We start from the raw sequence: 56,797 nt of genomic DNA on the forward strand, positions 1-56,797 counted from the left end.
GTCCTGAGCCAGGATCAAACTCTCCGATAAAAGTTTGAATAGCTCTTTAAAAATAAATCTAGAATTAACGTTGACGTATTGTCTTGTTTTGTTCAGTTTTCAAGGTTCAATATTCGCCGTTCCCGTTTGGGGCGACTTTATTAATTTATAACAAGTTTCCATGTGATGTCAACTGTTTTTCGAAATTATTTATTGGTGTTTCTTCTAAATAATTCATTGTGTTTCAGCGACGTTTATTACTATATCAAGATTTTAAGTACGGGTCAATACATTTTGTGAACTTTTTTAATAAATTATTTCATTCCCATTACCTCTATTTCATCCATGGTCCCTCACATTTATGATAATGAAAGCTCTCCCTTGTTTAATAAGGAGAGCCTGATGACTTTAATTTGTTTCTTTCTTAGGTGCTGTCTTCATATATTTCAAACATTCCTTGTGACTCGCAAACCGTTTAAAAAGGGAAAATAAGATTTTGTACCGTTCATCCATTGCTCTCTTAACGATATGATCAATCCGAGAATCCTTAAGATCGAACAGTATTTCATCCATCTCTCTTTTCAACAGATATTCTATTTCTTGTTTCTCTCTATCATTAATCATTAACCCCAGCAAGTATGTCACCCCTTTATGTTGGTATTTGTAGTTTTTTCCATTAAAAGATATTTATAATCATTTTTTTGTCAGATAGATATTTTTTTGGGGGACATGCATATCTTTAGTAAGGACAGACGGTTGAACGGAGGGATGACTTTGAATACGTTTCACACAGTAAACGCTAAGAAATTGAAGCAAGTTAGTTTGATCATCGTGATTTCTTTCTTTACTGCTTTGTTTGTATATAGCAGTAACCTCTCGACACTCTCGGTTTTCAGTACGAAGGATGGTCCGAAGGCGATTTACAAAGGGGAAAAGGGAGTGGCGATCACCTTCAATATTGGCTGGGGAGATGAAAAGGCCAAGCCGATCCTTGAAGAATTAAAGAAAATGAATGTGACATCCGCTACCTTCTTTCTTTCCGGAGCCTGGGCTGAGCGACATCCCGATTTAGTGGAACAAATCGTGAAGCAGGGTTATGAGATCGGAAATCTTGGCTATGCCTATTCCGATTATACGGAGATGGAAGCGAACAAGATTAAGCAGGACATAATGAAGGCGGATGAGGTCTTTAAGAAATTGAATGTGAAAGATGTGAAATTATTACGCGTTCCAACGGGACACTTCGATAAAGCAACGTTGAAGGTTGCGGATTCCCTCGGCTTAACGGTCGTCCACTGGAGCGTGGACTCAAAGGATTGGACCAATCCCGGTGTGGAAGAAATCCTGAATAATGTTAGCAAAGCAAAAAAAGGGGATATCGTTCTGCTTCATGCATCAGATTCAGCTAAACAGACGAAGGACGCCTTGCCGTCCATCGTGAAAGAGCTTAAAAGAAAAGGTAACTTCATTACGGTATCCGACATGATCTCAAACGGTGATGCCAAGTCATCGCTTATACAGTAAAAAAAATCCCGCTAGGTGACCATCGTTCACCTGCGGGATTTTTTCAGTTTTTAACCGATTGCCTGCGTTCCCTTTCCGTCTGGGACTTCTCTATGTACTTAGGAAGGCGCAATAGTTGGAAGGCGTTACAGGCAAGAAGGGCGAGCAACATAAGATACAGCCATTTCACGGAATTCACCAATAACACCGGGAGCCATTCAAGTGTCGTCACGACGATCATAAAGAATAGTGCGGATACAAATGTGTTGGTTTTTGCTTCTGATTGTTGATTCTTGATGTAAGCCACGACAAGACCCACCACAAAGATCCCGATCCCCAGTAGTATATAAGGCGTATACGACTCTCCTTCTACAGCGAAGGCTCTGAATCGGAAGTAAATCAGATCAAACAGGACAAGGGCGATCAGCACCACTTGAACGGGGTTCCATAAACCTTTGAACATCCCCATCCCGAATTGATGGATGGTTAAATAAGCGAAATAGCCCATTTGACTGATGACACTAAAAGTAAATCCAACAAATATGAACCAAAGTAAACTCGATAATATACCAATCACGTCACCGTCTTGAAAGTATGGCCCGAACTGATCCCATCTTATGATCAGGGCGGCGACACCTGTAACGGCTCCACCGATTACTAACGTATGAATAAATAAACGAATCCAGTTGCGGATGGTCACTTCTATTTTCCTCCAAATAAAAAAATATACACTCACTTGATTGTACCAACGCGTGTTTAAAAAATCCAGGTTCCAATTTTACCTGTGCATATTTTTTTCGATATTTCTCATATTAAGGGTAAGGGAATTTGTATGGAAGGAGCTTACCCATGAAAAGATATTCCTTTCTTTTTCTATTGCCCCTTCTTCTTCTATCCGCTTGTGGCGGTGGCGGGGATACGGGCAGTGGCAAAATGGATTATGAAGAAACCAAGAAGATGGTTGTTGATATATTAAAGACGGATGATGGGAAAAAAGCCATCCAGCAAGTCATGTCTGATGAAAAAATGAAGTCAGAGCTTATTATGGATCAGGGTGTTGTAACCGATACGATATCCAAAACCCTCACATCTGAAAAGGGAACAGAATTCTGGAAGAAATCCTTTGAAGATCCGAAGTTTGCTGAAGCCATGGCAAAAAGCATGAAGGATGGCAATGAAAAATTACTCAAGGACCTCATGAAGGACCCTGAGTACCAAGGAATGATGATGGACCTTTTAAAGGATCCGGAATTCAAAAAAGAGCTTACCGAGGTACTGAAGAGCCAGGAATACAAAGAACATCTGCAAAAGGTGATTACGGAGACCTTCCAAAGCCCGTTATTCAAGGCGAAGCTGCAGGATGTTCTATTGAAGGCTGCAGGCGAAATCAAGGATGGCGGAAAAAGTGAAGGCAGCAGCAGTGAATCCTCCGGTGGTAACCAGGGTGGTTCTGGAGACTCCGGTGGTACAGGCAGCGGAGGCGGAGGGCAATAGAGTGCCAATATGAAAAACATTAAAAGGGACCAAATGCATATTTCAGCATTGGTCCCTTTTTTGCTTCTTTAAGACAATTTTTCAATTACTTTGTGAGCGATTTCCCCATATATCTGACCGAGTCGGTGGTCCTCAGCATAAATGGAAGGGGCAAAATCCGCTTCATTCCAGTCCGGCTGCTGTAGAGGAAGCTTGCCAAGTAAATCGGTACGGAGCTCTTCTGTGAGCTTCTCTCCACCGCCTTGACCGAAGACGAATTCTTTTTCACCTGTCAGTTTGCTTTCAAAATAAGACATGTTTTCTACCACACCAAGGATGTCATGGTCAGTTTGAAGGGCCATGGCTCCTGCACGGGCAGCTACGAATGCTGCTGTCGGATGAGGTGTCGTCACGATGATTTCCTTACAATGTGGAAGCATCGTATGAAGATCTAGAGCAACGTCCCCTGTTCCCGGTGGCAGGTCCAGCAGTAAATAATCCAATTCGCCCCACTCGACTTCTGAGAAGAAGTTGTTCAGCATCTTACCAAGCATCGGCCCTCTCCAAATAACAGGGGCATTATCCTCTACGAAGAATCCCATGGAAATGACCTTCACGCCGAATCGTTCTACTGGAATAATTCTTTCACCTCGTACGACCGGTCTCTTCACGATCCCCATCATATCGGGAACGCTGAAGCCGTAAATATCGGCATCCACTAGACCCACCTTTTTGCCTTGACGGGCAAGTGATACGGCAAGGTTAACCGAAACGGTTGATTTTCCTACGCCGCCTTTTCCGCTGGCAATTGCAATGAAGGTTGTCTTACTTGCAGGGGATAACAGGTCCGTTCCTTCCCCACCTGCTCCTCTATGCTTCTCAAGCTCCTCTTCCGGAAGCTCGGTGAAACGGATCCCGACGGATTCCGCTCCATTCTCCTTTAATACTTGTACAATTTGCTGCTGGAATTGCATTTGCTCCCCGGTACCCGTTTTGGCGATGGCAATTTTCACACTGACATGGTTCTTTTCTTCTTTGACGGAGATGTCTACCACACCATTTGTTTCTTGTAAGGTTTTATTTAAAAAAGGATCTTTTAATCCAAATAAAAGTTCGCGTGTTTGTTGTTCCGATAACATGAATAACCACCCTTTTCTATGTATTCGTTTTCAATCATCTGTTTTCAGTATAACATATTCTCAGTTGAATGAATGCTCAAAAGGTTTTGAATGCTTTTGTCGAATAATAAAAAAAGCTGAGAGGTTATTCCTCATCAGCTTTTTCTTTGTCCATGGTCAGGTAATTGAGTACCCCCTGGTAGACGGAAGCAGCAATCTTTTGCTGGTAATCCTCTTTAAGGAGGTTGGCACGTTCTCCCGGGTTGGAGAGGAAGCCGATTTCCACAAGGGCTCCGGACTTTTTAGCATGTTTCAGGATATAAACATTTTGCAGACCCTTTGCTTCCCGGGTCGTATTTTCCAGATTTCGTGTCAGTTCTGCTTGAATCGATTTGGCGAGTGCTTTATTTTCTTCAAACTTTGGATTGTAGAAGGTTTGGGCCCCGCTCCATTTCGCAGATGGAATGGAATTCAAGTGGATACTAAGAAACATATCCGCTTGGGATTCATTGATCAAGCTGAGCCTTTTCTTAAGATCTTCCACTTTTCTTCGGCTGTATCCCCTCGTACCTTCATCGGCAAGATCTTCATCCTTCTCACGCGTCAGGATCACGAGAGCACCTTGTTCCTGAAGATAATCCCTTATCATCAGGGAAACATTTAATGCGATGTCCTTCTCAAGTGCATTTTGATCTCCGGCCCCGCCGTCCGGTCCACCATGTCCCGGATCTATATAGATGATCTTTCCTGATAAGGGGAGATTCCACGAATCCCATGTATCTTTGTCTAATATTTTATATTGAATGATGAATAATAAAATAGCCAGTGCAGAAATTATCCCGATAACCTTCAGTTTCTGAACCATTCCAGTCCTCCTATTTCAAGTCTTGGCGACGGAACAAGCCCCGCTGCCTTTACTAAAAAATATGGGACAAGAATGGGTTTTAGAACTGAAATTAATGCAACCGTAATTTGTGACGCTTGATGCCTTTTTCGTATCCTTCTGACCACCATGTTTCCACAAAGTGCTCACAGCAGAAATAAAAGGACTCATCTACTTCATTCGATACACCCATCTCAGACCAGTACAGCCAGAAATTATAAAGTGTATCAATAAAATGCTTCAATTCTTCCTCACAGCGCTTTTTCACTAATGTGGTGTCTTCACCTGAGTACCCGAATTTGCTCATCTTCCCACCAAGGAGATAAGCTTCTATGGCAACATCAAAACATGCCTCATCAAATCCCTGCTGCATAAATACGCCGCCTTGAACCTTTATATATCCAAAATGCCGCCGGACACTTTCCTGCAACATCTTAATTGAAATTTCTTTCAGTAAAGTTCTTTCCGTCTTGATCTGCTTCTCTCTTCTCTTTGTATTGAAAGTCGTAATAACGTTCAAAAAACATTCACCCCTTTGAACGTATTTTCCTACTTAACCCACCACTTCATTCGAGTAACTGTTACCAATTTTCTTGGAGGGACGGACCTCCATATCGACCCTTCAGGAAGTAGTCATTTCCTGATATAAGGGGATTCCGCTGCAGAATTATATGCAAATTGGAGGTCCGTCCCTCAAACCCATATAAAAAAAAGCCCAGCCGACAGAATCGACTGAGCTTTTGTGTGAAATAATAATTAACGCTTAGAGAATTGTGGCGCGCGACGTGCACCTTTAAGACCGTATTTTTTACGCTCTTTCATACGAGAGTCACGAGTTAATAATCCAGCGCGTTTTAGAGTTCCACGGTATTCAGGGTCTGCTTGTAGTAAAGCACGAGCGATTCCGTGACGGATCGCACCAGCTTGACCAGCATAGCCTCCACCATTAACGTTTACTAAAACGTCATAGTTACCAAGAGTTTCAGTTGCAACTAGTGGTTGCTTAATTACTTCTCTTAGTGCTGCGAATGGGATATAAACTTCTACTTCACGATCATTGATAACAATGTTTCCGTTACCTGGTACTAAACGTACACGAGCTACTGAGCTCTTACGACGACCAGTTCCGTAATATTGAACTTGAGCCAAGATAATAACCTCCTCTTATTAATTATCCACGAAGTTCGTAAACTTCAGGTTGTTGTGCTTGATGTGGATGCTCTGCTCCAGCATATACATGTAATTTCTTGAACATTTGACGACCTAGAGAACCTTTTGGAAGCATACCTTTGATAGTAAGCTCAAGCATTTTCTCTGAGTAGTTTGTACGCATTTCTAATGCTGTACGTTGTTTTAAACCACCAGGGTGATTAGTGTGACGGTAGTAGATCTTGTCCGTTAACTTCTTCCCAGTAAGTTCAATTTTTGAAGCATTAAGAATGATTACATGATCACCAGTGTCAACATGTGGTGTGAATGTTGGTTTGTGTTTTCCGCGTAGAATTGAAGCAACTTCACTGGATAAACGTCCAAGAGTTTTACCTTCAGCATCTACAACGAACCATTTACGATCGATTTGGTTGGCTTTTGCCATATACGTTGTACGCATGATTTAACCTCCTATTTAATGAATCCGTAGTATTTATTTTCTAATCACAATAAGTTTCCGGGGCTTATCGTGGGGTTAATAACATACCATATGCTATATTATCTTGTTCCCAGTCTATTGTCAAGAGAATGTTACACCAGGATTAGTTGTTTTAGTATCTTTTTAATAAATTCCGTACAATCTTATTTCTCATGTGATCCATAATCCACCTTCCACAGATATAATCCATGTGGCGGTGCAGTCTTTCCTGCCTGATTACGATCCCGTGCTTGCAGTATTCTAGGTACCTCATCCACAGGAATATTCCCAGCACCTACCTCTAACAAAGTACCGACCAATATCCTAACCATATTATATAGAAATCCGTTCCCCACAAAAGAAAAAATGATTTCTTCTTCATGTTCCTGAATGTCAATACGGTGAATGGTTCTTACTTTGTCTTCGACTTCCGTTTTTGCTGAACAAAAACTTGTGAAGTCATGCTCCCCGATCAGGTGTCGGGCAGCACGCTCCATATCAGGAACGGAAAGCGTATGGGGGTAGTGAAGGGCAAAATGCCGGTTGAACGGATTTCTTGATTCCCCTGTATAGATTCGGTAACGGTATTCTTTCTGCTCCACTGAAAACCGCGAGTGGAAGTCCGTTGAAACAAACACAGCTTCTTTCACGGTCACTTCATCCGGTAACCTTGTATTCAGCACGATCGGCCATTTCTCTTCTGGAATGGATAGAGGTGTGTCAAAATGAAAGACCTGACCGTTTGCATGGACGCCTGCGTCGGTCCGGCCAGACCCGCTGATCCGGACAGAAACGCCTTTATGGATAGTGGACAAGATGCTTTCTATAAGTCCCTGGACGGTACGCTCTCTAGGTTGTACCTGATAACCATGAAAATATGTTCCATCATATGCGATGGTACACTTTACTCTCTGCATACGTGACACTCCCGTTATCCTCTGAAAATAATTAATACTGTTGTGAGGAGGGCTAGAACGATTAACGCTCCCGTATCCTTCTTATGCCAGGATAACAGGCGGTATTTCGTCCTGCCCTCCCCTCCTTGATACCCTCTTGCTTCCATGGCCGTAGCCAGGTCTTCGGCGCGTTTAAATGCACTGACGAAGAGAGGAATCAATAGAGGGATGATGGCTTTGATCCGATCTTTGATGGGGCCTGATGAAAACTCTGCCCCCCTGGCAATCTGTGCCTTCATGATTTTATCGGTTTCCTCCATCAGGGTTGGAATGAACCGCAGGGAAATCGACATCATGAGTGCCAGTTCATGTACAGGGAATTTCACTTTCTTCAATGGATTCAAAAGCGTTTCAAGCCCGTCCGTGATTGTGATGGGTGAGGTCGTGAGCGTTAATAATGAAGTAACAAGGATCAGATAAAAGAATCGTAATGATATAAAGATCCCCTGCCTTAACCCTTCTTCGTGAACCGACAAGATACCCAGGTCCAAAATGACGGGACCTTCCTTTGTAAAAAACACATGTAAGAAAAACGTAAATAAAATCAGCCATAGAATGGGCTTCAATCCTCCGATGATAAAACGGATGGAAAGGTTGGATAGTATGAGTGCGCTAAACGTAAAAAGACCGAGCAGTGCGTATGTTACAGCATTATTGGCCAGAAAGACGACACATATAAATCCGAAAATAAATAAAAGCTTTGCCCTGGGGTCCATTTGGTGAAGAATGGATTTGGCCGGTACATAACGGCCAAAGATCATTTTTTCCATCATAGTCCTTCACCTCCGTCCTGTATCGCACGGATGGCTGAAGCCAATTCGTCTATTGTCAGACACGTCTTTGGAAGTTTCTTTCCGGTCTCTTTTTCAACCCGGTATTGAAAACGAACCACATCCGGTACGTCCAGTCCCATCTCAAACAGTTCATTCGCCTGTGAGAAGATTTCTGCAGGGGTTCCTTTTCGTTTTAAACGGCCCTTTTGCATGATGACGATCTCTTCTGCATAGTGAGCGGCGTCTTCCATGCTATGAGTGACGAGAATGGTGGTCAGCCCTTTTTCCTTATGAAGGGCATAGAACATGTCCATGATCTCCCTCTGTCCTCTTGGGTCGAGTCCTGCCGTCGGCTCGTCCAGGACAATGACCTCGGGATTCATAGCCAGTACACCTGCAATGGCAACACGTCTCATTTGTCCACCAGACAGATCAAAGGGGGATTTCTGTAATACATCCTCTGACAGTCCTACTTTGACAATGAGCTCTTTGGCTCTTTGGATTGCTTCATCCTCCGGCACCCCGAAATTCATGGGGCCGTAGCAAATATCCTTAAGGACGGTTTCTTCAAACAGTTGATGTTCAGGGAATTGAAAGACGATCCCTACCTTCTGTCTGACAGGCTTTAAATTCTTTGCCTTTTCCTTTGCCTTGATCTCGTGCTCACCTACTTGCACAAGTCCTTCTGTAGGCTTTAATAATCCATTAAGATGCTGCAACAGTGTAGACTTGCCTGAACCGGTGTGACCGATCACCGCGAGAAACTGACCGGTTGGAATCGAAAGGTTGATATCTTGAAGGGCAAGTTTTTCGAATGGAGTGTTGAATGAATATCGGTATTCTACCTGTTGAAATGTGATCTGCATAATTCATCCACCAACTCTTCTTCTGTAAAGTATGTTTTAGACAGGGGAATCCCTGCTTCCTTCAGTGCCCCGGCAAGCTTGATGGTGAAAGGCGAATCCAAACCAAGCTTTATGAGCTCATCCTCTAATAGGAAAATCTCTTCTGGCATCCCTTCCTTAAAGACACTGCCTTGATTCAAAACAATCATACGATCTGCCTTCGTTGCTTCCTCAAGGTCATGGGTGATGGAGATCACCGTCAGGTTCTCTTCTTCTTTCAGCTTCCGGACTGTTTCAAGAACTTCCTGTCTTCCCTTAGGGTCAAGCATCGATGTGGCTTCATCCAAGATGATGATAGATGGCTGAAGGGCTACAACCCCTGCTATCGCCACACGCTGCTTTTGGCCCCCTGATAAATGGTGCGGCTCTTGATCAAGAAAATCTTCCATATGGACGCTTTTTAAAGCATCATTAACTCTCTGTACCATCGATTCATAAGGTACTCCATGGTTTTCTAACCCAAAAGCCACATCATCTTCTACTGTAGCACCAACAAATTGATTATCGGGATTCTGAAAAACCATACCCAGCTTTGAACGGATGTCCCAGATAGAACTTTCCTCAAGAGTGATCCCGTCCACCGTCACTAGTCCCTTCTCAGGGAAATGAAGCCCATTCAACATCTTGGCAAGGGTGGATTTACCGGATCCGTTATGTCCGACGATCGCGAGCCACTCCCCTTGGTTGACTGTCAGACTGATGCCTTTAAGGGCATACGTATTCTGATCAGGGTATCTGAAGTGCACATCGTCCACTTTAATGATTTCTTTCAATTCTGTAACCTCCTCTACGCTATCCTTACTCAGCTCTGCTAAAACCTTTGCATATAAAAAAAAGCCTGCACCCCGACCAAAGAAAAGAACATCTTTTCTTGTTCATCCATTGAACAGCTTCTATGAACATAGAAGTTGGAAGGGGTGCACGAGCTAGACGAGTCAGACAGCGCTGCTCATCGTAACGCTCTGCTTTTCATCACATGCACTTATACAAAAAGGGCAAAGAAGCAGTTAAGGATTAACTGTCCCGCCCTTAATGTTAGAAGTCACGAATTATTAAACTAATTCGATGATTGCCATTGGAGCACCGTCACCACGGCGAGGACCAACCTTCATAATGCGAGTATATCCGCCTTGACGCTCTGTGTAACGAGGAGCGATGTCAGAGAATAACTTTTGTAAAGCATCTTGGTTGTTTTCAGCGTTTGCAACTTCTTTACGAATGAATGCACCAGCTTGACGACGCGCGTGAATGTCACCACGTTTACCTAGTGTGATCATTTTTTCCACAACTGAACGAAGCTCTTTCGCACGAGTTTCAGTTGTTTCGATGCGCTCGTTAATGATTAGGTCTGTAGCTAAATCACGTAGCATTGCTTTACGTTGAGCACTGGTACGTCCTAACTTTCTGTAAGCCATTAAGGGTTCCCTCCTTTGTTGAATCTATATATGAAAGAAGATGTTATCAGTCGTCTTTACGTAATCCTAGTCCAAGGTCTTCAAGTTTAACCTTAACCTCTTCCAGGGATTTACGTCCTAGATTACGCACTTTCATCATATCTTCTTCAGTCTTGTTAGCAAGCTCTTGAACAGTATTGATTCCAGCACGCTTCAGGCAGTTATAAGAACGAACAGAAAGATCCAATTCTTCGATGGTCATCTCAAGAACTTTTTCTTTTTGGTCTTCTTCTTTTTCTACCATGATTTCAGCATTCTGCGCTTCATCTGTAAGGCCAACGAAAATATTTAAGTGTTCTGTCAGAATCTTAGCACCTAAAGAAATCGCTTCTTTCGGTCCAATACTTCCATCAGTCCATACATCAAGAGAAAGTTTATCGTAGTTCGTCATTTGACCAACACGAGTATTTTCTATTTGATAGTTAACGCGTGAAACTGGAGTGTAAATAGAATCGATTGGGATCACGCCAATAGGAAGATCCTCACGTTTGTTTTGGTCTGCTGGTCTGTACCCACGACCACGGGATGCACTTAAACGCACACGGAAGTGACCACTCTTAGATAACGTTGCGATGTGTAAATCAGGATTTAACACTTCAACATCACTATCATGAGTAATATCTGCAGCCGTTACGACTCCTTCACCCTGTACATCAATTTCTAGCGTTTTTTCTTCATCAGAGTAGATCTTCAACGCTAACTTCTTGATATTCAAAATGATGGATGTGACATCCTCTACGACGCCTTCAATTGTTGAAAACTCATGTAGTACTCCATCTATTTGAATAGATGTGACAGCAGCACCTGGGAGTGACGATAGTAGGATACGACGTAAGGAGTTACCCAAAGTTGTACCATATCCACGCTCAAGTGGTTCTACGACGAACTTTCCATATGTGGCATCATCGCTGATCTCAACCGTTTCAATTTTTGGCTTTTCAATTTCGATCATTAATATTTACCCTCCTTCAAAACGTCGAAACTCCGGGCTAAATAATATAAAGTCCGAAATTCCCCATGTTTACGTTCCCTATTGTGCACCAACAACTGGTTACTTTTCTGAATGAACGTATCTTGTATCATATCCCATTATAGACAACGATACAAAATTTATACAGAAAATTAAACGCGGCGACGTTTTGGTGGACGGCATCCATTATGTGGAACTGGAGTAACGTCTCTGATTGCAGTAACTTCCAGACCTGCTGCTTGAAGAGCACGGATAGCTGCTTCACGACCAGCACCAGGACCTTTTACTGTTACTTCAAGAGTTTTTAAACCGTGTTCCTGAGAAGCTTTAGCTGCAGTTTCAGCTGCCATTTGAGCTGCGAATGGAGTGGATTTACGAGAACCTCTGAATCCTAGTGAACCAGCACTTGACCATGCAACAGCATTTCCGTGAACATCAGTAATAGTTACGATTGTGTTATTGAATGTAGAACGAATGTGTGCAATACCAGCTTCGATATTCTTTTTCACACGACGTTTACGAGTGTTTGTTTTACGTGCCATACTAAGAAGTAACCTCCTTTACCTATTATTTTTTCTTGTTAGCTACAGTCTTACGAGGACCTTTACGTGTACGAGCATTGTTCTTCGTATGTTGTCCACGAACAGGTAGTCCACGACGGTGACGAAGACCGCGGTATGAACCGATTTCCATAAGACGTTTGATGTTTAGTGATACTTCACGACGAAGATCACCTTCTACTTTTAATTTATCAACGATATCACGAATCTTTCCTAGTTCGTCGTCAGTTAGATCGCGAACGCGAGTATCCTCAGATACACCAGCTTCAGATAAGATTTTCGCAGCAGTATTTTTACCAATACCGTAGATGTATGTTAATGAAATGACAACACGTTTGTCACGTGGAATGTCTACACCAGCAATACGTGCCATAGTGATAGCGCACCTCCTTTAAGATTAGCCTTGTTTTTGTTTGTGTTTAGGGTTTTCACAGATAACCATGACTTTACCTTTTCTACGAATAACTTTACATTTTTCGCAGATTGGTTTAACAGATGGTCTAACTTTCATCTTATTCTAACCTCCTTAATAGTACGGAGTGCAATAGATTATTTATAACGATAAGTGATTCTACCACGAGTTAAGTCATACGGTGATAATTCTACTGTTACCTTGTCACCAGGTAGGATACGAATGAAATGCATACGGATCTTTCCTGAAACATGTGCCAGTACTGTATGACCATTTTCTAATTCTACCTTAAACATCGCATTGGGCAAAGTCTCGGCGACCTTACCTTCAACTTCAATTACATCATCCTTAGCCATCGAACATGTCTCCCTTCTTCTCATCATTTAATACTTCGTTAACAAACTTTGAAACAGCATAACGCAGTTTACCGTTCGTTACTCTGCCTGATTCTATAATACTGTTTTGAACTTCTGGAGAAACATAGTCACACAAGTGAAGATGAGCGATGTTCTTTCGCTTGGCGCGATCGAACTTTCGTCTATCCCCATCTGCTATCAGTACAAAACGTTCATCCAACTGCTGAATAACGACCGAGTAGCTTCCAGTCTCTCTCCCTTTGAGGGTTTGAACAATCTGGCCTATCCTCGGAACCGTTGATTCTGACTCGATCAATCCAATCACCTTCACTTAGGCTTTCGTCAATATCTCATAGCCGTCTTCAGTAATTGCTATCGTGTGTTCAAAGTGCGCACACATTTTATCATCTACTGTGACGACTGTCCAGTTATCTGATAACGTTCTAACATATCGACTTCCTGCATTAACCATTGGTTCAATAGCCAGTACCATGCCAGGCTTTAAACGCGGACCTTTGTTGGGTGGTCCATAATGAGGGATTTGCGGGTCCTCATGTAAGTCTTGACCAACTCCGTGTCCCACATACTCCCGAACGATTGAAAAGCCATTAGCTTCAACAAAAGTTTGTATACTATGAGAGATATTCGACAGACGCTCGCCTGGTTTCGCTTCTTTAAGGCCCAGAAATAATGATTCTTCCGTTACATCAAGAAGCTTCCGGGTTTCATCATCTATTGTTCCAACTGGATAAGTCCAAGCCGAGTCACCGTGATAACCATTATATTTAGCACCGATATCGATGCTGATTATATCGCCATCTTTCAATACCCGATCGCCTGGAATTCCATGTACCAACTCATTGTTGACTGAAGCACAGATGCTGCCACGAAACCCATTATACCCTTTAAAAGATGGAATTGCATCATGTTTACGAATGAATTTTTCAGCAATTGCATCCAATTCCTTCGTCGATATTCCCGGAGAAATATACTTTTGCAATTCCGTATGAGTCAATGCAACAATCTTACCAGCATGCCGCATAATCTCAATCTCTCTCGGAGTTTTAGAAATGATCATTATGAAAGGCCTCCAAGTAGTTCATCAATGTCATCAAACACTCTATGGATGTCTTGTTGACCGTCAATGTTTTTCAGATAGCCTTTATCTTCGTAGTAAGCCAATAGTGGTTGGGTTTGTTTGATGTTTACGTCCAAACGGTTTTGAACCGTTTCTTCGTTATCATCTGCGCGTTGATATAACTCGCCACAGCAGCGATCACAAACGCCCTCTTCTGTTGGCGGATTAAAGACAAGATGATAAGTAGCGCCGCACTCTTTACAGATCCTGCGACCTGTCAAGCGCTCCATCAGGATGTCCTTATCTACATTTATATTAATGACATAATTCATTTTTTTACCAAGATCAGCTAGGATGTTTTCAAGTGCTTCTGCCTGAGCAACCGTTCTTGGAAACCCATCCAGTAAGAAGCCTTTTTCACAGTCCTCTTTGCTTAATCGTTCACGGACGATACCGATTGTCACTTCATCAGGAACAAGGTCGCCATTATCCATGAATGATTTAGCCTTCAAGCCTAGTTCAGTACCTTCTTTGATAGCTGCACGGAACATATCACCTGTAGAGATATGGGGGATACCATATTTATCTACGATTTTTTCAGCTTGAGTGCCTTTTCCTGCGCCTGGTAAGCCCATAAGAACTATATTCACTCGTACTCCCCCTAATTGTCTATAAAATGGTTTCAGGAACAAGATGTTCCCGAAAACCCTCTTATTTAATAAATCCTTTGTAGTGACGTTTCACTAACTGTGCCTCTAGTTGCTTCATTGTCTCAAGTGCAACCCCTACTACGATCAGTAAGCTTGTTCCACCGATTTGAGCTGCAGGAGGTAATCCTGCAAAGTTAATGAAGAAAACTGGAAGGACTGAGATAACAGCTAAGAAAATGGCCCCAACAAATGTTAGACGATACAGAACGCGAGTGAGATACTCTTGTGTGGTTTTACCTGGACGAATACCAGGGATATATCCACCTTGCTTCTTCAAGTTTTCAGCCATTTGTTCCGGATTGACTTGAATGAAAGCATAGAAATACGTAAAGGCAACGATCAGAGCTACATAGATGATCATACCAACTGGTTTGGTGTAATCAAAGATGTACTGGATAGTACTGGTCACATCATTATCTCCAAAAAAGGATGAAATGGTCTGTGGCGTGATAATGAAAGAAATCGCAAAGATAACTGGAATAACACCCGCAGCATTCACCTTTAATGGTAGATGTGTTGATTGTCCACCAACCGGACTACGCCCCACTAAACGTTTTGCATATTGAATCGGAATCTTACGAAGTGCTTGTTGAATAAACACGACACCAACCACGATTGCAATAACTGCTAAAACAAGAAGTGCAAGAACCACAATACGAAGGAAGAGCTGTTCGCCTGCCCCCTCGATTTGTTGAGCATAGATTTGGTTTACAGTGTTGGGGATCGCAGCAACGATACCTGCAAAGATCAGAATCGAAATACCATTCCCAACGCCTTTAGCCGTGATTTGTTCACCCAGCCACATAAGAAAAGCCGTACCAGCTGTTAGAACTAAAGCTATTAGTAGGTACGTACTGACTCCGGGGCTTTGGATAAGCATTCCACCGTAAATTCTATTAAAGCCGTAGGACATTCCTAAAGCCTGGATGAATCCAAGAATGATAGTGAAATAACGTGTAAACTGAGCTAATTTACGGCGCCCGACTTCACCTTGCTTAGACCACTCAGTAAACTTCGGTACAACATCCATTTGCAGGAGCTGCACGATGATCGAAGCTGTGATATAAGGCATGATTCCCATCGCGAAAATGGAGAAGTTCTTTAACGCACCGCCACCAAATGTATTCAGGAATCCAAGGATCCCTGCCTGGTCTTGCATTTTCAATACATTAGCGTCTACGTTTGGTACCGGAATAAAGGTACCAAGACGGAAGACTATTAACATTAGAAGGGTGAAGATAATTTTGTTTCTTATATCACCCACGCGCATAAAATTGGAGATAGTTTGAAACATTAGATCACCTCGGATGTACCGCCAGCAGCTTCGATAGCTTCTTTAGCAGTGGTTGAGAATTTTTGTGCTTTTACTGTAAGCTTTTTCTCGATTTTACCTTTACCAAGAATCTTAATTCCTGCTTTTTCGTTACTCACTACACCAGATTCTACAAGTAGAGCTGGAGTAACTTCTGTACCATCTTCGAAGCGATTCAATGCGTCAAGATTGACGATTGCATATTCTTTGCGATTGATGTTCGTGAATCCACGTTTAGGTAGACGTTGGAACAATGGTGTTTGACCACCCTCGAAGCCAGGACGAGTTCCGCCACCTGAACGGGCGTTTTGTCCTTTATGACCTTTACCAGCAGTCTTTCCATTACCTGAACCAATACCACGTCCTACACGATTGCGGACTTTACGTGAACCTTCTGTAGGCTTTAACTCATGTAATTTCATGTCGGCACCTCCTTCTTTTTAAACGTTAAAAATTATTTTTCAGTTACTGTAACAAGGTGAGCGACTTTGTTGATCATACCGCGGATAGCAGCATTATCTTGTTGCTCAACCGTTTGGTGCATTTTGCGAAGTCCTAAAGCTTCAACCGTTTTACGTTGATCTTGAGGACGGCCGATTGTACTGCGAGTGAGGGTAATTTCTAGTTTGTTAGCCATCGTTATCCCTCCCTTATCCTAATATCTCTTCTACTGATTTACCACGTAATTTTGCAACGTCTTCAGCGGTCTTTAATTGTTTTAAACCTTCGATAGTAGCGCGAACCATGTTGATTGGAGTGTTAGATCCTAAAGACTTAGATAGGATATCTTGAACACCAGCTAATTCAAGTACGGCACGAACAGGTCCACCGGCGATGATTCCTGTACCCGCAGAAGCAGGTTTGATCAGGATCTGACCAGCACCAAATCGTCCAGTTACTAGGTGAGGTGTAGTACCTTCAACCATAGGAACTTCAATTAGATTCTTTTTCGCATCTTCAATCGCTTTACGGATTGCTTCAGGTACTTCCTGAGCTTTCCCAGTTCCGAAACCAACGTGGCCGTTTTTATCGCCCACTACTACAAGAGCAGCGAAACGGAAACGACGTCCACCTTTAACTACTTTCGCAACACGATTGATTGTAACTACGCGTTCTTCAAATTCTAGTTTGCTTGAGTCAATACGACGCATCTGGATTGTCCCTCCTTTTTTTATTAAAATTCTAAGCCGTTTTCACGAGCTGCTTCAGCCAAAGCTTTGATACGGCCATGATATAAATATCCACCACGGTCAAATACTACGGATTTTAATCCTTTTTCTACTGCTCGTTTCGCTACTAGTTCTCCAACTTTCGCTGCTGCATCAGCAGTAGCAGATGAGTCTAGATTGAAATCTTTATCTTGAGAAGATGCACTAACTAGAGTAACACCATTCATATCATCGATAAGTTGAGCGTAGATATTTTTGTTAGAACGGAAAACGTTCAAACGAGGACGAGTTTCAGTTCCAGTAATCTTTGAACGGACACGAGCATGTCTTTTCTTACGTGTTTTGTTCTTATCTGGCTTAGTAATCACCTACGGTCACTCCTTTCTTTTGCCTACGCGGCATTATTTACCTGTTTTACCTTCTTTACGACGAACATATTCACCTTCGTAGCGAATACCTTTTCCTTTGTAAGGCTCAGGAGAGCGTACAGCACGAATGTTAGCAGCTAATGCTCCAACACGTTCTTTGTCGATACCTTTGATAGATATCTTTGTATTAGCCGGTACTTCGATCTCGATACCTTGTTCTGGTTCGATCTCAACTGGGTGAGAGTAACCAACGTTAAGGATAAGCTTAGTACCTTGTTTTTGAGCACGGTAACCTACACCGACTAGCTCAAGATTTCTTTGGAATCCTTTAGATACACCTTCAACCATGTTCGCGATTAGGGCACGAGTTGTACCGTGTAACGCGCGGTGTTCTTTTGCATCAGAAGGACGAGTAACTGTTGCTACATTTCCTTCTAATTCAACTTTAATATCAGAATTGAATGTACGAGAAAGTTCCCCTTTAGGTCCTTTTACAGTTACTGTGTTATCTTCAGCAACTGTTAGAGTAACGTCAGATGGAATTTCTACTGGTAGTTTTCCTACACGTGACATCCTGTTGCACCTCCATTCATATAAAAAATATTACCAAACGTAAGCTAGTACTTCTCCGCCTACTTGTTGAGCACGAGCTTCTTTATCAGTTAACACACCTGTAGAAGTAGAAACAAGCGCGATACCTAAACCGTTTAGTACTTTAGGTACCTCTGTAGATTTAGCATATACACGTAAACCAGGTTTAGAGATACGCTTTAATCCAGTGATTACACGTTCGTTGTTTGCTCCATATTTCAAGAAAATGCGGATAACACCTTGCTTGTTATCTTCTACATATTCTACGTCACGTACGAAACCTTCACGTTTGAGGATTTCTGCAATTTCTTTCTTGATGTTAGAAGCAGGAACTTCTAATCTTTCGTGACGAACCATGTTCGCATTACGGATGCGAGTAAGCAAATCTGCAATTGGATCTGTCATTGTCATAATAATTTACCTCCTTCCCAATATGGGGTATTACCAACTAGCTTTCTTAACGCCAGGAATCTGACCCTTGTATGCAAGTTCACGGAAACAAATACGGCAAAGCTTGAATTTACGGATAACTGAATGAGGACGTCCGCAACGTTCGCAACGAGTATACGCTTGAACATTATGCTTTGGCGTGCGTTTTTGTTTCGCAATCATAGATTTTTTAGCCACATTTTCGCCTCCCTTATATAGCGATTACTTTTGGAATGGCATTCCGATTTGTGTCAACAATTCACGAGCTTCTTCGTCTGTGTTCGCAGTTGTTACGATTACGATATCCATACCGCGTGCTTTAGACACTTTATCATAATCAATCTCAGGGAAAATCAATTGCTCTTTTACTCCTAATGTATAGTTACCGCGACCGTCGAATGCTTTTTTAGAAACACCGCGGAAGTCACGTACACGTGGAAGTGAAACAGAAATTAATTTATCTAAGAATTGGTACATACGCTCTCCACGAAGAGTAACTTTTGCACCGATTGGCATACCTTCACGAAGACGGAAGCCTGCGATAGATTTTTTAGCTTTTGTTACAACTGGCTTTTGACCAGTGATTTGAGTTAATTCATCAACAGCTACATCAAGAGCTTTTGAGTTTGAAACAGCATCGCCGACACCCATGTTGACAACGATCTTTTCAACTTTAGGTACTTCCATTACTGATTTGTAATTGAATTTGCTAACTAGAGCTGGACTGATTTCTTGTTGGAATTTTTCTTTTAGGCGGTTCATTCAGAATACCTCCCTTCTTAATCGTACTATTTATCTAGAACTTCACCTGATTTTTTTGCTACACGTACTTTTTTGCCGTCTTCTGTCTTATAACCTACACGAGTTGGCTCGTTAGATTTCGGATCTAGAAGCATAACATTTGATACATGGATAGATGCTTCCTGGCTGATGATTCCGCCTTGCGGATTCATCTGTGAAGGTTTAGCGTGTTTTTTTACAACGTTGATTCCTTCAACTAGCACTCGGTCTTTTTTAGGGAATGAAGCAAGAACAACACCTGTTTTGCCTTTGTCTTTCCCAGTAATGACCATTACTTTATCGCCTTTTTTTACATGCATTTCATCGCACCTCCTTGAATGGCCCAATGCTAATATCTATTAAAGAACTTCTGGAGCTAAAGATACAATTTTCATAAAGTTACTGTCACGCAGTTCACGGGCAACAGGTCCGAAGATACGAGTTCCACGTGGTCCTTTATCGTCACGGATGATGACACAAGCGTTCTCGTCGAACTTAATGTAAGTACCGTCTTGACGACGTACACCAGATTTAGTACGTACAACAACTGCTCTGACTACGTCACCTTTTTTAACAACGCCACCTGGTGTTGCTTGTTTTACTGTACACACGATAACATCACCGATGTTAGCCGTCTTGCGTCCAGAACCACCAAGCACTTTAATAGTTAATACTTCACGAGCACCAGAGTTGTCAGCAACTTTTAAACGTGATTCTTGTTGAATCATGTAGGTAACCTCCCTTCGGAATATAAAATATCCGAACAAATATATTAGATAATAACTGCTTTTTCAACAACTTCTACTAAACGGAAACGTTTTGTAGCAGATAGTGGACGAGTCTCCATGATACGTACGATATCGCCTACTTTTGCTTCGTTGTTCTCATCATGAGTTTTAAACTTCTTAGAGTACTTAACGCGCTTGCCGTATAGAGAATGCTTTTTATAAGTTTCTACCATAACCGTTACTGTTTTATCCATTTTGTCGGAAACAACACGGCCAGTGTATACCTTACGTTGGTTGCGGTCACTCATTTAAGCAAACCTCCTCTCATTTATCGATTGTTAACCCCGATCTCTCTTTCACGGATTACAGTTTTCATACGAGCGATCCCTTTGCGGACTTCACGGATGCGAGCTGTATTTTCTAATTGTCCAGTCGCAAGTTGGAAGCGAAGGTTAAATAACTCTTCTTTCAGAGTCTTTACTTTTTGTTCAATTTCAGCAGTGGTTAGGTCACGAATTTCATTACTTTTCATTTGATTCACCACCAATTTCCTCACGTTTTACAAACTTCGTTTTGATTGGAAGTTTATGTGATGCTAGACGAAGCGCTTCACGAGCTACCTCTTCAGAAACACCAGCGATTTCAAACATGATTTTTCCAGGCTTAACTACTGCTACCCAACCTTCTGGAGCACCTTTACCTGAACCCATACGAACTTCTAAAGGTTTTGCTGTGTAAGGTTTATGAGGGAAGATTTTAATCCATACTTTACCGCCACGTTTCATGTAACGAGTCATAGCGATACGAGATGCTTCGATTTGACGGTTTGTGATCCAAGAAGCTTCAACTGCTTGTAAACCGTATTCACCGAACGCTACTTCTTGACCGCCTTTAGCACGTCCACGCATTTTTCCGCGGTGTTCGCGACGATGTTTAACGCGTTTAGGTAATAACATAATTATTTGCCTCCTTCCTCAGATTTCTTTCTTGTAGGAAGAACTTCTCCACGATAGATCCATACTTTAACGCCAAGCTTACCATAAGTTGTATCAGCTTCTGCATGAGCATAGTCAATGTCAGCGCGTAGAGTATGAAGTGGAACAGTACCTTCACTGTAATGTTCTGAACGAGCGATATCTGCTCCGCCTAAACGACCAGATACTTGTGTTTTGATTCCTTTTGCACCAGCACGCATCGCACGTTGGAGCGATTGTTTCTGAGCACGACGGAAAGAAACACGATTTTCTAATTGGCGAGCGATGTTTTCTGCTACTAATTTCGCATCAACGTCAGCTCTTTTGATTTCAACGATGTTGATGTGTACACGTTTTGAAGTAAGTTCGTTTAAAGCTTTACGAAGTGCTTCAACTTCTGTACCACCTTTACCGATAACCATACCAGGTTTAGCTGTATGAACAGTAATGTTAATACGATTTGCTGCGCGTTCGATTTCTACTTTAGAAACAGAAGCGTCAACTAAACGTTTTGCAATATATTCACGTACTTTAATGTCTTCGTGTAATAGATTAGCGTAATCTTTATCTGCGTACCATTTAGATTCCCAATCACGGATTATACCGACACGAAGTCCGACCGGATGTACTTTTTGACCCACAGCTTATCCCTCCTTCTTTTCTGATACGACAAGTGTAATGTGACTTGTACGTTTGTTAATTTGACTTGCACGTCCCATCGCACGAGGACGGAAACGTTTAAGTGTTGGTCCTTCATTTACATAAGCCTCAGTTACCACTAGGCTATTAATATCCATGTCAAAGTTGTGCTCTGCGTTCGCAATAGCAGACTTAAGTACTTTTTCGATTACTGGTGAAGCAGCTTTAGGTGTATGCTTTAAAATAGCAACCGCTTCTCCAACTTGCTTACCTCGGATTAGATCAACGACTAAACGTACTTTACGAGGAGCAATACGTACTGTTCTTGCAACAGCTTTTGCTTGCATTAGGATACCCTCCTCTCAATTAGCGTCTTGTTTTCTTATCATCACTTGCATGACCTTTGTAAGTACGAGATGGCGCGAATTCACCAAGCTTGTGTCCTACCATGTCTTCAGTGACGTATACAGGTACATGTTTACGACCATCGTAAACTGCGATAGTGTGACCGATGAATGCTGGGAAGATCGTTGAGCGACGAGACCAAGTTTTAACAACTTGTTTGCCTTCAGTTTCGTTCAATTTTTCAACCTTATTCATTAAATGATCATCAACAAAAGGTCCTTTTTTTAAGCTGCGACCCATGTTTGAACCTCCCTTCGTGACTGATCTACGGCTCTTTTCAGGAACCGTAGTACAATCCCGTTATTTTTTGCGACGACGCACAATAAATTTATCAGATTTGTTGTTTTTCTTACGTGTCTTGTATCCAAGAGTAGGTTTACCCCATGGAGACATTGGTGATTTACGTCCGATTGGAGCGCGACCTTCACCACCACCGTGTGGGTGATCGTTAGGGTTCATAACAGAACCACGAACTGTTGGGCGTTTACCTAACCAACGAGAACGACCGGCTTTACCAATGTTGATAAGTTCGTGTTGTTCATTTCCAACTTGACCTATAGTAGCACGACAAGCAGAAAGAATCATACGAGTTTCACCAGAGTTCAAACGTACAAGTACATATTTACCTTCTTTACCAAGTACTTGAGCAGATGTACCAGCAGAACGAACTAACTGACCACCCTTACCTGGTTTAAGTTCAATATTGTGTACGATTGTACCAACTGGGATGTTGATAAGTGGTAATGCATTACCTACTTTGATATCTGCTTCTGGTCCAGACATTACTTCCATACCTACAACTAGTGTTTTAGGTGCAAGGATGTAACGTTTTTCTCCATCAGCGTAGTTGATTAGTGCAATATTAGCTGAGCGGTTTGGATCGTATTCGATCGTAGCAACGCGTCCAGGTATACCATCTTTTTCACGTTTGAAATCGATGATACGGTATTGGCGCTTATGGCCGCCACCTTGATGACGAACTGTTAACTTACCTTGGTTGTTACGGCCACCCTTTTTGTGTAGGGGTGCTAAAAGTGACTTTTCCGGAGAATCAGTCGTGATTTCAGCGAAATCAGAACTAGTCATGCCGCGACGACCATTAGAGGTAGGTTTATACTTTTTAATCGCCATGTTTTTCCCTCCTCTTCTTAATTAAAGAATTTTATACTTCAAAGAATTCGATTTCTTTACTGTCAGCAGTAAGCTTAACGATAGCTTTACGACGCTTGTTAGTGTAACCAGCGTGTTTACCCATGCGCTTGAACTTACCTTTGTAGTTCATGATGTTTACTTTATCTACTTTCACGTCAAAGATTGCTTGAACGGCGTCTTTTACTTGAGTTTTGTTAGCTCTAGTATCAACTTCGAAAGTATACTTTTTCTCAGACATAAGATCAGTTGAAGCCTCTGTAATTACGGGGCGCTTAATGATTTCACGTACATCCATTATGCGAGCACCTCCTCTACTTTTTCAACAGCTGATTTAGTCATCACTAGTTTGTCATGTCCTAATACATCCAGAACGCTAATTCCTTCTGCAGTGACAACAGTTACACCAGGGATGTTACGAGCTGAAAGTGCTACGTTTTCGTCAAGACCGTCAGTGATTACTAATGTTTTAGAATCAACAGAAAGACCTTTTAGAACGCTGGCAAATTCTTTTGTTTTAGGAGCATCGAATGATAATGCTTCTAATACTAAGATGTTTTCTTCTACCACTTTAGAAGATAATGCAGATTTAATCGCTAAGCGACGAACTTTCTTAGGAAGTTTGTAGCTGTAGCTGCGTGGAACTGGTCCAAATACAGTACCACCACCGCGCCATTGTGGAGAACGGATTGACCCTTGACGAGCACGACCTGTTCCTTTTTGACGCCAAGGCTTACGCCCACCGCCACGTACTTCAGAACGATTTTTTACTTTATGATTACCTTGACGTAAAGACGCTCTTTGCATCAATACTGCTTCAGTCATCACATGTGTGTTTGGTTCAATACCAAAAACAGTGTCATTAAGTTCGATATCACCAACTTTAGAACCGCTTTGGTTAAATAATGCTACTTTCGGCATTCTTGTTTCCTCCTTTCTTGAAAAGTTCTATTAGTTTGCTTTAATAGCTGACTTTACTTTGATCAGTTGTTTCTTAGGTCCAGGTACATTACCTTTGACTAAGATAAGGTTACGTTCAGCATCAACTTTTACAATTTCAAGGTTTTGAATTGTAATTTGCTCTCCGCCCATACGTCCAGGTAGTAATTTACCTTTGAATACACGGTTTGGATCAACAGGACCCATTGAACCGGGACGACGGTGGTAACGAGAACCATGGGACATAGGTCCGCGTGATTGGTTATGACGCTTGATAGCACCTTGGAAACCTTTACCTTTTGAAACTCCTGTTACATCTACGATTTCGCCTGCAGCGAAAATATCAACTTTGACTTCTTGACCAACTTCGTACTCTTCTACGTTTACACCGCGGATTTCACGGATGAAGCGCTTAGGAGCAGTTTCAGCTTTAGCAACGTGGCCTCTCTCTGGTTTGTTAGAAAGCTTTTCACGTTTGTCTTCAAAACCTACTTGGATAGCTTCGTAGCCATCAACGTCTGTAGATTTCTTTTGAAGTACCACGTTTTGAGCAGCCTCGATAACAGTTACAGGGATAAGATCACCGTTTTCAGCGAAAACTTGAGTCATACCAATCTTTCTTCCTAAGATTCCTTTGGTCATAAGTCACACCTCCTGATTATTATGGTTTTTATGAATTAAAGTTTGATTTCGATATCTACACCTGATGGTAAGTCTAAACGCATAAGCGCATCAACTGTTTGAGGTGTCGGATTTACAATGTCGATTAAGCGTTTATGAGTACGCATTTCGAATTGCTCACGAGAATCTTTGTATTTGTGCACAGCACGTAGGATTGTGTAAACAGACTTTTCAGTCGGTAGTGGGATCGGTCCTGAAACCGCCGCACCAGAACGTTTTGCTGTTTCAACAATTTTCTCAGCTGATTGATCAAGGATTCTGTGATCATAAGCCTTTAAACGGATACGAATCTTTTGTTTTGCCATTATTTTCCCTCCTTTATCGCCTATTTTTGAATAGACATTCTCCACAGAAATTTCCCACACACTCGCCATGGCAAAGCGGCCGTGTGTGTCAGCAACCTTCTGTTTCATCGCAGTCAAAGACCAACATTGTCTATTATAACTAAAACACCCAGAAGAAGCAAGGGTTTCTTGCAATTTCTTTATGTTTTGCACACTTTCTCTATTATACAAACGAACCGTTATATTTTCAAGGTTATGTGGTATTTTCACAATATTTAATATAACAACTTATTTTATGTACTATAGCATTTTGTGAAAGTAAATATTATTTGTATAAGAGCGACTGAATGTTGATTTCCACTGCAGGCAGCTCGCTTTCCGCGGGGCTGGCGGTGAGCCTCCTCGGGCTTCGCCCTGTGGGATCTCACCTGTCCAGCACTTCCCGCAGGAGTCGAGCTGCCTTCCGTTTCAATCAACAATGAGTTCAATAAGTTATTGCTATAGAGATGACATTTCCTAAGATCCGATTTGAAAGTTGAAAGCTTAAAGACAATCCTTATCTTTAATCATGTTTTATTTAGAATGGAGTTAGCACATTATATATAGAAGAAAGTCGCAAATATAATGATTCATCTATGAGGGAACTATCAATCTGTGTTCTTTAATCGATATAGAAATGGTCGGGTATTATAAAAAGCAATAAATACAAATTATGCAGTCTCTAGCTGTTGATTGGAGTGCAAGACGGAGACTCCTTCGGGAAAAGCGAAATGGGTGAGACCCCACAGGAGCGATAGCGACGAGGAGGCTCGCCTTTCGCCCGAGGAAAGCGGAGTCTTGCACGGAAATCAACAGCGGCGTACAAAAGTGATATTTTTTTGTACTTATAGAACCAGTCCAAATCTCTATGTCCAAGTCATTATCTTCCCACTCACAATAAATGCGCACAAAAAAACAGATGGACACGATGTCCATCTGTTTTCGATATCAATGATTACTCAGTGATTGTAGCTACTACTCCAGCACCTACAGTACGTCCACCCTCACGGATAGAGAACTTAGTACCTTCTTCGATAGCGATTGGAGCGATAAGCTCAACAGTCATTTCGATGTTATCGCCAGGCATAACCATTTCTACACCTTCAGGAAGGTTACAGATACCAGTTACGTCAGTTGTACGGAAGTAGAACTGTGGGCGGTAGTTAGTGAAGAATGGAGTGTGACGTCCACCTTCTTCTTTAGAAAGAACATAAACTTCTGCTTTGAACTTTGTGTGTGGAGTGATTGTACCTGGCTTAGCAAGTACTTGTCCACGTTGGATATCTTCACGAGCTACACCACGAAGTAGTGCACCGATGTTGTCTCCAGCTTCAGCATAGTCAAGAAGCTTACGGAACATTTCTACACCTGTTACAGTAGTAGATTTTGGTTCTTCAGAAAGACCGATGATGTCGATAGTGTCTCCAACTTTAACTTGTCCACGCTCAACACGACCAGTAGCAACTGTTCCACGACCTGTGATTGAGAATACGTCCTCAACAGGCATCATGAATGGCTTGTCAGTGTCACGCTCTGGAGTTGGAATGTAGCTATCTACAGCTTCCATAAGTTCGAAGATTTTCGCTTCCCACTCAGCATCTCCTTCAAGAGCTTTAAGAGCAGAACCTTTGATTACTGGTACGTCATCGCCAGGGAAATCGTACTCAGAAAGAAGGTCACGAACTTCCATTTCTACTAATTCAAGTAGTTCTTCGTCGTCTACCATGTCACATTTGTTCATGAATACAACTAGGTATGGAACACCTACTTGACGAGAAAGAAGGATGTGCTCACGAGTTTGTGGCATTGGGCCATCAGCAGCAGATACTACTAGGATCCCACCATCCATTTGTGCAGCACCAGTGATCATGTTCTTAACATAGTCAGCATGTCCTGGGCAGTCAACGTGTGCATAGTGACGAGTATCAGTTTCGTACTCAACGTGCGCAGTAGAGATTGTGATTCCACGTTCTCTTTCTTCTGGAGCACCGTCGATTTGGTCATAAGCCATTGCAGTTCCACGACCATACTTCTTGTGAAGTGTAGTTGTGATTGCAGCTGTTAGAGTTGTTTTACCATGGTCAACGTGACCGATTGTACCGATATTCGCATGTTGCTTGGAACGATCAAATTTTTCCTTACCCATTTGAAAATCCTCCTTTGATTTTAAAGAAAATAAGTATATTTTAGGTGCCTCAGAGACGGTTAAATAACCACCTCTGACACAACAATTGCTTACATTAGTATTTATACTTTATAAAAGCGAATAAATCAATTATTCACCTTTATTTTTTTTGATGATTTCTTCAGAAATCGACTTAGGTACTTCTTCGTAGTGATCGAAGTGCATGGAGTATGTTCCACGTCCTTGTGTGTTAGAACGTAATGAAGTTGCATATCCAAACATTTCAGATAGAGGTACGAACGCTTTAACGACTTGAGCGTTACCGCGTGCTTCCATACCTTCTACGCGTCCACGACGGGAAGTAACGTCACCCATGATATCTCCAAGGTATTCCTCAGGGATAACAACCTCTACTTTCATCATTGGCTCAAGGATGACCGGCTTACATTTAGAAGCAGCATTCTTAAGTGCCATTGATGCAGCGATTTTGAACGCCATCTCAGAGGAGTCGACGTCATGGTATGAACCATCGAATAATCTTGCTTTAACATCAACAAGTGGGAAACCAGCTAAGACACCATTTTCTAAAGCGTCAGATAGACCGGCTTGTACAGCAGGGATGTATTCACGAGGAACCACACCACCAACGATACCGTTCTCGAATTCGAATCCTTTACCTTCTTCGTTAGGTGAGAATTCGATCCAAACGTGTCCAAATTGTCCACGTCCACCAGATTGACGGGCGAACTTACCTTCAACTTTAGCCGTATCACGGAAAGTCTCACGGTAAGATACTTGAGGAGCACCTACGTTTGCTTCTACTTTGAATTCACGTCTCATACGGTCAACGATGATATCTAAGTGAAGCTCACCCATACCTGCGATGATAACTTGACCTGTTTCCTGGTCAGTATGCGCGCGGAATGTTGGATCTTCCTCTTGAAGTTTTTGAAGAGCAGTCGTCATTTTATCTTGGTCAGCCTTTGATTTAGGCTCAACGGATAGAGAGATAACCGGCTCTGGGAATACCATGGATTCTAAGATAACAAGGCTCTTTTCATCACATAGTGTATCTCCAGTACTAGTATCTTTCAGACCAACTGCTGCCGCAATGTCCCCAGCGTAAACAGTGGAGATCTCTTCACGGGAGTTAGCGTGCATTTGCAGGATACGTCCTACACGTTCACGTTTACCTTTAGAAGAGTTTCTTACGTATGAACCAGAATCTAATGTTCCTGAGTACACACGGAAGAAAGTTAATTTACCAACATAAGGGTCAGTTGCAACTTTGAACGCTAATGCAGAGAATGGAGCATCGTCAGCAGATGGACGAGTTACTTCTTCTTCTGTATCAGGTACAAAACCTTTGATATCTTCAACATCTGTTGGTGCTGGAAGATAATCGATAACTGAGTCAATTAGTAATTGAACCCCTTTGTTTTTGAAGGCAGATCCACAGACTACCGGATAGAACTCAACAGTTAGAGTCGCTGTACGGATAGCTGCTTTAAGCTCATCATTTGTAAGCTCTTCACCTTCTAAGTACTTCATCATAAGCTCTTCATCAAGTTCAGATACAGCTTCAATAAGTTTTCCACGGTATTCTTCAGCTTGATCTTTGTACTCTTCAGGAATGTCACGAGCTTCTGCACGAGTTCCAAGGTCATCTTCATAGAAATATGCTTTCATTTCTACTAAGTCGATGATTCCTTCGAAGTCATCCTCAGCACCGATTGGAAGCTGAATAGGATGTGCATTAGCTTGTAGACGCTCATGTAGTGTACCTACAGAGTAAAGGAAGTCAGCACCGATTTTGTCCATTTTGTTAACGAACACTACACGGGGAACCCCGTAAGTAGTTGCTTGGCGCCATACAGTTTCAGTTTGAGGCTCAACACCAGATTGAGCATCAAGTACTGCTACTGCACCATCAAGTACACGCAGGGAACGTTCAACTTCAACAGTGAAGTCTACGTGACCCGGTGTATCGATGATGTTGATACGATGGCCTTTCCATTGAGCTGTTGTCGCAGCAGAAGTGATAGTGATACCACGTTCTTGCTCTTGCTCCATCCAGTCCATTTGAGAAGCACCTTCGTGAGTTTCTCCAATTTTATGGATACGACCTGTATAAAATAGGATACGCTCAGTTGCAGTTGTTTTACCGGCATCGATGTGAGCCATGATACCGATATTACGAGTGTTTTCTAAGGAGAACTCTCTAGGCATGCGGTCTTTCTCCTTCCTTATAAAAGAATGATTTGTTTGATTAAGGTCAGATTACCAACGATAGTGAGCAAACGCTTTGTTCGCTTCAGCCATCTTGTGTGTATCTTCACGCTTCTTGACAGAAGCTCCAGTGTTGTTAGCTGCATCAAGGATTTCGTTAGCTAAACGCTCTTCCATTGTCTTCTCACCGCGAAGACGAGAGTAGTTTACTAACCAACGAAGACCTAATGTAGTACGACGCTCTGGACGCACCTCTACAGGTACTTGATAGTTTGAACCACCTACACGACGAGCTTTAACTTCCAATACCGGCATGATATTTTTCAAAGCTGCATCGAATACTTCCATTGCATCTTTACCTGAACGCTCGCTAATGATATCAAACGCTGCGTATAATTTCTTTTGAGCTTTACCTCTTTTACCGTCAATCATGATTTTGTTGATTAAACGAGTAACTAATTTAGAATTGTACATTGGATCAGGTAAAACGTCTCTTTTTGCTACAGGACCTTTACGTGGCATGTGATTTCCTCCTTTCAACGAGAAATGAATTTATAGTAGTTTTATTATTTTTTAGCTGCTTTAGGGCGCTTAGTTCCGTATTTAGAACGTCCTTGCATACGGCCGTCAACTCCAGCTGTATCAAGCGCACCACGTACGATGTGATAACGTACTCCCGGTAAATCCTTTACACGTCCTCCACGGATAAGAACAACACTGTGCTCTTGAAGGTTGTGTCCGATACCAGGGATGTAAGCAGTAACCTCGATTCCATTTGTCAAACGAACACGTGCATATTTACGTAGCGCCGAGTTCGGTTTCTTTGGAGTCATTGTACCAACACGAGTACATACACCACGTTTTTGTGGAGAAGACAAGTTCGTGTGCACCTTCTTAAAGCTGTTATAACCTTTGTTAAGAGCTGGTGACTTTGATTTAGTTGATTTTGACTGACGAGGCTTGCGAACTAATTGGTTAATAGTTGGCATTTTGTTTTCCTCCCTTCTTATTTGGTAAGCCCACACATCCAGGTGGTTCTTTTTTGGGTAAAAGTAAAGTTTTTGTAGATCGCTTCTACAAAAACTATTTTACTGTATAATCGCAACAGCTGCTGCTCCAACATCTATTCCGCACGATTTACCAAGTTTCTTCATCGAATCCACTTTGTTAACCGGTACATTAAGATCGATCGCGGCCTGAACTACTTTTGCTGTAACCTTAGGATCAGCATCCTCCGCAATTACAACTTCGAGTACATGACCTGTTTTTAGAGCTTTCACTGCTTGCTTTGTTCCTACAATAATTTCTTTAGCCTGCGCTACTTTTTCATAAGACATTTCATATCCTCCAAAGTAACAGGTTATTAATAGGAGCAACCTTGAATATATTATCATCTTAAAATCTCTATGTCAACAAAGATTTAAAAGATTTATAAAAGCTAACTCTTAGAGCTGATGTTTGAGCAATCAAACCCGCCTAAGAGTTAGCCTAAATAGATTACTCTACTGTTACTGTTTCTTCACTAGTATCTTCTGCTAAAACCGGTTCTGCTTTACGGTAACGTTGCATACCTGTTCCTGCCGGAACCAGTTTACCGATGATAACATTTTCTTTCAATCCTAGTAACTCATCACGTTTTCCTTTGATCGCAGCGTCCGTTAACACACGAGTTGTTTCCTGGAATGATGCTGCGGATAAGAAGGAATCTGTTTCAAGTGAAGCTTTGGTGATCCCGAGCAGTACAGGACGTCCTGTTGCCGGAAGCTTACCGCCGAACAATGCTTTCTCGTTCGCATCTCTGAATTGGTGGATATCCATAAGAGTACCCGGAAGCACTTCAGATTCACCAGCATCGATGACGCGGACTTTACGTAACATTTGACGGACCATGACTTCAACGTGTTTGTCGCCGATTTCAACCCCTTGCATACGATATACCTTTTGTACTTCGCGAAGCAAGTATTCTTGAACGGCAGACACATCACGGACTTTAAGAAGTTCTTTCGGATCGATCGAACCTTCAGTGATTTCCTGACCGCGTGCGACCTTATCGTTTACAGCGAACTTCAAGCGAGCTGTGTAAGGAGCTGTGTAACTTCTCGTTTCCACATCACCTTGTACGGTAATTTCGTACTGACGATCTTTTCCTTCACTGATGGATGTGATCACACCATCGATTTCAGAGATGACAGCTTGACCTTTAGGGTTACGCGCCTCGAAGATTTCTTGGATACGCGGTAAACCTTGAGTGATATCGTCTCCTGCAACCCCACCAGTATGGAACGTACGCATCGTTAACTGAGTACCCGGTTCCCCGATGGATTGAGCAGCGATGATACCGACAGCTTCCCCGACTTCGACTTTTTGACCTGTCGCAAGGTTCGTTCCGTAACATTTTTCACACACACCGTGTCTTGTGTTACATGTGAAGGCAGAACGGATCGAAACATGTTCGACGCCAGCATCAATGATCGTCTTAGCCAAGTCTTCTGTGATCAGCTGATTTTCTGTAATGATGATTTCATCTGTCTCAGGGTGACGTAATGTCTTACGGGAGTAACGACCGAGTAAACGTTCTTCAAGAGGTTCGATGATTTCCGTACCCTCTTTAATGGAGCCTACAAGTAAGCCTCTGTCCGTTCCACAGTCTTCCTCACGAACGATAACGTCCTGTGCAACGTCAACCAGTCGACGCGTCAGGTAACCTGAGTCAGCTGTTTTCAGTGCTGTATCGGCAAGACCTTTACGGGCACCATGGGTAGAGATGAAGTATTCAAGAACCGTCAGACCTTCACGGAAACTTGATTTGATCGGTAACTCGATGATACGACCAGCCGGGTTGGCCATCAGTCCACGCATACCGGCAAGCTGAGTGAAGTTTGATGCGTTACCACGGGCACCTGAGTCACTCATCATGAAGATCGGGTTGCGTTTATCCAATGTTGCCATTAACTTACCTTGAATCGTATCTTTCGCAGCACTCCAGATGGAGATAACACGATCGTATCTTTCATCTTCTGTAATGAGACCACGTTTGAATTGTTTCAATACGTTATCTACTTTACTTTGCGCTTCGATCAAGATCTCTTCTTTTTCCGCTAGTACGACGATATCTGCGATACCAACCGTAATACCGGCTTTTGTAGAATATTTGAATCCAAGGTCCTTCATCTTATCAAGCATACGAGACGTTTCCGTGATGGCGAACTTCTTGAACACTTCCGCGATGATATTCCCTAAGAAACCTTTTTTGAATGGGTTGATTAACTCACGGCTTTGGAATACTTCCTTTACGTCCGTTGACGGATCAACAAAGTAGTTCTCAGGAGTCGCAACTTCCAAGTTCGTTCTTGTTGGTTCGTTGATGAACGGGAATGTATCAGGCAAGATCTCGTTGAAGATTACTTTACCTACCGTTGTTAATAATAATTGTTTGTTTTGCTTCTCGGTGAACGTTTTGTTGTTGATGGTGCTTGCATGGATTGCAATACGGGTATGCAAGTGTACATAACCATTTTGATATGCAAGGATGACTTCATTCGCATCATTGAAGATCATACCTTCACCAACAGCATTTTCACGTTCAAGTGTAAGGTAATAGTTACCTAATACCATATCCTGGGACGGTGTAACAACCGGTTTACCGTCTTTCGGATTTAGGATGTTTTGGGCAGCAAGCATCAGCATGCGCGCTTCAGCTTGAGCTTCAGAAGATAGCGGTACGTGAACCGCCATTTGGTCACCATCAAAATCCGCATTGTATGCTGTACATACAAGTGGGTGAAGACGGATCGCTCTACCTTCGACAAGCGTTGGTTCAAATGCTTGAATACCAAGTCTGTGAAGTGTAGGTGCACGGTTTAACAGTACCGGATGTTCTTTGATGACGCCTTCTAATACATCCCATACTTCCGGCTGGACGCGTTCAATCTTGCGCTTGGCACTCTTGATGTTATGGGCCAATCCTTTTTCAACGAGTTCTTTCATAACGAATGGTTTGAATAACTCAAGAGCCATTTCTTTAGGAAGACCACATTGGTACATCTTAAGGTTAGGTCCAACAACGATTACAGAACGGCCGGAGTAGTCAACACGTTTACCAAGAAGGTTCTGACGGAAACGACCTTGCTTCCCTTTAAGCATATGTGAAAGGGATTTTAATGGACGGTTACCCGGTCCAGTAACTGGACGGCCACGACGACCATTATCAATTAAAGCATCAACCGCTTCTTGTAGCATACGCTTCTCATTTTGAACGATGATGCTTGGGGCACCAAGGTCCAATAAACGCTTAAGACGGTTATTACGGTTAATAACGCGACGATATAAATCATTTAAGTCAGAAGTCGCAAAGCGTCCACCGTCAAGTTGAACCATCGGGCGAAGCTCTGGAGGAATGACAGGAAGGACATCAAGGATCATCCAGTCCGGATCATTCCCTGAGTTTCTGAAAGATTCCACTACTTCCAATCGTTTGATTGCACGGGTACGGCGTTGACCTTGAGCTGTTTTCAGTTCTTCCTTCAAGAAATCAGCTTCTTTATCCAGGTCAATATCCTGCAGAAGCTTTTTAATTGCTTCCGCTCCCATTGCAGCTTGGAATTTCACTCCGTACTTCTCACGATATGCACGGTACTCTTTTTCAGAAAGAAGTTGCTTTCTTTCAAGAGCCGTGTCGCCTGGTTCTGTTACAACATAGGAAGCGAAATAGATGACTTCTTCCAAAGCACGCGGGGACATGTCTAACACAAGACCCATACGGCTTGGGATTCCTTTGAAGTACCAGATGTGAGAAACAGGTGCGGCAAGTTCAATGTGACCCATACGTTCACGACGAACTTTAGCTTTTGTTACTTCGACACCACAGCGGTCACAAACGACGCCTTTATAACGGACACGCTTGTATTTACCACAGTGACATTCCCAGTCCTTCGTAGGACCGAAAATACGTTCACAGAACAAACCATCTTTTTCTGGTTTTAACGTACGATAGTTAATCGTTTCGGGCTTTTTAACTTCCCCGAAAGACCATGAACGGATCTTATCGGGGGAAGCTAAACCAATTTTCATATACTCAAAATTATTTACATCTAGCAAGGGGCCTACCTCCCTTTTAATCTACAGGCTCTAACCCTAATTGCTCTAAATTTATTCTTTAGACCCTACTGTCTCGGATTCCTGTGCATTAGATTCAGAGATATTTAGCGTGTCTGCTTGTTGTACTTCTTCTTCGTCCTCTAAGTCGCGCATTTCGATTTCTTCTTCGTTACTAGAGAGGATCTTAACATCCATACCTAAACTTTGAAGCTCTTTGATCAGAACTTTAAATGATTCCGGAACACCAGGTTCAGGAACGTTTTCACCCTTGACGATGGCTTCGTATGTTTTCACACGGCCCACAACGTCATCGGACTTAACTGTAAGAATTTCTTGTAGAGTGTAAGCAGCACCATAAGCTTCAAGTGCCCATACCTCCATCTCACCGAAACGCTGTCCACCGAATTGCGCTTTACCACCGAGTGGCTGTTGCGTAACAAGTGAATAAGGTCCGGTTGAACGTGCGTGAAGTTTGTCATCAACCATGTGAGCAAGTTTGATCATATACATGATTCCAACTGATACACGGTTATCAAACGGTTCACCCGTTCTACCATCGTAAAGAACGGTTTTGGCATCGCGTGCCATACCTGCTTCTTCAATTGTTGCCCATACATCTTCCTCACGTGCTCCATCAAATACTGGTGAAGCAACATGAATACCGAGGTATCTTGCTGCCATTCCCAAGTGAAGCTCCAGCACCTGACCAATATTCATACGTGATGGTACCCCTAGTGGGTTAAGCATGATATCAATCGGTGTGCCGTCTGGTAAGAACGGCATGTCTTCTTCAGGAAGGATTCTTGAGATAACACCTTTGTTACCGTGACGACCAGCCATTTTGTCACCTTCAGAGATCTTACGTTTCTGAACGATGTATACACGTACAAGCTGGTTTACACCTGGTGGTAATTCATCGCCATCTTCACGGTTGAAGACTTTCACATCAAGGATGATTCCACCGCCACCGTGTGGTACGCGAAGGGATGTATCCCGGACTTCACGGGCCTTCTCACCGAAGATCGCATGTAATAGACGCTCTTCAGCCGTCAGTTCCGTTACACCTTTAGGCGTTACTTTACCGACTAGCAGGTCGCCATCTTTTACTTCAGCACCGATGCGGATGATTCCGCGCTCATCAAGATTGCGAAGTGCATCTTCACCAACGTTAGGAATATCACGAGTGATTTCTTCAGGTCCCAATTTCGTATCACGGGACTCAGACTCATATTCTTCAATATGAATAGAAGTATAGACATCGTCTTTTACAAGACGCTCACTCATGATGATCGCATCTTCATAGTTGTAACCGTCCCAAGTCATGAATCCAACCATGACGTTACGTCCCAAGGCGAGTTCACCTTTCTCCATGGAAGGACCATCAGCAAGGATTTCTCCTTTTACTACACGGTCACCTTCACTTACGATTGGACGCTGGTTGTAACATGTACCCTGGTTAGAACGGATGAATTTCTGCATACGATACTTATCGAGGTCACCTTTTACTTCCTGACCGTCGATTTCTTTCACACGACGCACCCAAACCTGTTTCGCTTCAACCTTCTCCACAATACCTTCGTATTTACAGATCACGGCTGCACCGGAGTCTTTCGCAGATACGTGTTCCATACCTGTTCCGACGATCGGTGATTCCGGATTCATCAAAGGTACTGCTTGACGCTGCATGTTCGCTCCCATTAGAGCACGGTTGGAGTCATCGTTCTCTAAGAATGGAATACATGCTGTCGCAGCTGATACTACTTGTTTAGGAGATACATCCATGTAGTCGAGACGTTCACGCTTGATGACCGTGTTCTCACCGCGGAAACGGGAGATGACTTCTTCATCAAGGAATGCACCGTCATCTCCAAGACGTGCGTTCGCCTGCGCCACTACATAGTTATCTTCTTCGTCTGCCGTCAAGTAATCGATACGATCGGTTACTTTCCCGGTATCGGGGTCGACACGACGATACGGCGTTTCGATAAAGCCGAATTTATTCACTTTCGCAAAGGAGGAAAGTGAGTTGATCAGTCCGATGTTCGGACCCTCAGGTGTTTCAATCGGACACATACGGCCATAGTGGGAATAATGGACGTCACGTACTTCGAAACCGGCACGTTCACGTGTTAATCCACCGGGCCCTAATGCAGAAAGACGGCGTTTGTGCGTTAATTCTGCAAGAGGATTCGTTTGATCCATGAATTGAGACAATTGAGAGCTTCCAAAGAACTCTTTAATGGATGCAATAACAGGACGGATGTTGATCAGTTGTTGAGGCGTGATCGTGTTCGTGTCCTGAATGGACATTCTTTCACGGACCACACGCTCCATACGTGATAAACCGATACGGAATTGGTTCTGTAGCAATTCACCAACCGAACGTAAACGACGGTTACCTAAATGGTCAATATCATCTGTCAGTCCTACTCCATGTAATAAGTTAAAGAAGTAAGAAATGGAAGAAATGATATCTGCAGGTGTAATGTACTTAACCTCTTCTTCAACATACGCATTGCTGATTACGTTGATTTCAAAATCTCCCTCTTCGTTAGGAGAATAGATTTTGATAGATTGAAGAACTACGTCTTCTTCTAATACGCCGCCGGACTGTTGGTAGTTTTTGAAACCAATGCCGTTTTCTAAATAAGGGATGACCTTATCCAGGGCGCGACGGTCAAGAACCGTGCCTTTCTCTGCCAGAATCTCACCCGTTTCCGGATCTGCTAGAGTTTCTGCTAGAGTTTGACCGAATAAACGATTCTTAATGTGAAGCTTTTTGTTCATTTTGTAACGTCCAACGTTTGCTAAGTCATAACGCTTAGGATCAAAGAAACGAGAAACGAGTAAACTTTTAGCATTTTCTACTGTAGGAGGCTCTCCCGGGCGCAGACGCTCATAAATCTCGAGCAATGCCTTGTCGATACCTTCCGTGTTATCTTTCTCGAGCGTGTTACGAATGTACTCATTATCACCGATCAAATCGATGATTTCTTGATCAGAGCCAAACCCAAGGGCACGTAAAAGAACCGTTACCGGTAGTTTGCGAGTTCGATCAATTCGCACATATACAACATCTTTTGCATCTGTTTCATACTCAAGCCAAGCTCCGCGGTTTGGTATAACGGTAGCAGTAAACCCTTTCTTTCCGTTTTTATCTACTTTTCCGCTAAAGTAAACACTAGGTGAACGCACTAGCTGAGATACGATAACGCGCTCAGCACCATTGATGACAAAAGTACCTGTGTCTGTCATTAATGGGAAATCACCCATAAATACGTCTTGATCTTTTACTTCTCCTGTTTCCTTGTTCACAAGACGGACTTTTACTCTAAGCGGTGCAGAGTAAGTAACATCTCTTTCCTTTGATTCTTCCACCGAGTACTTTGGCTCTCCCAGACTATAATCAATAAATTCCAAAGAGAGATTACCAGTGAAGTCCTCAATCGGAGAAATGTCACGGAACATTTCTCTTAACCCCTCATCAAGAAACCATTGATACGAGGAAGTTTGAATTTCGATTAAATTCGGTAATTCTAAAACTTCACTGATACGCGCAAAACTTCTGCGTTGGCGGTGTCGTCCATACTGAACTAGTTGACCTGTCAACTGATTCACCCCTCAAATCAAGCGTTTTGGTTGTGTCTATATGCCTTAAAGTAGGATCACTACTCTACACAAGACAAAAAGAAAAAGGGTTTTAATGATAAAACCTCATTTTCAAATGACGAACTATTATTTTATAATCTTTTCCAATTTATCCAACATGTATACATATGGACATAATACCGGAAAATAATATTTTTGCATTTTATAATGTTATCATAGCAGATAAGCTACGTCAACGGATTTCTTTTACCGATTTCAAGATATAGTATCCCTTTTTTCTGGTGACGACTTCTACATTTGAAAAGATTTTTTCCATTTTCTCCATGGCAGAGGGAGCACCTTGCTTCTTCTGAATAACGACCCATAATTCTCCGCGTTCCGTCAGATGTCCGTAACTATTCTCAAGAATCGAATGAACCGTTTCTTTCCCTGCCCGTATCGGAGGATTCGTTAAAATAGCGGCAAATCCCTTTTCAACGACATTCGTATATCGGTCACTTTGATAGACTTTAACGTTTTGAACTTTATTTTCCCCGGCATTTTCTTTCGCTAAAGATAGAGCCCTCTCGTTTACATCGATCATATGGACCGTCCGATCACCAAAGTCTTTAGCCAAGGATAGTCCGACCGGGCCATAACCGCAGCCGACATCAAGTATCGGTCCCTGAACATCAGGTAATTCAAACGTTTCAATCAAGGCTCTTGAACCAAAGTCAACTTCCTTTTTTGAGAAAACGCCCTGGTCTGTCTTAAAACGGAATGTTTGTCCCCTTAATTCAAAGGCAATCATCCCGGGGTTACTTTCCACATCAGGGTTACGGGAATAATAGTGATTGGTCATTATATCATCTCCATCCATTGATAGAACCCGCCTGGTAACCATCTTTTCCAAAAAGAGTCTGGATAGATGCCAGACAAGAAAAAAGCCCGCCAAATATAGCGAGCTTTTCATCTATACAATCATTACTTAACTTCTACGCCAGCTCCAACTTCTTCAAGTTTAGCTTTAAGTTCTTCAGCTTCCTCTTTAGCAATACCTTCTTTAAGAGCTTTAGGAGTGTTATCAACCATTTCTTTCGCTTCTTTAAGGCCAAGACCTGTGATTTCACGAACAACTTTGATAACCTTGATTTTTTGAGCTCCAGCGCTCTCAAGAATTAGGTCGAATTCAGTTTGTTCTGCAGCAGCGTCAGCGCCACCAGCAGCAGCAGCTACAGGTGCAGCAGCAGTTACTCCGAATTCTTCTTCGATTGCTTTAACTAGATCATTTAGTTCAAGAACTGACATTTCTTTAATCGCGTCAATGATTTGCTCTTTACTCATTTTAAATTTCCTCCTTGTGGTGTTTGCTTAATTTTTTTATTTAAACGACTTGCTTTAGCTTACGCGCCTTGCTCTTCTTTTTGATCTGCAACGGCTTTTGTTGCCAACGCAAAGTTGCGCATTGGTGCTTGTAGCACGCTGAGTAGCATAGAAAGAAGTCCTTCGCGGTTTGGAAGTTCAGCGATTGCTTTAACATCCTCAACTGAAGTGATCGTTCCTTCGATGACACCCGTTTTGATTTCAAGTGCTTCGTGTTCTTTAGCGAAGCTGTTAAGGATCTTTGCAGGTGCAACTACTTCTTCTGTACTGAACGCGATTGCGTTAGGACCAGTTAAGAATTCGTTTAACCCTTCAAGACCAGCTTCTTCTGCGGCACGACGTACCATAGTGTTTTTGTACACTTTGAACTCGATGCCAGCTTCGCGAAGTTGTTTACGAAGTTCAGTAAGTTCGGAAACGTCTAGTCCACGGTAATCTACAACGATTGTAGATACACTGTTTTTTAGCTTGTCAGAGATTTCTCCAACGATGTGTTTCTTTTGATCTAGAATGCTGCTCATCATTACACCTCCTGTAGATTGACTGATGAACATTTATACCGTCATCCAATAAAAAATGCCCTTATATCAAGGTAGACATAAGGGCATTGCAAACACGCTATACGCGGTTATTTTATCGCAATTACCTCGGCAGGATATTAAGCTCGTAATGAGCCCCTACTGTCTACGGTACAAATGTATTCGTTTTTAACAACAGAACTAATTATAATCACTAGTCCTCAGTAAGTCAATACCAAATTATGCCTTAACTGCGAAAGTTGAAGGATCGACTTTAACGCCAGGTCCCATTGTAGAAGTTACAGAAACATTTTTCATGTAAGTTCCTTTTGCAGCAGCAGGTTTAACTTTAAGCATTGTTTCATACATTGTAGCAAAGTTTTCAACAAGCTTTTCGTTATCGAATGAAATCTTTCCAACAGGAACGTGAACGTTACCTGATTTGTCAGCACGGTATTCAACTTTACCAGCTTTGATTTCATTGACAGCTTTTGTTACGTCGAATGTTACTGTTCCAGTTTTAGGGTTTGGCATTAAACCTTTAGGTCCCAATACGCGACCAAGTTTACCAACTTCACCCATCATGTCTGGAGTTGCAACGATTACGTCGAACTCGAACCAACCTTGGTTGATCTTGTTGATAAGTTCTGCATCACCTACGAAATCAGCGCCGGCAGCTTCTGCTTCTTTTGCTTTATCGCCTTTAGCGAATACAAGAACCTTTTGAGTTTTACCAGTTCCGTGTGGAAGTACAACTGCTCCACGGATTTGCTGGTCGTTTTTACGTGTATCTACACCTAAGCGGAACGCTACTTCAATCGTTGCGTCAAACTTAGCGAAGTTTGTTTTCTTAACTAGTTCGATTGCTTCTTCCACTGAATAAGCTTTAGTACGATCTACAAGCTTTTGAGCATCAAGAAACTTTTTACCTTTTTTAGCCATTTTAAATTTCCTCCTATATGTGGTTTTAGCGGAATAACCTCCCACGAAATAAGGTTGCGAGTGAAACGTACATTTCATCATCGCAACCTCGTTCAACAGGAACCTCTACTTTAACGAAGCAGGGATTAGTCTTCGATGACGATACCCATGCTGCGCGCAGTTCCTTCTACCATGCGCATAGCTGATTCAACACTAGCTGCATTTAAGTCAGGCATTTTTGTTTCAGCAATTTCACGTACTTTATCGCGTTTAAGTGTTGCCACTTTCTTGCTGTTTGGTTCGCCTGAACCAGACTCGATACCTGCAGCTTTCTTAAGAAGAACAGCAGCGGGTGGAGTTTTTGTGATGAATGTAAATGAACGGTCTTCAAATACCGTGATTTCAACAGGAATGATTAAGCCAGCTTGATCTGCTGTACGAGCATTGAATTCCTTACAGAATCCCATGATGTTAACACCTGCTTGACCTAGTGCAGGACCAACTGGTGGAGCTGGATTAGCTTTACCGGCAGGGATCTGCAATTTAACCATTTTGATAACTTTTTTAGCCACGAGACACACCTCCTTAAGTCCGTGATGTGGTTATTGGGTTTTTCACCCTCCCACTCAAATGTAAAAAATGTCTTTATCAACATAAAGAACGTCTATTAGTTTCAGTATCTCTTTGTGGAGACGCACTGACTTATGAAATAGTACCATTTTTTCAGAATGATTTCAAGTTCTTTTCCATTATAATTTATCAATTTGGGAGAAATCCAGTTCTACCGGGGTATCTCTACCAAACATATTGACGTGTACCTTCACTTTTGCTTTTGCATTATCAATCTCTTCGATCGAGCCGGTAAAGTTCGCAAACGGACCTTCGTTCACCCTTACTGTTTCTCCTAATTCGAAGTCGATTTCTACCTTTTTCTCTGTCATGCCCATTTGTTTCAGAAGGTTCGTTACTTCTTCCGGCAATAATGGTGTAGGTTTTGACCCTGAGCCTGATGAACCGACGAAACCGGTCACTCCAGGTGTGTTTCGGACGACATACCATGAATCATCCGTCATGACGATTTCCACAATCACATAACCGGGAAATACCTTCTTCTTAATTACTTTCTTCTTGCCATTCTTAAAATCCGTCTCTTCTTCTTCAGGCACGATCACGCGGAAGATCTTATCTTGCATCCCCATCGTTTCAACACGCTTCTCAAGGTTCGCTTTCACCTTATTCTCGTATCCTGAATAAGTATGGACTACATACCAATTCTTCTCCATTTCATAGGACTAAACGTCCGTCCCTCCTCGCTATTTAAGAATACTCATTCGCCTTTTTTCTCCAAATGAAAAAACCCGTAAAAAGATAACGGGCTCTAAGGTCATGTACTCTATTAACATTCATTATACCATGCTTTCATGGTATATATACAATTAATTCTATGTTTCTCTTACTTAGAACCAATGATCAATCGCATAAGTTCTGAGATGCCCAGGTCGATAACAGCAAAGAAAAGGGCAACAAATACCACTGTCGTAATAACCGTGATCGTATAGCGCGTTAACTCTTTACGTTTAGGCCAGCTGACCTTTCTCATTTCCGATGCAACATTGCGAAAGAATTTAAACATCCGTTAGTAACCTCCAACTAATATCAATACGCAAGACTTCTACACTCTATTTAGTCTCTTTGTGTAGGGTGTGAGCATTACATGTATTACAGAATTTCTTTAATTCTAATCGAACGGCCTGATTACGGTTTCCCGGCACGGAATAATTCCTGGAACCGCATACCGTACAAGCCAGTATTAGTTTAGTAGTCATATATTCCACCTATACTATACATAGTAAGTCCTATCAAAAATAACACGACCACCAAAAAGTGTCAATATGACTTTACATCGTTATTTCGCGAACTTCCAAGTATCGTTCAAGCTTCCGTTTCACTCGCTGTAATGCATTGTCGATGGATTTCACATGGCGGTTCAGCTCTTCTGATATCTCCTGATAGGACTGCCCGTCCAAATAAAGGGCAAGTACTTTCCTCTCAAGATCGCTTAACAGCTGGGCCATCTTATCTTCCATATTATCGAATTCCTCGCGATTGATAATTAGCGCTTCCGGATCCATTACTTTCGCACCTGAAATGACATCTAATAGCGTTCGGTCAGATTCATCATCATAAATGGGTTTATCCAGTGAAACATACGAATTCAGTGGTATATGCTTCTGTCTCGTGGCTGTCTTGATGGCTGTAATGATCTGTCTTGTGATACAAAGCTCTGCAAACGCTTTAAAAGAAGTCAGCTTGTCCTCCTTATAATCACGGATTGCCTTGTACAAACCAATCATACCCTCCTGGACGATATCTTCCTTATCTGCCCCGATTAAAAAATACGAGCGGGCTTTCGCTCTTACGAAATTACGGTATTTCCTGATCAAAAAATCGAGTGCTTCGCTGTGACCCTGATGGACGGCTTCTATTATCTCTTCATCATCCATGCCTTCTAATCGATTATCAAATGCTTCTGTCCTGATGATATTGCTCACACGCATCCCCCCGAGCAAAACAATAGATAGAAATATTATACATTACAGAAAATTCAATCGTCAACCTATCATTGTTCCCCGCGACGCCATTTTTCGAAAATTTCAGCAACTTCCTCTGATAATTGGATCTTGGAGGCCGGCCGTTTCTCGCTCGAATTCCTTACTTTTCTTTCAATCTTTTTTTCAATGACTTCCACCTCGGTCAAGAGCTCCCTCGCTGATTTGCGAAGGGCTCCCTGCCCAAATATGGCCCATTGCTCTGTGAAATCAGAAGTGGCTACATGAATCTGGGTTTTAATATTGCTTAACTCAATGGCCAATCTTTCAATTCGTTCATCTGCCGTTTCATTTTCTTTGGTGAAAAGCACTTCCACTTTATAATTTTGATATTTCCGGGCGATCCCCTGTACGTAGTATGCATCAAATACGACAATGACACGGTAGCCCGTATACCCCTGATATTCGGCCATTTGTTCGACCAGGCGGTCTCTTGCTGCGGCTAGATCCTTATGTTTCAATTCATTCAATTCCGGCCAGGCACCGATTATGTTATAGCCATCCACAAGAAGGATATCCATCTTACTATTCTCCCAATGGGTGGCGTTTACGATATACCTCATACATTAAAATACTAGCTGCCACCGAAGCGTTTAGTGATGTAACATGACCGATCATAGGCAACTGAACAAGGAAATCACATTTATCCCGCAAAATACGGCTCATCCCTTTTCCTTCACTTCCGATAATCAAACCGATGGGAAGCGTACCGTCAAGCTGGCGGAAATCCTGCTTACCCTTAGCATCCGTTCCCGCGACCCATACACCGCGTTCTTTCAATTCATCCACCGCTCTCGACAGATTCGTCACACGTGCCACGGGAATATGTTCAATCGCACCAGTGGAAGCCTTCGCTACGGTAGAAGTAAGTCCCACCGCTCTTCGCTTCGGAATAATGATCCCATGGGCACCCGCTGCATCAGCCGTCCTCATGATGGATCCCAGGTTATGGGGATCTTCCAGTTCATCCAGGATCAGAATAAAAGGATCCTCCCCTTTTTGTTCTGCTTTTTGAAATAGATCATCGAGTTCAGCATACTGATAAGCGGCAACGGAAGCGACAACCCCTTGGTGATTCTCCGATACCATCTGCTCGATTTTCTTCTTTGGTACATACTGGACCATGACATTGGATTCCTTGGCAAGTCCGACGATTTGCTGGATGGAGCCTTTCTGTGAACCTTCCGCTATCCAAATCTTATTGATATCCCTTCCTGACTTTAACGCTTCTATGACAGGATTTCTTCCTCCGATAAAATCTTTACTCATTTCTGCTCCTCCTTTCCTGCCTGGGCTTGTTCAAAAATGATCTTCAACAGTTCCTCTAATCGATCCGTCCGATTAAGTAAAAACAAATATCCAATAAGAGCCTCAAAAGCAGTGCTGTGTTTATACGTTTGTACATCCGTGTTTTTAGGCGTTGTCCCCGATTTCGCATTCCGGCCGCGCTTGACGATCGATATCTCTTCTTCCGATAAGAGGTCCTGATCGAACAACGTTCTGAGAATGGCCGCCTGCGCTTTAGCAGAAACATATTTCGTCGCAGCCCTGTGCAGTTGATTCGGTTTGATCTTACCCTTGGTTAACAGGAGCTGCCGTACATATGTTTCATATACAGCATCCCCCATATAAGCAAGTGCAAGTGCATTGATTTGTTTCGCATCGATTTGTTCATTTGTCTCGTAAAGCATTAAGATCCTCTTTTCCAGCGGGTGCCTTGAGGAGTATCTTCCAGGATGATATCCATGTCTTTCAATGTGTCCCGGATCTCATCGGCCAGTTGGAAGTTTCGATCTTTACGGGCTTGAATACGCTTTTCGATCATCTCTTCCACTTCTTCGTCCAACATTCCCGCTTCCTGCAACGTCAGTCCAAGTACAGAGAAGAAATCTTCAAACTGGTGTAAGAACCCGTCAATGACTTCTGTTGATGTATTTTTCTCCATCAAGTAATAGTTCGCTTGTCTGGATAGTTCGAATAAAATGGAAATCGCATTGGCAGTATTAAAGTCATCGTCCATATCGGTAATGAATTGAGCTTTAAGCGCATCGATTTTGTCCAGCCATTCCTGATTATTGTCCGTTAAGTTCGTACTCGATTCCTTGCGATGCTTCAGGTTCTCATAGGCTGTCTTGATTCGATCCAAAGAAGTCTCTGCATTCTGCAAAAGCTCAAGATTGTAGTTGATCGGATGACGGTAATGAACGGATAGCATGAAGAAACGAAGGACCTGCGGATCTTGTTCTTTAATAATGTCGTGCACCAATACGAAATTACCGAGTGATTTCGACATCTTCTCGTTATCGATATTAATATACCCATTGTGCATCCAGTAATTGGCGAATGCCTTACCTGTAAGAGCCTCTGACTGGGCGATTTCATTCTCGTGATGAGGGAAGGTCAGATCCTGTCCCCCGGCGTGGATGTCGATGGTATCCCCCAAATAGCGCTTAGCCATGGCTGAACATTCGATATGCCAGCCCGGACGTCCTTCACCCCACGGGCTCTTCCAGGAGATCTCCCCTTCTTTCGCAGCTTTCCATAAAACGAAATCAAGGGCATCTTCTTTTTTGTCCCCTACATCGATGCGTGCTCCCGCTTTCAGTTCATCGATCGGCTGATGAGACAGCTTACCGTACCCATCAAACTTTCTGGTACGATAATAAACGTCTCCCTGGGATTCATAGGCATATCCTTTTTCCACAAGGGCTGAGATGAAATTAACAATGGTGTCAATATTATCTGTCACTGTCGGATGTACATCGGCTTTCCGGCAACCGAGGGCTCCCGTATCTTCGAAGTAAGCATCGATAAAGCGCTTGGCAATCGTCGGGACATCTTCTCCCAGTTCCTTGGCAGCTCTAATTAATTTATCGTCCACATCCGTGAAGTTAGAGACGAAATGAACATCATATCCCCTGTATTCCAGATAACGTCTCACTGTGTCAAACACAATCGCAGGACGAGCGTTCCCTATATGAATATAGTTATAAACCGTCGGACCGCACACATACATTTTGACCTTACCCTCTTCCAGGGGGTTGAATTCCTCTTTCTGCCTTGTCAGTGTGTTATATAAACGAATCGTCATGATGATCGACTCCTTCCCTCATATTCCCTTAATAATGATTTCAATTCATTCACTTCTTTTTCAAGCTGTTTCATTCGGTCGTTCATCGGATCGGGCAGATCACAGTGATTCAGATCCTTCTGTATCTTCACACCGTCCTGAATGACCACCTTACCTGGAATACCGACTACGGTTGAATTGGGCGGAACATCTTTCAGGACAACGGATCCTGCCCCTACCTTAGAATTTTCCCCAACAACGATCGATCCTAATACTTTTGCACCTGTCGCAATCAACGCATTATCCTGGATCGTCGGGTGACGTTTCCCTTTTTCCTTCCCGGTTCCACCGAGGGTGACCCCCTGGAAGAGCGTGACATTGTCTCCGATTTCACACGTCTCGCCTATCACCACACCCATTCCATGATCGATGAAAAAGCGGCGGCCGATCTTAGCACCGGGGTGGATCTCCACTCCGGTGAAGAAGCGGCTGACCTGTGAAATGACCCGGGCAATGAAAAAGAATTTACGTTTAAAAAATGCATGGGCAACACGATGAGCCCAAATGGCATGAAGACCCGAATACGTGAGGATGACCTCCACGTAATTCCTCGCAGCCGGATCCTGATCAAACACCACATCTATATCTTCCCTAAACGACTTAAACATCCGGATCCATCCCCCTTCCTTTTTTAAAAACTGCTAACAATAAAAAAACGCCCCTGTCAATAAACTGACAGAGACGCTTTTAAAGGCGCGGTTCCACTCTGATTGAGAAGACAAACCTTCTCCAACTCGAATCCTGTTAACGGTAGGAAACCGCCTTTACCTACTCTATTTCAGTAACGGGCTCAGAGGTGCATTTCAGAATCGGAGGGGCTTAAACCACTTTCAGCCGGTGATGGTTCTCTCTACTAAGCATCCTTTTCTTACTTCTCCTCATCAACGCGATATCATTTAACGTGATACTCTTACTATATTACATATCCTCCAAAATGTTAACCTAAAAGACCTTGAAGTCGATGTTTAACTGTATCTTTCCCTAAAAGCTCAATGGCATTCGGCAATTCAGGGCCATGTGTCTGGCCTGTAACGGCTACACGGATCGGCATGAACAGCTTCTTCCCTTTATGGCCCGTCGATTTCTGGACAGCTTTGATAGAGGATTTGATCTCTGCCGCTTCGTACTTTTCAAGTGCCTCGATCTCATTCAAGAAAGCTTGAAGGACTTCTGGTACTTGCTCTTCTTCGAGTACCGCTTTCGCCTCTTCATCATATTCAAGATCTGTCTTGAAGAACATTTCAGAAAGCTCCACGATCTCAGCACCGAAGCTCATTTGCTCCTGGTATAAAGAAATGACGCGGCTCGCCCACTCGCGCTGTTCATCGGACATGTTCTCATCCAATTTACCCGCACTGATTAAATGAGGAAGGGCTAGCTCCACCACTTGAGCCAATTCCAAGTTCTTCATGTACTGATTGTTCATCCATGTAAGCTTCTGATTATCGAACAGGGCAGAAGAAGTGGATAAACGTTCAGGATCAAAGATTTCAATGAACTCATCTTTCGAAAACAGCTCTTCCTCTCCTTTTGGAGACCAGCCGAGTAGCGCAATGAAGTTGAACAAGGCTTCTGGGAGATACCCCAATGCTTCGTACTGCTCGATGAACTGAATGATGCTTTCATCCCGCTTACTCAACTTTTTACGGCTTTCATTGACGATCAATGTCATATGTCCGTAAACAGGTGCTTCCCAACCAAGTGCTTCAAAGATCATCAACTGCTTCGGTGTATTGGAGATATGATCTTCTCCGCGAAGAACGTGTGTGATTTTCATCAGATAATCATCGACCGCAACGGCAAAGTTATACGTCGGTGTACCGTCCTTTTTCGCAATGACAAAGTCACCGATACCGTCTGATTCAAATGAGACATCCTCCTTCACGATATCGTTGAAGGAATATACTTTCCCTGCGGGTACACGGAAACGGATGCTCGGCTTGCGGCCTTCTGCTGCCAATTTCTCCTGATCCTCTTTTGTCAGGTTACGGCATTTACCGGAGTAGCGGGGCATTTGACCAGATGCTGATTGTGCTTCACGCTCCGCTTCCAGCTCTTCCTCCGTGCAGTAACACTTATAAGCCTGTCCACTTTCCAGCATCTCATTTAAATACTGCTCATAAATATGATTACGCTCGGATTGGCGATAAGGTCCGTACTCACCCGGCTTATCTGTGCTTTCATCCCAATCGATCCCGAGCCACTGAAGATACTTGAGCTGACTTTCTTCTCCACCTTCGATATTACGTTTCTTATCCGTGTCTTCAATACGGATGATGAACTTTCCACCAGTGCTGCGGGCATATAGGTAATTAAATAAAGCGGTTCTTGCATTTCCAATATGTAAATGACCCGTTGGACTCGGGGCATAACGGACGCGTACTTCCTTTGTCATGTATGTTCCTCCTATAATGATTACTCTTTAAAGTCTCTGACCTATTTTAACACCGTTAAGTACGGGAATAAAGCGAATTTATCCCCTACTTCTTTTTAATCAATATGGTGGTTTGGGCGGCAATCCCTTCGCCTCTTCCGGTAAAGCCAAGCTTCTCGGAAGTAGTGGCTTTCACGTTTACTTCCGCCATATCCGCTTCCAGTAACGTAGCGATGCTTTGTCTCATTTCGTCAATATAAGGAGCCATCTTAGGCTTCTGGGCAATGATCGTGCAATCGATATTCCCTAATTCATAGCCTTCCTTTTTCACAAGGGCCCATACGTGCTGGAGAAGCTTTGCCGAATCAGCATCCTTGAACTCCGGGTCTGTATCAGGAAAATGCTTCCCGATATCCCCGGCCGCAATGGCTCCTAAACACGCATCCGCTACAGCATGTAACAGGACATCTGCATCTGAATGCCCCAATAACCCCTTTTCATACGGAATCGTTATGCCCCCCATGATAAGGGGTCTCTCTTCCACTAACTGATGAACATCAAATCCTTGTCCGATCCTAAACATGATTCTCTCCTCCACTCATTTCCTCTCGCTTCTTCAAAATCGCCTCGGCAAAATATAAATCCTCAGGTGTTGTCAGTTTAATATTGTCATAATCACTTTCAACGACAGCGACTTCAATATCCGACCTTTCCACCAGTGAAGCATCATCTGTACCAAGGAAACCATCTTGATCGGCTTCTTTATGAGCCTTTGTTAAAACGGAAACGCGAAAAGCCTGTGGGGTCTGAACCATCCACAAGCTTGAGCGTTCAATCGTTTCCTCGACTTCGCCATCCAGTACTTTCTTGATCGTATCTTTAACCGGAACCGCCGCAATGGCAGCCCCTGTTGAATATGTCTTTTCGACTAATTGGTGAATCGTGGATTCTTTAATAAATGGTCTTGCTCCGTCATGTACCAGAACAATCTCATGATCAACCTCAAGCAACGCATTGTAAACACTATGCTGTCTTTCTTCTCCACCATCGACAAGCTTCACGACCTTCTTGATGCCGTACCGCTCCAAGAGTCCCTCAAACACATGTCGCTCTGATGGATGGATGGCTAAATAGATTCCCTTACAAAGGATGTCATGCTCGAACACACGCAATGTATGAATGATGACAGGACAGCTATTCAACCTAAGGAGCAGTTTGTTTTTGCCCGCTTTCATCCGTTTCCCCTGCCCTGCAGCCGGAATGACCACTTCATATTCCATAATATAACTCCTTTAACACACAAGTAATACTATTCATTATACCTTACTGCATCAGTGGAGTCAGGCTGCAAACCGTTTTCTTACAGTGCTTTTTCCAGTTGCTTCGGTTTCGCAAAGATCATCCTGCCTGCAGATGTCTGAAGAACGGATGTTACAAGGACATCGATATACTTACCGATGTAATTACGCCCTTCTTCCACGACGATCATCGTACCATCATCCAGGTAAGCAATGCCCTGGTTATGCTCCTTACCGTCTTTGATGACCTGCACCTTCAATTCTTCTCCAGGCAGAACAACCGGCTTGACGGCGTTGGCCAGGTCATTGATGTTCAATACTTGTACACCTTGAAGGTCACACACTTTATTCAGGTTGAAATCATTCGTTACAACGATCCCATTCGTAAGCTTCGCTAATTTCACCAGCTTCGAATCCACTTCCTGAATTTCCTCGAAGTCCCCTTCATAAATCTGGACCTCTACTGGAAGCTCTTTTTGGATGCGGTTTAAAATATCCAGACCACGGCGTCCGCGATTTCGTTTCAATACATCGGAAGAGTCGGCAATATGCTGGAGCTCTTCCAGTACGAATTGAGGAATCACCACGATTCCTTCTAAAAATCCTGTTTGACAGATATCCGCGATACGTCCGTCAATGATCACACTCGTATCCAATATTTTAAGGGTCTTCACACCCTCTTCATCCAAATCCTCTTCCGTCCCTTTTTTCTTACCTCGATTTGCCGTGCCGAATAGATTGACCAATTCGTCCCTTTTCTTAAATCCAACCTGGAATCCTAAATATCCAAGAAGCAATGTTAATAGAATGGGAATCACTGTATTGACGATCGGAATCTCCATCTGATTGAAGGGGATCCCAAACAAATACGCAACAAATAAACCGATAATCAGGCCTAAACTACCAAATAACAAATCCGTTACCGGTGCCTTTACCAGGCTATCTTCAAACCACTTGACGAAATTGACGACATACTCGACTGCCCAAAACGTAAGAATATAAAAAATGATGGCACCAAATATAGCAGTCATATAAGGGTTATTAATTAAAGGAATGTCCGATAAATTTATGACGGTAAATAATTCGGGAAGCAGAAATATCCCAAGTGTTCCCCCGACTATGAGGAAGCACGCTTGAACGATTCTTTTTAACATTCCCTCACCTCCTCCTACTCATTATAAACAATTTACTATTTTTGAAACGTCTAAGCCTTGAAAATTTGAAATTTAATACAACGGAAACGATTTTGATACACTTATCCCATCTTACTAGCTTCCTTAAATGAAGGCTAACACGTCTAAACCAAACTGTCAATTTTTTGAAAATGATACAATTATACCATTTCCGGCATATATAGGCCTCTATACCTACAGCTGTCGATCTGCAAACGTCTGTTCCTTAATCAGTTTTAACCCCTCTTTGATTTTCCTTGCCCTCACTTCACCGATTCCTTCCACTTCATCCAAATCATCGACTGAAGCCCTCACTACATGGGGGAGGGTTTCAAATCTCGTGATAAGATTTTCAATGATGACGATCGGCAGCCGGGGAATCTTATTCAACACACGGTATCCTCGGGGATAAATGGCATCATCATGATGGACATATCCATGGTATCCCAGTAATTTTAATAGGACATTATCCTCTAATACTTCTGAATGAACAAGCTCCTGGAACTTATAGAGAAGTTCGAACGGTTTGATATTTCTTTCCTGGGAATAATCCCTTATGATGAGCATCGCCTCATCCTCAATATCTGCCAACAGTTCATTCATCTGAAGGCGGATCAATCTGTCCTCGACACCGAGCTCGCTGAGATACGTCAATAGCTCGTTCTTAATCCTGAGAACCATCTCGAAGCGGTGAAGAACCTGCAGTAAGTCGCTTTGGGTGACAAGCTCCTCAAACTCAAGCACGGATAAATTAGAAATGCTTTGATCGAGAACCACCTTATATTTCTCCAAGGTTTGGATCGCCTGGTTGGCTTTCGTCAAGATGACTGAGATGTCCTTTAGTGCATATCGGAAATTCCCTTGATACAGGGTGATGACGTTTCTCCGTTGAGATATGGCAATGACAAGGGCATTTGTCTGCCTCGCAACCCGCTCTGCCGTCCGATGTCTCATACCCGTTTCCGTGGAAGGCACGTACACATCGGGAGCCAACTGTGCATTCGCCAATATAATCTTCGTTCCCGCTTCATTCAAAATGATGGCCCCATCCATCTTGGCCAGTTCATACAGGTAGCTGGGAGAGAATGCACAATTGATATGAAAGCCCCCGTCCAGAACAGATTTCACCTTATCATTGTACCCAACAACAATAAGTCCCCCCGTTTTGGCTCTCAGCACATTATCAATGCCGTCCCTGATCGGGGCACCCGGAGCAACGAATTGCAATATATCCGACATGGACTTATCTCTTGCCTTCTTATCTTCCATTTCTTATCCTCCTAAAATAATAGACAGTGCTTCATTGATATTCGATACCCCTTTGACCTCTATATCAGAAGGAGGCTGCCACCCGCTTAAGTTATTCTGGGGAATGATCACTCTCTTAAAACCCAACTTGGATGCTTCCTGCACGCGCTGTTCAATTCTTGATACCCTTCTGATCTCACCTGTTAAACCGACTTCACCGATTATGCAATCATGGGCACTTGACGCTCTATCACGAAAACTTGAAGCAATACTTGCAGCGACTGCCAAATCAATCGCCGGTTCATCCAGTTTCACTCCGCCAGCCACTTTTAGATAGGCATCCTGCTGCTGCAAGAGCATGCCTGCCCGTTTCTCCAACACAGCCATGATCAGTGAAACCCGGCTATGATCAATCCCTGTTGCCATCCTTCGGGGATTATTAAAACTGGTTGGGGTCACAAGAGCTTGAATCTCCACAAGAACCGGTCTCGTTCCTTCCATCGAGGCAACGACCGTTGAACCCGCCGCACCTTGTGAACGCTCTTCCAGGAATATCTCAGACGGATTGGCCACTTCCTCAAGGCCCAGTTCCTTCATTTCAAAAATCCCCATCTCATTCGTAGATCCAAAACGGTTCTTCACCGCTCTTAATATACGATAGGAGTGATGACGTTCCCCTTCAAAATACAGAACGGTATCCACCATATGCTCCAACAATCGAGGCCCTGCAATCGAGCCTTCCTTGGTAACATGCCCTACAATAAAGATGGCAATGCCCTTTGTTTTCCCGATTCTCATCAGTTCTGCCGTACACTCCCTTACCTGGGATACACTTCCGGGAGCAGACGTCACGTCAGGATGAAAGACCGTCTGAATCGAGTCGATGATGACGAAATCCGGTGAGATTTGCTCAATCGTTTGATGAATAAGCTCCAAATTTGTTTCCGCAAATATATATAAATCATCTGATTTCACATGCAGTCGATCTGCCCGGAGCTTTGTTTGCTTGATGGATTCCTCTCCGGAGATGTATAAAACCTTCTGCTTCTGATCAGCAAGCTGGGCCGAAACCTGCAGCAACAAAGTGGATTTTCCGATCCCCGGGTCTCCACCAATCAATATAAGCGACCCTGGTACTACTCCTCCCCCAAGCACCCGGTTCAACTCTTTCGACTCGGTCAATACCCTGGGCTCCTGCTTGGTTTCGATGGAGATCAGCTTCTCTGCTTTAGATGGTCCGGTATTTTCAGAGTGCATAAACGACGTCCTGGGTTTCTTCCCGGTCATTTCAACCTCTTCCACCATCGTATTCCACTCGTTACACCCCGGACATTTACCCATCCATTTAGCAGACTCATATCCACAAGATGAACACACAAACTTAGTCTTTTTCTTTGCCAATCTATTCTTCCCCTCTTTTACTCTATTTGTACTCCTACCCATTCAGGATAATACCATTTGGAATGATTGTATCGGTTTTATGTACTAGATTCAATTGAAAAGCGGAGGTGGCTTGGTTAGAGGCGACAAGCATAAGATGAGTTAACCGGAAAGGCGTTTTTTTGCCTTTTTGGTTAACTTGGCTTATGACCTCGAGCCTCTAGCCACCGGAGCTGGACAATCAGAAAAGCGGAGCCGGCTTGGTCAGGCCCGACAAGCATAAGACGAGCTCGCTGAAAAGGCGGTCTTTGCCTTTTTGGCGAGATTGACTTATGACCTCGAGGGACTAGCCGGAGGAGCTAGACAATCAGAAAAGCGGAGGTGGCTTGGTTAGAGGCGACAAGCATAAGATGAGTTAACCGGAAAGGCGTTTTTTGCCTTTTTGGTTAACTTGGCTTATGACCTCGAGACTCTAGCCACCGGAGCTGGACAATCAGAAAAGCGGAGCCGGCTTGGTCAGGCCCGACAAGCATAAGACGAGCTCGCTGAAAAGGCGGTCTTTGCCTTTTTGGCGAGATTGACTTATGACCTCGAGGGACTAGCCGGAGGAGCTAGACAATCAGAAAAGCGTAGGTGGCTTGGTCAGGCCCGACCACCACGTAAGGCAACCATTATGATAAAAGAGGTACACGAAAAACATATACGTGTACCTCTTTATCATCCTTGCTATTATGTCGGCGTATTGGCTGCTTCCTCTTCTTTAACCTTTACAACAAATTCACTATCTTCTACGTCGATCAAAATATTCTGTCCTGTCAGCACTTTTCCTCTTAATAATTCCTCCGACAGTTTATCCTCAACATATTTCTGGATGGCGCGACGGAGAGGTCGTGCACCATATTCAGGATCGAATCCTTCATCTGCTATCTTCTCTTTGGCAGCAGGTGAAAGCTCTAAATGAATATCCTGCTCTTTCAAGCGGGTTGTCAATTGGTTCGACATCAATGTCACAATCTCTTTCAAGTGGTCTTTTTCAAGGGAATGGAACACGATGATTTCATCGATACGGTTAAGGAACTCAGGTCGGAAAGCACGTTTCAGCTCTTCCATGACCTTTCCTTTCATATCTTTATAATCCTGTTTCCCGTCCTGAATATTGAACCCTACGTACTTGTTGCTCTTAAGGGACTGTGCACCAACGTTTGAAGTCATGATCAATACCGTATTCCTGAAGTCGACGGTTCTGCCTTTGGAATCTGTCAAACGGCCATCCTCCAGTACTTGAAGGAGAATATTGAATACATCCGGATGTGCTTTTTCAATTTCATCTAAAAGAACGACTGAATATGGCTTGCGGCGAACCTTTTCCGTTAACTGACCGCCTTCTTCGTAACCTACATATCCTGGAGGTGAACCGACCAAACGAGAGGTCGAATGCTTTTCCATGTACTCGGACATATCAATACGGATCATCGCATCCTCATCACCGAACATAGACTCTGCAAGTGCCCGTGCCAATTCCGTTTTCCCGACACCTGTAGGTCCTAAGAAAATGAAGGAACCGATCGGACGCTTCGGATCTTTCAAGCCTGCCCTTGCACGTCGCACGGCTTTTGATACCGCAACGACTGCTTCTGATTGTCCGATGACTCTGGAATGAAGGATTTCCTCTAATTTGAGTAAACGATCCGTTTCCGTTTGGGCCAATTTGGATACCGGTACTCCCGTCCAGTTCGAAACAACCTTCGCAATATCTTCAACGGTCACTTCTGTATTTTCCTGTCCTTGCTTTTCTTTCCATGTGTTCTTTGTTTCTTCCAACTCTTCACGAAGCTTTTGTTCTGAATCTCTTAGAGAAGCGGCTTTTTCAAATTCCTGGCTCTGAACCGCTGCATCCTTCTCTTTGCGGATTTCTTCCAGCTTTGCTTCAAGCTCTTTCAAGTTTGGCGGCGTCGTATATGAACGTAAGCGCACCTTTGAACCTGCTTCATCAATTAAATCGATTGCCTTATCCGGTAAGAAGCGGTCTGAAATATAGCGATCAGAAAGCTTCACAGCAGCGTCTATGGCTTCATCTGTAATCGACACGCGGTGATGCGCTTCATAACGATCACGTAATCCTTTAAGGATCTGGATGGACTCTGCTGCCGTTGGCTCATTGACTTGAATTGGTTGGAAACGGCGCTCAAGCGCTGCATCCTTTTCAATATATTTACGGTACTCATCTAATGTCGTGGCACCGATACACTGCAATTCCCCGCGTGCGAGGGATGGTTTTAAGATGTTGGAGGCATCAATCGCTCCCTCAGCCCCTCCTGCTCCGATTAATGTATGGAGCTCATCGATGAAGAGGATGATGTTACCAGCCTGACGGATTTCATCCATGACCTTCTTCAGTCGGTCCTCGAATTCCCCGCGGTATTTCGTACCGGCTACAACCGTACCCATATCAAGGGTCATAACGCGTTTGTCACGAAGGAT

The 56,797-nt window shown here is 43.0% G+C and carries 72 protein-coding genes and 2 other annotated features (1 of these 74 cut by a window edge); of the genes, 2 read left to right on the plus strand and 70 right to left on the minus strand.

Features of this window, described 5'->3' with window-relative positions:
- Positions 1-387: 387 nt before the first annotated feature.
- Positions 388-615 (minus strand): hypothetical protein, encoded by a 228-nt coding sequence (locus tag V8G47_RS16775; RefSeq protein ID WP_034765921.1) that lies wholly within the window; start codon positions 613-615, stop codon positions 388-390.
- Positions 616-753: 138 nt separating this feature from the next.
- On the opposite strand from V8G47_RS16775, the gene pdaB reads away from it, so the two are divergent.
- Positions 754-1,503: a polysaccharide deacetylase family sporulation protein PdaB gene (gene pdaB / locus V8G47_RS16780; RefSeq protein ID WP_336201147.1), complete on the plus strand. Its 750-nt coding sequence runs from the start codon at positions 754-756 to the stop codon at positions 1,501-1,503.
- Between the two features lie 43 nt (positions 1,504-1,546).
- Here pdaB and V8G47_RS16785 read toward each other — a convergent pair whose 3' ends face one another.
- Positions 1,547-2,182: a KinB-signaling pathway activation protein gene (locus V8G47_RS16785; protein ID WP_159360936.1), complete on the minus strand. Its 636-nt coding sequence runs from the start codon at positions 2,180-2,182 to the stop codon at positions 1,547-1,549.
- 149 nt (positions 2,183-2,331) lie between these two features.
- Between V8G47_RS16785 and gerD the strand changes: the two genes are divergently transcribed.
- A complete protein-coding gene (gene gerD, locus V8G47_RS16790; RefSeq protein WP_336201148.1) occupies positions 2,332-2,976 on the plus strand; it encodes a spore germination lipoprotein GerD in 645 nt (214 codons plus the stop codon).
- Positions 2,977-3,044: 68 nt separating this feature from the next.
- Here the strand turns inward: gerD and V8G47_RS16795 are convergent, their stop codons facing one another.
- The 68 genes from V8G47_RS16795 to clpC all read right to left on the minus strand — a co-directional run.
- On the minus strand, positions 3,045-4,094 hold the full coding sequence (locus tag V8G47_RS16795; RefSeq protein WP_159360934.1) for a P-loop NTPase: 1,050 nt from the start codon (positions 4,092-4,094) through the stop codon (positions 3,045-3,047).
- A gap of 124 nt (positions 4,095-4,218) precedes the next feature.
- Complete coding sequence (gene cwlD / locus V8G47_RS16800) at positions 4,219-4,938, minus strand: N-acetylmuramoyl-L-alanine amidase CwlD (protein WP_336201149.1); 720 nt, start codon at positions 4,936-4,938, stop codon at positions 4,219-4,221.
- Between the two features lie 91 nt (positions 4,939-5,029).
- On the minus strand, positions 5,030-5,476 hold the full coding sequence (locus V8G47_RS16805) for a DUF2521 family protein (RefSeq protein ID WP_336201150.1): 447 nt from the start codon (positions 5,474-5,476) through the stop codon (positions 5,030-5,032).
- Between the two features lie 236 nt (positions 5,477-5,712).
- Positions 5,713-6,105 carry a 30S ribosomal protein S9 gene (gene rpsI / locus V8G47_RS16810; RefSeq protein WP_034765933.1) on the minus strand — a complete coding sequence of 131 codons (393 nt, stop codon included), beginning with the start codon at positions 6,103-6,105 and terminating at the stop codon, positions 5,713-5,715.
- A gap of 22 nt (positions 6,106-6,127) precedes the next feature.
- On the minus strand, positions 6,128-6,565 hold the full coding sequence (gene rplM, locus V8G47_RS16815; RefSeq protein WP_034765935.1) for a 50S ribosomal protein L13: 438 nt from the start codon (positions 6,563-6,565) through the stop codon (positions 6,128-6,130).
- Between the two features lie 182 nt (positions 6,566-6,747).
- Positions 6,748-7,500, minus strand: a complete 753-nt coding sequence (gene truA / locus V8G47_RS16820) for a tRNA pseudouridine(38-40) synthase TruA (protein ID WP_336201151.1) — start codon at positions 7,498-7,500, stop codon at positions 6,748-6,750.
- Between the two features lie 14 nt (positions 7,501-7,514).
- Positions 7,515-8,312 (minus strand): energy-coupling factor transporter transmembrane component T family protein, encoded by a 798-nt coding sequence (locus V8G47_RS16825; RefSeq protein WP_258265252.1) that lies wholly within the window; start codon positions 8,310-8,312, stop codon positions 7,515-7,517.
- Entirely contained in the window at positions 8,309-9,178 is an 870-nt protein-coding gene (locus tag V8G47_RS16830) for an energy-coupling factor ABC transporter ATP-binding protein (RefSeq protein WP_336201152.1), read from the minus strand. Before V8G47_RS16830 ends, V8G47_RS16825 begins: the two co-directional genes overlap by 4 nt.
- Positions 9,154-9,990, minus strand: coding sequence for an energy-coupling factor ABC transporter ATP-binding protein (locus V8G47_RS16835; RefSeq protein WP_336201153.1), 837 nt, complete (start codon positions 9,988-9,990; stop codon positions 9,154-9,156). Before V8G47_RS16835 ends, V8G47_RS16830 begins: the two co-directional genes overlap by 25 nt.
- A gap of 279 nt (positions 9,991-10,269) precedes the next feature.
- Entirely contained in the window at positions 10,270-10,632 is a 363-nt protein-coding gene (gene rplQ / locus V8G47_RS16840) for a 50S ribosomal protein L17 (RefSeq protein ID WP_034765940.1), read from the minus strand.
- A 46-nt stretch (positions 10,633-10,678) separates the two neighbouring features.
- On the minus strand, positions 10,679-11,623 hold the full coding sequence (locus V8G47_RS16845) for a DNA-directed RNA polymerase subunit alpha (protein WP_034765941.1): 945 nt from the start codon (positions 11,621-11,623) through the stop codon (positions 10,679-10,681).
- Between the two features lie 170 nt (positions 11,624-11,793).
- Positions 11,794-12,183: a 30S ribosomal protein S11 gene (rpsK, locus tag V8G47_RS16850; RefSeq protein WP_032085294.1), complete on the minus strand. Its 390-nt coding sequence runs from the start codon at positions 12,181-12,183 to the stop codon at positions 11,794-11,796.
- 25 nt (positions 12,184-12,208) lie between these two features.
- Positions 12,209-12,574, minus strand: a complete 366-nt coding sequence (gene rpsM / locus V8G47_RS16855) for a 30S ribosomal protein S13 (protein ID WP_034765943.1) — start codon at positions 12,572-12,574, stop codon at positions 12,209-12,211.
- Between the two features lie 24 nt (positions 12,575-12,598).
- On the minus strand, positions 12,599-12,712 hold the full coding sequence (gene rpmJ, locus V8G47_RS16860; protein WP_003156543.1) for a 50S ribosomal protein L36: 114 nt from the start codon (positions 12,710-12,712) through the stop codon (positions 12,599-12,601).
- A gap of 38 nt (positions 12,713-12,750) precedes the next feature.
- Entirely contained in the window at positions 12,751-12,969 is a 219-nt protein-coding gene (infA, locus tag V8G47_RS16865) for a translation initiation factor IF-1 (protein ID WP_034765945.1), read from the minus strand.
- Complete coding sequence (locus tag V8G47_RS16870) at positions 12,962-13,285, minus strand: KOW domain-containing RNA-binding protein (RefSeq protein WP_034765947.1); 324 nt, start codon at positions 13,283-13,285, stop codon at positions 12,962-12,964. Before V8G47_RS16870 ends, infA begins: the two co-directional genes overlap by 8 nt.
- A gap of 15 nt (positions 13,286-13,300) precedes the next feature.
- The gene (gene map / locus V8G47_RS16875; RefSeq protein ID WP_336201154.1) at positions 13,301-14,047 is read right to left on the minus strand and encodes a type I methionyl aminopeptidase; all 747 of its coding nucleotides are present in this window, start codon (positions 14,045-14,047) and stop codon (positions 13,301-13,303) included.
- A complete protein-coding gene (locus V8G47_RS16880; protein WP_336201155.1) occupies positions 14,047-14,697 on the minus strand; it encodes an adenylate kinase in 651 nt (216 codons plus the stop codon). The genes map and V8G47_RS16880 overlap by 1 nt, the downstream gene beginning before the upstream one ends.
- Before the next feature lie 61 nt (positions 14,698-14,758).
- Positions 14,759-16,051 carry a preprotein translocase subunit SecY gene (secY, locus tag V8G47_RS16885; RefSeq protein WP_336201156.1) on the minus strand — a complete coding sequence of 431 codons (1,293 nt, stop codon included), beginning with the start codon at positions 16,049-16,051 and terminating at the stop codon, positions 14,759-14,761.
- Positions 16,051-16,491, minus strand: coding sequence for a 50S ribosomal protein L15 (gene rplO, locus V8G47_RS16890; RefSeq protein ID WP_034765954.1), 441 nt, complete (start codon positions 16,489-16,491; stop codon positions 16,051-16,053). The genes secY and rplO overlap by 1 nt, the downstream gene beginning before the upstream one ends.
- 32 nt (positions 16,492-16,523) lie before the next feature.
- Complete coding sequence (gene rpmD / locus V8G47_RS16895) at positions 16,524-16,706, minus strand: 50S ribosomal protein L30 (RefSeq protein WP_044340532.1); 183 nt, start codon at positions 16,704-16,706, stop codon at positions 16,524-16,526.
- A 13-nt stretch (positions 16,707-16,719) separates the two neighbouring features.
- Entirely contained in the window at positions 16,720-17,220 is a 501-nt protein-coding gene (gene rpsE / locus V8G47_RS16900) for a 30S ribosomal protein S5 (protein WP_098438509.1), read from the minus strand.
- A 23-nt stretch (positions 17,221-17,243) separates the two neighbouring features.
- Positions 17,244-17,606, minus strand: a complete 363-nt coding sequence (rplR, locus tag V8G47_RS16905; protein ID WP_201716422.1) for a 50S ribosomal protein L18 — start codon at positions 17,604-17,606, stop codon at positions 17,244-17,246.
- 33 nt (positions 17,607-17,639) lie between these two features.
- Complete coding sequence (gene rplF / locus V8G47_RS16910) at positions 17,640-18,179, minus strand: 50S ribosomal protein L6 (protein ID WP_336201157.1); 540 nt, start codon at positions 18,177-18,179, stop codon at positions 17,640-17,642.
- 30 nt (positions 18,180-18,209) lie between these two features.
- Positions 18,210-18,608 carry a 30S ribosomal protein S8 gene (gene rpsH / locus V8G47_RS16915; protein ID WP_034765964.1) on the minus strand — a complete coding sequence of 133 codons (399 nt, stop codon included), beginning with the start codon at positions 18,606-18,608 and terminating at the stop codon, positions 18,210-18,212.
- Between the two features lie 30 nt (positions 18,609-18,638).
- Positions 18,639-18,824, minus strand: a complete 186-nt coding sequence (locus tag V8G47_RS16920) for a type Z 30S ribosomal protein S14 (RefSeq protein WP_010191505.1) — start codon at positions 18,822-18,824, stop codon at positions 18,639-18,641.
- 24 nt (positions 18,825-18,848) lie between these two features.
- Positions 18,849-19,388, minus strand: coding sequence for a 50S ribosomal protein L5 (gene rplE / locus V8G47_RS16925; RefSeq protein WP_060674110.1), 540 nt, complete (start codon positions 19,386-19,388; stop codon positions 18,849-18,851).
- 26 nt (positions 19,389-19,414) lie between these two features.
- Positions 19,415-19,726: a 50S ribosomal protein L24 gene (gene rplX, locus V8G47_RS16930; protein ID WP_034765969.1), complete on the minus strand. Its 312-nt coding sequence runs from the start codon at positions 19,724-19,726 to the stop codon at positions 19,415-19,417.
- A gap of 39 nt (positions 19,727-19,765) precedes the next feature.
- Positions 19,766-20,134, minus strand: a complete 369-nt coding sequence (gene rplN, locus V8G47_RS16935) for a 50S ribosomal protein L14 (protein ID WP_060674112.1) — start codon at positions 20,132-20,134, stop codon at positions 19,766-19,768.
- Positions 20,135-20,178: 44 nt separating this feature from the next.
- Positions 20,179-20,442: a 30S ribosomal protein S17 gene (rpsQ, locus tag V8G47_RS16940; protein WP_032085279.1), complete on the minus strand. Its 264-nt coding sequence runs from the start codon at positions 20,440-20,442 to the stop codon at positions 20,179-20,181.
- Positions 20,443-20,462: 20 nt separating this feature from the next.
- Entirely contained in the window at positions 20,463-20,666 is a 204-nt protein-coding gene (gene rpmC, locus V8G47_RS16945; protein ID WP_060674114.1) for a 50S ribosomal protein L29, read from the minus strand.
- A complete protein-coding gene (rplP, locus tag V8G47_RS16950; RefSeq protein ID WP_060674116.1) occupies positions 20,656-21,090 on the minus strand; it encodes a 50S ribosomal protein L16 in 435 nt (144 codons plus the stop codon). The genes rpmC and rplP overlap by 11 nt, the downstream gene beginning before the upstream one ends.
- Before the next feature lie 2 nt (positions 21,091-21,092).
- A complete protein-coding gene (gene rpsC, locus V8G47_RS16955) occupies positions 21,093-21,749 on the minus strand; it encodes a 30S ribosomal protein S3 (protein WP_060674118.1) in 657 nt (218 codons plus the stop codon).
- 3 nt (positions 21,750-21,752) lie between these two features.
- Positions 21,753-22,094 carry a 50S ribosomal protein L22 gene (rplV, locus tag V8G47_RS16960; protein ID WP_034765976.1) on the minus strand — a complete coding sequence of 114 codons (342 nt, stop codon included), beginning with the start codon at positions 22,092-22,094 and terminating at the stop codon, positions 21,753-21,755.
- Between the two features lie 19 nt (positions 22,095-22,113).
- Positions 22,114-22,392 carry a 30S ribosomal protein S19 gene (rpsS, locus tag V8G47_RS16965; RefSeq protein WP_060674120.1) on the minus strand — a complete coding sequence of 93 codons (279 nt, stop codon included), beginning with the start codon at positions 22,390-22,392 and terminating at the stop codon, positions 22,114-22,116.
- A 60-nt stretch (positions 22,393-22,452) separates the two neighbouring features.
- Positions 22,453-23,283, minus strand: coding sequence for a 50S ribosomal protein L2 (rplB, locus tag V8G47_RS16970; protein ID WP_060674122.1), 831 nt, complete (start codon positions 23,281-23,283; stop codon positions 22,453-22,455).
- A gap of 31 nt (positions 23,284-23,314) precedes the next feature.
- On the minus strand, positions 23,315-23,599 hold the full coding sequence (gene rplW / locus V8G47_RS16975) for a 50S ribosomal protein L23 (RefSeq protein ID WP_034765982.1): 285 nt from the start codon (positions 23,597-23,599) through the stop codon (positions 23,315-23,317).
- Positions 23,599-24,222 carry a 50S ribosomal protein L4 gene (rplD, locus tag V8G47_RS16980; RefSeq protein WP_034765984.1) on the minus strand — a complete coding sequence of 208 codons (624 nt, stop codon included), beginning with the start codon at positions 24,220-24,222 and terminating at the stop codon, positions 23,599-23,601. Before rplD ends, rplW begins: the two co-directional genes overlap by 1 nt.
- Before the next feature lie 30 nt (positions 24,223-24,252).
- The gene (gene rplC, locus V8G47_RS16985) at positions 24,253-24,882 is read right to left on the minus strand and encodes a 50S ribosomal protein L3 (RefSeq protein WP_060674124.1); all 630 of its coding nucleotides are present in this window, start codon (positions 24,880-24,882) and stop codon (positions 24,253-24,255) included.
- Positions 24,883-24,917: 35 nt separating this feature from the next.
- Positions 24,918-25,226 (minus strand): 30S ribosomal protein S10, encoded by a 309-nt coding sequence (gene rpsJ / locus V8G47_RS16990; RefSeq protein ID WP_007085291.1) that lies wholly within the window; start codon positions 25,224-25,226, stop codon positions 24,918-24,920.
- Between the two features lie 973 nt (positions 25,227-26,199).
- On the minus strand, positions 26,200-27,390 hold the full coding sequence (gene tuf / locus V8G47_RS16995) for an elongation factor Tu (protein WP_034765989.1): 1,191 nt from the start codon (positions 27,388-27,390) through the stop codon (positions 26,200-26,202).
- 129 nt (positions 27,391-27,519) lie between these two features.
- The gene (gene fusA / locus V8G47_RS17000; protein WP_336201158.1) at positions 27,520-29,598 is read right to left on the minus strand and encodes an elongation factor G; all 2,079 of its coding nucleotides are present in this window, start codon (positions 29,596-29,598) and stop codon (positions 27,520-27,522) included.
- A gap of 51 nt (positions 29,599-29,649) precedes the next feature.
- Positions 29,650-30,120, minus strand: coding sequence for a 30S ribosomal protein S7 (gene rpsG / locus V8G47_RS17005; RefSeq protein WP_034765993.1), 471 nt, complete (start codon positions 30,118-30,120; stop codon positions 29,650-29,652).
- Positions 30,121-30,164: 44 nt separating this feature from the next.
- Positions 30,165-30,587, minus strand: a complete 423-nt coding sequence (gene rpsL, locus V8G47_RS17010) for a 30S ribosomal protein S12 (RefSeq protein ID WP_034765995.1) — start codon at positions 30,585-30,587, stop codon at positions 30,165-30,167.
- A 99-nt stretch (positions 30,588-30,686) separates the two neighbouring features.
- Positions 30,687-30,935: a 50S ribosomal protein L7ae-like protein gene (locus V8G47_RS17015; protein WP_034765997.1), complete on the minus strand. Its 249-nt coding sequence runs from the start codon at positions 30,933-30,935 to the stop codon at positions 30,687-30,689.
- Between the two features lie 160 nt (positions 30,936-31,095).
- Positions 31,096-34,695, minus strand: coding sequence for a DNA-directed RNA polymerase subunit beta' (gene rpoC, locus V8G47_RS17020; RefSeq protein WP_034765999.1), 3,600 nt, complete (start codon positions 34,693-34,695; stop codon positions 31,096-31,098).
- 51 nt (positions 34,696-34,746) lie between these two features.
- Complete coding sequence (gene rpoB, locus V8G47_RS17025; protein WP_034766001.1) at positions 34,747-38,304, minus strand: DNA-directed RNA polymerase subunit beta; 3,558 nt, start codon at positions 38,302-38,304, stop codon at positions 34,747-34,749.
- Between the two features lie 232 nt (positions 38,305-38,536).
- Entirely contained in the window at positions 38,537-39,145 is a 609-nt protein-coding gene (locus V8G47_RS17030; RefSeq protein ID WP_336201168.1) for a class I SAM-dependent methyltransferase, read from the minus strand.
- A 122-nt stretch (positions 39,146-39,267) separates the two neighbouring features.
- Positions 39,268-39,627 (minus strand): 50S ribosomal protein L7/L12, encoded by a 360-nt coding sequence (gene rplL, locus V8G47_RS17035; protein WP_060674138.1) that lies wholly within the window; start codon positions 39,625-39,627, stop codon positions 39,268-39,270.
- A 59-nt stretch (positions 39,628-39,686) separates the two neighbouring features.
- Complete coding sequence (gene rplJ, locus V8G47_RS17040) at positions 39,687-40,187, minus strand: 50S ribosomal protein L10 (RefSeq protein ID WP_060674140.1); 501 nt, start codon at positions 40,185-40,187, stop codon at positions 39,687-39,689.
- A gap of 42 nt (positions 40,188-40,229) precedes the next feature.
- Positions 40,230-40,374, minus strand: a sequence feature (ribosomal protein L10 leader region).
- Positions 40,375-40,424: 50 nt separating this feature from the next.
- Entirely contained in the window at positions 40,425-41,126 is a 702-nt protein-coding gene (gene rplA / locus V8G47_RS17045) for a 50S ribosomal protein L1 (RefSeq protein WP_442970872.1), read from the minus strand.
- A 125-nt stretch (positions 41,127-41,251) separates the two neighbouring features.
- On the minus strand, positions 41,252-41,677 hold the full coding sequence (gene rplK / locus V8G47_RS17050; protein WP_032085258.1) for a 50S ribosomal protein L11: 426 nt from the start codon (positions 41,675-41,677) through the stop codon (positions 41,252-41,254).
- 177 nt (positions 41,678-41,854) lie between these two features.
- Positions 41,855-42,388 (minus strand): transcription termination/antitermination protein NusG, encoded by a 534-nt coding sequence (nusG, locus tag V8G47_RS17055; protein WP_034766009.1) that lies wholly within the window; start codon positions 42,386-42,388, stop codon positions 41,855-41,857.
- Between the two features lie 170 nt (positions 42,389-42,558).
- A complete protein-coding gene (gene secE, locus V8G47_RS17060; RefSeq protein ID WP_044340513.1) occupies positions 42,559-42,738 on the minus strand; it encodes a preprotein translocase subunit SecE in 180 nt (59 codons plus the stop codon).
- 46 nt (positions 42,739-42,784) lie between these two features.
- Positions 42,785-42,931, minus strand: a complete 147-nt coding sequence (gene rpmG, locus V8G47_RS17065; RefSeq protein ID WP_079534455.1) for a 50S ribosomal protein L33 — start codon at positions 42,929-42,931, stop codon at positions 42,785-42,787.
- A gap of 72 nt (positions 42,932-43,003) precedes the next feature.
- Positions 43,004-43,663 (minus strand): RNA polymerase sporulation sigma factor SigH, encoded by a 660-nt coding sequence (sigH, locus tag V8G47_RS17070; protein ID WP_397545354.1) that lies wholly within the window; start codon positions 43,661-43,663, stop codon positions 43,004-43,006.
- A 62-nt stretch (positions 43,664-43,725) separates the two neighbouring features.
- Complete coding sequence (locus V8G47_RS17075; RefSeq protein WP_336201159.1) at positions 43,726-44,235, minus strand: NYN domain-containing protein; 510 nt, start codon at positions 44,233-44,235, stop codon at positions 43,726-43,728.
- Between the two features lie 4 nt (positions 44,236-44,239).
- Positions 44,240-44,983: a 23S rRNA (guanosine(2251)-2'-O)-methyltransferase RlmB gene (rlmB, locus tag V8G47_RS17080; protein ID WP_201716410.1), complete on the minus strand. Its 744-nt coding sequence runs from the start codon at positions 44,981-44,983 to the stop codon at positions 44,240-44,242.
- Positions 44,980-45,405 (minus strand): Mini-ribonuclease 3, encoded by a 426-nt coding sequence (locus V8G47_RS17085; protein ID WP_034766015.1) that lies wholly within the window; start codon positions 45,403-45,405, stop codon positions 44,980-44,982. The genes rlmB and V8G47_RS17085 overlap by 4 nt, the downstream gene beginning before the upstream one ends.
- Positions 45,405-46,805 carry a cysteine--tRNA ligase gene (cysS, locus tag V8G47_RS17090; RefSeq protein ID WP_336201160.1) on the minus strand — a complete coding sequence of 467 codons (1,401 nt, stop codon included), beginning with the start codon at positions 46,803-46,805 and terminating at the stop codon, positions 45,405-45,407. The genes V8G47_RS17085 and cysS overlap by 1 nt, the downstream gene beginning before the upstream one ends.
- Positions 46,802-47,452, minus strand: coding sequence for a serine O-acetyltransferase (gene cysE, locus V8G47_RS17095; RefSeq protein WP_034766017.1), 651 nt, complete (start codon positions 47,450-47,452; stop codon positions 46,802-46,804). Before cysE ends, cysS begins: the two co-directional genes overlap by 4 nt.
- 66 nt (positions 47,453-47,518) lie before the next feature.
- Positions 47,519-47,738, minus strand: a binding site (T-box leader).
- Positions 47,739-47,781: 43 nt separating this feature from the next.
- Positions 47,782-49,239, minus strand: a complete 1,458-nt coding sequence (gene gltX / locus V8G47_RS17100) for a glutamate--tRNA ligase (protein WP_336201161.1) — start codon at positions 49,237-49,239, stop codon at positions 47,782-47,784.
- A gap of 85 nt (positions 49,240-49,324) precedes the next feature.
- Positions 49,325-49,801: a 2-C-methyl-D-erythritol 2,4-cyclodiphosphate synthase gene (gene ispF, locus V8G47_RS17105; protein ID WP_336201162.1), complete on the minus strand. Its 477-nt coding sequence runs from the start codon at positions 49,799-49,801 to the stop codon at positions 49,325-49,327.
- The gene (gene ispD, locus V8G47_RS17110; protein WP_336201163.1) at positions 49,794-50,498 is read right to left on the minus strand and encodes a 2-C-methyl-D-erythritol 4-phosphate cytidylyltransferase; all 705 of its coding nucleotides are present in this window, start codon (positions 50,496-50,498) and stop codon (positions 49,794-49,796) included. The genes ispF and ispD overlap by 8 nt, the downstream gene beginning before the upstream one ends.
- An 80-nt stretch (positions 50,499-50,578) precedes the next feature.
- Complete coding sequence (locus tag V8G47_RS17115; RefSeq protein ID WP_034766022.1) at positions 50,579-51,670, minus strand: PIN/TRAM domain-containing protein; 1,092 nt, start codon at positions 51,668-51,670, stop codon at positions 50,579-50,581.
- Between the two features lie 213 nt (positions 51,671-51,883).
- A complete protein-coding gene (disA, locus tag V8G47_RS17120) occupies positions 51,884-52,957 on the minus strand; it encodes a DNA integrity scanning diadenylate cyclase DisA (protein ID WP_336201164.1) in 1,074 nt (357 codons plus the stop codon).
- Between the two features lie 3 nt (positions 52,958-52,960).
- Positions 52,961-54,337: a DNA repair protein RadA gene (radA, locus tag V8G47_RS17125; protein WP_336201165.1), complete on the minus strand. Its 1,377-nt coding sequence runs from the start codon at positions 54,335-54,337 to the stop codon at positions 52,961-52,963.
- 708 nt (positions 54,338-55,045) lie between these two features.
- A protein-coding gene (clpC, locus tag V8G47_RS17130) for an ATP-dependent protease ATP-binding subunit ClpC (protein WP_061811072.1) crosses the window boundary here: on the minus strand, positions 55,046-56,797 show its 3' portion. The gene runs 696 nt beyond the window's last position; only the last 1,752 of its 2,448 coding nucleotides appear in the window; its start codon lies beyond the right edge, outside the window — the gene reads right to left on this strand; the stop codon is at positions 55,046-55,048.

It is taken from the genome of Rossellomorea sp. LJF3 (assembly GCF_037046045.1).
Lineage (GTDB): Bacteria > Bacillota > Bacilli > Bacillales > Bacillaceae_B > Rossellomorea.

Bases quoted from the DNA above. Each gene is read 5' to 3' on its own strand.
- gerD (WP_336201148.1), top strand. From the start codon at position 2,332: ATGAAAAGATATTCCTTTCTTTTTCTATTGCCCCTTCTTCTTCTATCC.
- V8G47_RS16795 (WP_159360934.1), bottom strand. From the start codon at position 4,094: ATGTTATCGGAACAACAAACACGCGAACTTTTATTTGGATTAAAAGAT.
- cwlD (WP_336201149.1), bottom strand. From the start codon at position 4,938: ATGGTTCAGAAACTGAAGGTTATCGGGATAATTTCTGCACTGGCTATT.
- rplM (WP_034765935.1), bottom strand. From the start codon at position 6,565: ATGCGTACAACGTATATGGCAAAAGCCAACCAAATCGATCGTAAATGG.
- truA (WP_336201151.1), bottom strand. From the start codon at position 7,500: ATGCAGAGAGTAAAGTGTACCATCGCATATGATGGAACATATTTTCAT.
- V8G47_RS16825 (WP_258265252.1), bottom strand. From the start codon at position 8,312: ATGATGGAAAAAATGATCTTTGGCCGTTATGTACCGGCCAAATCCATT.
- V8G47_RS16830 (WP_336201152.1), bottom strand. From the start codon at position 9,178: ATGCAGATCACATTTCAACAGGTAGAATACCGATATTCATTCAACACT.
- rplQ (WP_034765940.1), bottom strand. From the start codon at position 10,632: ATGGCTTACAGAAAGTTAGGACGTACCAGTGCTCAACGTAAAGCAATG.
- V8G47_RS16845 (WP_034765941.1), bottom strand. From the start codon at position 11,623: ATGATCGAAATTGAAAAGCCAAAAATTGAAACGGTTGAGATCAGCGAT.
- rpsK (WP_032085294.1), bottom strand. From the start codon at position 12,183: ATGGCACGTAAAACAAACACTCGTAAACGTCGTGTGAAAAAGAATATC.
- rpsM (WP_034765943.1), bottom strand. From the start codon at position 12,574: ATGGCACGTATTGCTGGTGTAGACATTCCACGTGACAAACGTGTTGTC.
- rpmJ (WP_003156543.1), bottom strand. From the start codon at position 12,712: ATGAAAGTTAGACCATCTGTTAAACCAATCTGCGAAAAATGTAAAGTT.
- infA (WP_034765945.1), bottom strand. From the start codon at position 12,969: ATGGCTAAGGATGATGTAATTGAAGTTGAAGGTAAGGTCGCCGAGACT.
- map (WP_336201154.1), bottom strand. From the start codon at position 14,047: ATGATCATTTCTAAAACTCCGAGAGAGATTGAGATTATGCGGCATGCT.
- secY (WP_336201156.1), bottom strand. From the start codon at position 16,051: ATGTTTCAAACTATCTCCAATTTTATGCGCGTGGGTGATATAAGAAAC.
- rplO (WP_034765954.1), bottom strand. From the start codon at position 16,491: ATGAAATTACATGAGTTAAAGCCTACAGAAGGTTCACGTAAAGTCCGC.
- rpmD (WP_044340532.1), bottom strand. From the start codon at position 16,706: ATGGCTAACAAACTAGAAATTACCCTCACTCGCAGTACAATCGGCCGT.
- rpsE (WP_098438509.1), bottom strand. From the start codon at position 17,220: ATGCGTCGTATTGACTCAAGCAAACTAGAATTTGAAGAACGCGTAGTT.
- rplF (WP_336201157.1), bottom strand. From the start codon at position 18,179: ATGTCACGTGTAGGAAAACTACCAGTAGAAATTCCATCTGACGTTACT.
- rpsH (WP_034765964.1), bottom strand. From the start codon at position 18,608: ATGACAATGACAGATCCAATTGCAGATTTGCTTACTCGCATCCGTAAT.
- rplE (WP_060674110.1), bottom strand. From the start codon at position 19,388: ATGAACCGCCTAAAAGAAAAATTCCAACAAGAAATCAGTCCAGCTCTA.
- rplX (WP_034765969.1), bottom strand. From the start codon at position 19,726: ATGCATGTAAAAAAAGGCGATAAAGTAATGGTCATTACTGGGAAAGAC.
- rplN (WP_060674112.1), bottom strand. From the start codon at position 20,134: ATGATTCAACAAGAATCACGTTTAAAAGTTGCTGACAACTCTGGTGCT.
- rpsQ (WP_032085279.1), bottom strand. From the start codon at position 20,442: ATGAGTGACCGCAACCAACGTAAGGTATACACTGGCCGTGTTGTTTCC.
- rpmC (WP_060674114.1), bottom strand. From the start codon at position 20,666: ATGAAAAGTAATGAAATTCGTGACCTAACCACTGCTGAAATTGAACAA.
- rplP (WP_060674116.1), bottom strand. From the start codon at position 21,090: ATGTTATTACCTAAACGCGTTAAACATCGTCGCGAACACCGCGGAAAA.
- rplV (WP_034765976.1), bottom strand. From the start codon at position 22,094: ATGCAAGCAAAAGCTGTTGCAAGAACAGTACGTATTGCTCCTCGTAAA.
- rpsS (WP_060674120.1), bottom strand. From the start codon at position 22,392: ATGGGTCGCAGCTTAAAAAAAGGACCTTTTGTTGATGATCATTTAATG.
- rplB (WP_060674122.1), bottom strand. From the start codon at position 23,283: ATGGCGATTAAAAAGTATAAACCTACCTCTAATGGTCGTCGCGGCATG.
- rplW (WP_034765982.1), bottom strand. From the start codon at position 23,599: ATGGATGTACGTGAAATCATTAAGCGCCCCGTAATTACAGAGGCTTCA.
- rplD (WP_034765984.1), bottom strand. From the start codon at position 24,222: ATGCCGAAAGTAGCATTATTTAACCAAAGCGGTTCTAAAGTTGGTGAT.
- rplC (WP_060674124.1), bottom strand. From the start codon at position 24,882: ATGACCAAAGGAATCTTAGGAAGAAAGATTGGTATGACTCAAGTTTTC.
- rpsJ (WP_007085291.1), bottom strand. From the start codon at position 25,226: ATGGCAAAACAAAAGATTCGTATCCGTTTAAAGGCTTATGATCACAGA.
- tuf (WP_034765989.1), bottom strand. From the start codon at position 27,390: ATGGGTAAGGAAAAATTTGATCGTTCCAAGCAACATGCGAATATCGGT.
- fusA (WP_336201158.1), bottom strand. From the start codon at position 29,598: ATGCCTAGAGAGTTCTCCTTAGAAAACACTCGTAATATCGGTATCATG.
- rpsG (WP_034765993.1), bottom strand. From the start codon at position 30,120: ATGCCACGTAAAGGTCCTGTAGCAAAAAGAGACGTTTTACCTGATCCA.
- rpsL (WP_034765995.1), bottom strand. From the start codon at position 30,587: ATGCCAACTATTAACCAATTAGTTCGCAAGCCTCGTCAGTCAAAATCA.
- V8G47_RS17015 (WP_034765997.1), bottom strand. From the start codon at position 30,935: ATGTCTTATGAAAAAGTAGCGCAGGCTAAAGAAATTATTGTAGGAACA.
- V8G47_RS17030 (WP_336201168.1), bottom strand. From the start codon at position 39,145: ATGACCAATCACTATTATTCCCGTAACCCTGATGTGGAAAGTAACCCC.
- rplL (WP_060674138.1), bottom strand. From the start codon at position 39,627: ATGAGTAAAGAGCAAATCATTGACGCGATTAAAGAAATGTCAGTTCTT.
- rplJ (WP_060674140.1), bottom strand. From the start codon at position 40,187: ATGAGCAGCATTCTAGATCAAAAGAAACACATCGTTGGAGAAATCTCT.
- rplA (WP_442970872.1), bottom strand. From the start codon at position 41,126: ATGGCTAAAAAAGGTAAAAAGTTTCTTGATGCTCAAAAGCTTGTAGAT.
- nusG (WP_034766009.1), bottom strand. From the start codon at position 42,388: ATGGAGAAGAATTGGTATGTAGTCCATACTTATTCAGGATACGAGAAT.
- secE (WP_044340513.1), bottom strand. From the start codon at position 42,738: ATGTTTAAATTCTTTCGCAATGTTGCATCGGAAATGAGAAAGGTCAGC.
- rpmG (WP_079534455.1), bottom strand. From the start codon at position 42,931: ATGACTACTAAACTAATACTGGCTTGTACGGTATGCGGTTCCAGGAAT.
- sigH (WP_397545354.1), bottom strand. From the start codon at position 43,663: ATGCGTGTGAGCAATATCATCAGGACAGAAGCATTTGATAATCGATTA.
- V8G47_RS17075 (WP_336201159.1), bottom strand. From the start codon at position 44,235: ATGGATATCCTTCTTGTGGATGGCTATAACATAATCGGTGCCTGGCCG.
- rlmB (WP_201716410.1), bottom strand. From the start codon at position 44,983: ATGAGTAAAGATTTTATCGGAGGAAGAAATCCTGTCATAGAAGCGTTA.
- V8G47_RS17085 (WP_034766015.1), bottom strand. From the start codon at position 45,405: ATGCTTTACGAGACAAATGAACAAATCGATGCGAAACAAATCAATGCA.
- cysS (WP_336201160.1), bottom strand. From the start codon at position 46,805: ATGACGATTCGTTTATATAACACACTGACAAGGCAGAAAGAGGAATTC.
- cysE (WP_034766017.1), bottom strand. From the start codon at position 47,452: ATGTTTAAGTCGTTTAGGGAAGATATAGATGTGGTGTTTGATCAGGAT.
- gltX (WP_336201161.1), bottom strand. From the start codon at position 49,239: ATGACAAAGGAAGTACGCGTCCGTTATGCCCCGAGTCCAACGGGTCAT.
- ispF (WP_336201162.1), bottom strand. From the start codon at position 49,801: ATGTTTAGGATCGGACAAGGATTTGATGTTCATCAGTTAGTGGAAGAG.
- ispD (WP_336201163.1), bottom strand. From the start codon at position 50,498: ATGGAATATGAAGTGGTCATTCCGGCTGCAGGGCAGGGGAAACGGATG.
- V8G47_RS17115 (WP_034766022.1), bottom strand. From the start codon at position 51,670: ATGTTAAAAAGAATCGTTCAAGCGTGCTTCCTCATAGTCGGGGGAACA.
- disA (WP_336201164.1), bottom strand. From the start codon at position 52,957: ATGGAAGATAAGAAGGCAAGAGATAAGTCCATGTCGGATATATTGCAA.